This is a genomic window from Desulfosporosinus cupriresistens (assembly GCF_001707885.1).
Classification (GTDB): Bacteria; Bacillota; Desulfitobacteriia; order Desulfitobacteriales; family Desulfitobacteriaceae; genus Desulfosporosinus.
Genome location: NZ_MASS01000018.1, coordinates 1 through 57,671 on the forward strand (window position 1 = coordinate 1; position 57,671 = coordinate 57,671).

Annotated in this window: 41 protein-coding genes, 1 tRNA gene, 3 pseudogenes and 1 riboswitch (1 of these 46 running past the window's edge); of the genes and pseudogenes, 37 read left to right on the top strand and 8 right to left on the bottom strand. The window is 43.8% G+C overall.

From position 1 onward, the window contains the following. Positions 1–504 precede the first annotated feature (504 nt). From DSBG_RS09245 to DSBG_RS09260, 3 genes and pseudogenes are all read left to right on the top strand, one after another. Positions 505–1,605, top strand: coding sequence for a cytochrome-c peroxidase (locus DSBG_RS09245; protein WP_068963854.1), 1,101 nt, complete (start codon positions 505–507; stop codon positions 1,603–1,605). 610 nt (positions 1,606–2,215) lie between these two features. Then, positions 2,216–3,230 (top strand): annotated as a pseudogene (locus tag DSBG_RS09255) (IS1634 family transposase); the annotation flags it as partial. A 364-nt stretch (positions 3,231–3,594) separates the two neighbouring features. Next, the gene (locus DSBG_RS09260; RefSeq protein ID WP_068963856.1) at positions 3,595–4,227 is read left to right on the top strand and encodes a transposase; all 633 of its coding nucleotides are present in this window, start codon (positions 3,595–3,597) and stop codon (positions 4,225–4,227) included. Between the two features lie 108 nt (positions 4,228–4,335). On the opposite strand, the gene DSBG_RS09265 is transcribed toward DSBG_RS09260, so the two are convergent. From DSBG_RS09265 to DSBG_RS09280, 4 genes are read right to left on the bottom strand one after another with little or no spacing between them, the layout of a single operon-like run. Next, a complete protein-coding gene (locus DSBG_RS09265) occupies positions 4,336–5,343 on the bottom strand; it encodes a tyrosine-type recombinase/integrase (RefSeq protein WP_068963857.1) in 1,008 nt (335 codons plus the stop codon). Continuing rightward, positions 5,333–6,322, bottom strand: coding sequence for a tyrosine-type recombinase/integrase (locus DSBG_RS09270; protein ID WP_068963858.1), 990 nt, complete (start codon positions 6,320–6,322; stop codon positions 5,333–5,335). Before DSBG_RS09270 ends, DSBG_RS09265 begins: the two co-directional genes overlap by 11 nt. After that, entirely contained in the window at positions 6,312–7,127 is an 816-nt protein-coding gene (locus tag DSBG_RS09275; RefSeq protein ID WP_068963859.1) for a tyrosine-type recombinase/integrase, read from the bottom strand. The genes DSBG_RS09270 and DSBG_RS09275 overlap by 11 nt, the downstream gene beginning before the upstream one ends. A 17-nt stretch (positions 7,128–7,144) precedes the next feature. Next, positions 7,145–7,543: a hypothetical protein gene (locus DSBG_RS09280; protein WP_068963860.1), complete on the bottom strand. Its 399-nt coding sequence runs from the start codon at positions 7,541–7,543 to the stop codon at positions 7,145–7,147. 193 nt (positions 7,544–7,736) lie between these two features. On the opposite strand from DSBG_RS09280, the gene DSBG_RS09285 reads away from it, so the two are divergent. The 3 genes and pseudogenes from DSBG_RS09285 to DSBG_RS09295 all read left to right on the top strand — a co-directional run bounded on the left by DSBG_RS09285 (position 7,737) and on the right by DSBG_RS09295 (position 9,530). Then, positions 7,737–8,594, top strand: a complete 858-nt coding sequence (locus tag DSBG_RS09285; RefSeq protein WP_068963861.1) for a Mu transposase domain-containing protein — start codon at positions 7,737–7,739, stop codon at positions 8,592–8,594. Positions 8,595–8,641: 47 nt separating this feature from the next. Next, positions 8,642–9,354: pseudogene (locus DSBG_RS09290) on the top strand (ATP-binding protein). Next, the gene (locus DSBG_RS09295) at positions 9,351–9,530 is read left to right on the top strand and encodes a hypothetical protein (RefSeq protein ID WP_068963862.1); all 180 of its coding nucleotides are present in this window, start codon (positions 9,351–9,353) and stop codon (positions 9,528–9,530) included. Before DSBG_RS09290 ends, DSBG_RS09295 begins: the two are co-directional and overlap by 4 nt. Positions 9,531–9,886: 356 nt before the next feature. Here DSBG_RS09295 and DSBG_RS09300 read toward each other — a convergent pair whose 3' ends face one another. Then, complete coding sequence (locus DSBG_RS09300; RefSeq protein ID WP_068963863.1) at positions 9,887–10,906, bottom strand: hypothetical protein; 1,020 nt, start codon at positions 10,904–10,906, stop codon at positions 9,887–9,889. A gap of 878 nt (positions 10,907–11,784) precedes the next feature. Between DSBG_RS09300 and DSBG_RS22420 the strand changes: the two genes are divergently transcribed. Further along, complete coding sequence (locus tag DSBG_RS22420) at positions 11,785–12,162, top strand: SLATT domain-containing protein (RefSeq protein WP_141694276.1); 378 nt, start codon at positions 11,785–11,787, stop codon at positions 12,160–12,162. A gap of 687 nt (positions 12,163–12,849) precedes the next feature. Here the strand turns inward: DSBG_RS22420 and DSBG_RS09305 are convergent. Further along, a tRNA-Leu gene (locus tag DSBG_RS09305) sits at positions 12,850–12,936 on the bottom strand. Positions 12,937–13,234: 298 nt separating this feature from the next. Between DSBG_RS09305 and DSBG_RS09310 the strand changes: the two genes are divergently transcribed. The 28 genes from DSBG_RS09310 (at position 13,235) to DSBG_RS09445 (ending at position 53,793) form a co-directional block, all read left to right on the top strand. Beyond that, on the top strand, positions 13,235–14,161 hold the full coding sequence (locus DSBG_RS09310; RefSeq protein WP_068963864.1) for a DMT family transporter: 927 nt from the start codon (positions 13,235–13,237) through the stop codon (positions 14,159–14,161). Positions 14,162–14,254: 93 nt separating this feature from the next. After that, a complete protein-coding gene (locus DSBG_RS09315; RefSeq protein ID WP_083236795.1) occupies positions 14,255–14,815 on the top strand; it encodes a UbiX family flavin prenyltransferase in 561 nt (186 codons plus the stop codon). Between the two features lie 62 nt (positions 14,816–14,877). After that, a complete protein-coding gene (locus DSBG_RS09320) occupies positions 14,878–15,174 on the top strand; it encodes a DUF1294 domain-containing protein (RefSeq protein ID WP_083236796.1) in 297 nt (98 codons plus the stop codon). 265 nt (positions 15,175–15,439) lie between these two features. Next, positions 15,440–17,209, top strand: a complete 1,770-nt coding sequence (locus DSBG_RS09325) for a sigma-54 interaction domain-containing protein (protein ID WP_068963865.1) — start codon at positions 15,440–15,442, stop codon at positions 17,207–17,209. 351 nt (positions 17,210–17,560) lie between these two features. Beyond that, positions 17,561–19,924 carry a xanthine dehydrogenase molybdenum-binding subunit XdhA gene (xdhA, locus tag DSBG_RS09330; protein ID WP_068963866.1) on the top strand — a complete coding sequence of 788 codons (2,364 nt, stop codon included), beginning with the start codon at positions 17,561–17,563 and terminating at the stop codon, positions 19,922–19,924. Positions 19,925–19,939: 15 nt separating this feature from the next. Then, positions 19,940–20,821, top strand: coding sequence for a xanthine dehydrogenase FAD-binding subunit XdhB (xdhB, locus tag DSBG_RS09335; RefSeq protein WP_068963867.1), 882 nt, complete (start codon positions 19,940–19,942; stop codon positions 20,819–20,821). Next, complete coding sequence (gene xdhC, locus DSBG_RS09340; protein ID WP_068963868.1) at positions 20,814–21,338, top strand: xanthine dehydrogenase subunit XdhC; 525 nt, start codon at positions 20,814–20,816, stop codon at positions 21,336–21,338. The genes xdhB and xdhC overlap by 8 nt, the downstream gene beginning before the upstream one ends. A 4-nt stretch (positions 21,339–21,342) precedes the next feature. Continuing rightward, the gene (gene ygfK, locus DSBG_RS09345) at positions 21,343–24,405 is read left to right on the top strand and encodes a putative selenate reductase subunit YgfK (RefSeq protein WP_068963869.1); all 3,063 of its coding nucleotides are present in this window, start codon (positions 21,343–21,345) and stop codon (positions 24,403–24,405) included. A 283-nt stretch (positions 24,406–24,688) separates the two neighbouring features. Next, a complete protein-coding gene (locus DSBG_RS09350; protein WP_068963870.1) occupies positions 24,689–26,038 on the top strand; it encodes a nucleobase:cation symporter-2 family protein in 1,350 nt (449 codons plus the stop codon). Between the two features lie 208 nt (positions 26,039–26,246). Beyond that, positions 26,247–27,431: an NAD-dependent dihydropyrimidine dehydrogenase subunit PreA gene (preA, locus tag DSBG_RS09355; RefSeq protein WP_068963871.1), complete on the top strand. Its 1,185-nt coding sequence runs from the start codon at positions 26,247–26,249 to the stop codon at positions 27,429–27,431. A 76-nt stretch (positions 27,432–27,507) separates the two neighbouring features. Beyond that, positions 27,508–28,836: a putative aminohydrolase SsnA gene (ssnA, locus tag DSBG_RS09360; protein ID WP_068963872.1), complete on the top strand. Its 1,329-nt coding sequence runs from the start codon at positions 27,508–27,510 to the stop codon at positions 28,834–28,836. Positions 28,837–28,846: 10 nt separating this feature from the next. Next, entirely contained in the window at positions 28,847–30,088 is a 1,242-nt protein-coding gene (gene thrC / locus DSBG_RS09365) for a threonine synthase (protein ID WP_068963873.1), read from the top strand. 215 nt (positions 30,089–30,303) lie between these two features. Next, positions 30,304–31,791: a pyridoxal-phosphate dependent enzyme gene (locus DSBG_RS09370; RefSeq protein WP_068963874.1), complete on the top strand. Its 1,488-nt coding sequence runs from the start codon at positions 30,304–30,306 to the stop codon at positions 31,789–31,791. Positions 31,792–32,182: 391 nt separating this feature from the next. Beyond that, positions 32,183–34,228 (top strand): sensor domain-containing diguanylate cyclase/phosphohydrolase, encoded by a 2,046-nt coding sequence (locus tag DSBG_RS09375; protein WP_068963875.1) that lies wholly within the window; start codon positions 32,183–32,185, stop codon positions 34,226–34,228. A gap of 178 nt (positions 34,229–34,406) precedes the next feature. Beyond that, the gene (locus tag DSBG_RS09380) at positions 34,407–35,369 is read left to right on the top strand and encodes a ketopantoate reductase family protein (RefSeq protein WP_242877509.1); all 963 of its coding nucleotides are present in this window, start codon (positions 34,407–34,409) and stop codon (positions 35,367–35,369) included. A gap of 277 nt (positions 35,370–35,646) precedes the next feature. Continuing rightward, a complete protein-coding gene (gene dpaL / locus DSBG_RS09385) occupies positions 35,647–36,870 on the top strand; it encodes a diaminopropionate ammonia-lyase (protein WP_068963877.1) in 1,224 nt (407 codons plus the stop codon). A gap of 232 nt (positions 36,871–37,102) precedes the next feature. Then, positions 37,103–38,848, top strand: a complete 1,746-nt coding sequence (locus DSBG_RS09390; protein WP_068963878.1) for a sigma 54-interacting transcriptional regulator — start codon at positions 37,103–37,105, stop codon at positions 38,846–38,848. Between the two features lie 306 nt (positions 38,849–39,154). Next, positions 39,155–40,402: a YgeY family selenium metabolism-linked hydrolase gene (locus DSBG_RS09395; RefSeq protein ID WP_141694277.1), complete on the top strand. Its 1,248-nt coding sequence runs from the start codon at positions 39,155–39,157 to the stop codon at positions 40,400–40,402. A gap of 378 nt (positions 40,403–40,780) precedes the next feature. Beyond that, entirely contained in the window at positions 40,781–41,785 is a 1,005-nt protein-coding gene (locus tag DSBG_RS09400; protein WP_068963880.1) for an ornithine carbamoyltransferase, read from the top strand. Then, complete coding sequence (gene arcC / locus DSBG_RS09405; protein ID WP_068963881.1) at positions 41,786–42,736, top strand: carbamate kinase; 951 nt, start codon at positions 41,786–41,788, stop codon at positions 42,734–42,736. 376 nt (positions 42,737–43,112) lie between these two features. Beyond that, positions 43,113–44,516 (top strand): dihydropyrimidinase, encoded by a 1,404-nt coding sequence (hydA, locus tag DSBG_RS09410; protein WP_068963882.1) that lies wholly within the window; start codon positions 43,113–43,115, stop codon positions 44,514–44,516. Beyond that, positions 44,509–47,061 carry a selenium-dependent xanthine dehydrogenase gene (xdh, locus tag DSBG_RS09415; protein WP_068963883.1) on the top strand — a complete coding sequence of 851 codons (2,553 nt, stop codon included), beginning with the start codon at positions 44,509–44,511 and terminating at the stop codon, positions 47,059–47,061. The genes hydA and xdh overlap by 8 nt, the downstream gene beginning before the upstream one ends. A 75-nt stretch (positions 47,062–47,136) precedes the next feature. Continuing rightward, a complete protein-coding gene (locus tag DSBG_RS09420; protein WP_068963884.1) occupies positions 47,137–47,991 on the top strand; it encodes a hypothetical protein in 855 nt (284 codons plus the stop codon). Between the two features lie 64 nt (positions 47,992–48,055). Continuing rightward, positions 48,056–48,631 carry a nucleotidyltransferase family protein gene (locus DSBG_RS09425; RefSeq protein WP_242877511.1) on the top strand — a complete coding sequence of 192 codons (576 nt, stop codon included), beginning with the start codon at positions 48,056–48,058 and terminating at the stop codon, positions 48,629–48,631. Beyond that, positions 48,628–49,473 (top strand): selenium-dependent molybdenum cofactor biosynthesis protein YqeB, encoded by an 846-nt coding sequence (yqeB, locus tag DSBG_RS09430; protein WP_068963885.1) that lies wholly within the window; start codon positions 48,628–48,630, stop codon positions 49,471–49,473. The genes DSBG_RS09425 and yqeB overlap by 4 nt, the downstream gene beginning before the upstream one ends. Before the next feature lie 102 nt (positions 49,474–49,575). Further along, positions 49,576–49,676, top strand: a riboswitch (purine riboswitch). An 87-nt stretch (positions 49,677–49,763) separates the two neighbouring features. Further along, positions 49,764–51,095, top strand: coding sequence for a 5'-deoxyadenosine deaminase (locus DSBG_RS09435; RefSeq protein ID WP_068963886.1), 1,332 nt, complete (start codon positions 49,764–49,766; stop codon positions 51,093–51,095). A gap of 49 nt (positions 51,096–51,144) precedes the next feature. Further along, entirely contained in the window at positions 51,145–52,506 is a 1,362-nt protein-coding gene (locus DSBG_RS09440; protein WP_068963887.1) for a sodium-dependent transporter, read from the top strand. A 219-nt stretch (positions 52,507–52,725) separates the two neighbouring features. Beyond that, positions 52,726–53,793 (top strand): HD-GYP domain-containing protein, encoded by a 1,068-nt coding sequence (locus DSBG_RS09445; protein ID WP_068963888.1) that lies wholly within the window; start codon positions 52,726–52,728, stop codon positions 53,791–53,793. 78 nt (positions 53,794–53,871) lie between these two features. On the opposite strand, the pseudogene DSBG_RS09450 reads toward DSBG_RS09445, so the two are convergent. Both DSBG_RS09450 and DSBG_RS09455 read right to left on the bottom strand, forming a co-directional pair. Continuing rightward, positions 53,872–56,045, bottom strand: a pseudogene (locus DSBG_RS09450) (thioredoxin domain-containing protein). Positions 56,046–56,202: 157 nt separating this feature from the next. Beyond that, positions 56,203–56,388 carry a hypothetical protein gene (locus DSBG_RS09455; protein ID WP_068963890.1) on the bottom strand — a complete coding sequence of 62 codons (186 nt, stop codon included), beginning with the start codon at positions 56,386–56,388 and terminating at the stop codon, positions 56,203–56,205. Between the two features lie 146 nt (positions 56,389–56,534). On the opposite strand from DSBG_RS09455, the gene DSBG_RS09460 reads away from it, so the two are divergent. Together DSBG_RS09460 and DSBG_RS23025 are read left to right on the top strand one after the other, a co-directional pair. Next, complete coding sequence (locus DSBG_RS09460; RefSeq protein ID WP_068963891.1) at positions 56,535–56,747, top strand: hypothetical protein; 213 nt, start codon at positions 56,535–56,537, stop codon at positions 56,745–56,747. Positions 56,748–57,139: 392 nt separating this feature from the next. Further along, a protein-coding gene (locus DSBG_RS23025) for a hypothetical protein (protein ID WP_176716235.1) crosses the window boundary here: on the top strand, positions 57,140–57,671 show its 5' portion. 500 nt of this gene lie beyond the right edge of the window; 532 of the gene's 1,032 nt are visible here — the first part of the coding sequence; the start codon lies at positions 57,140–57,142; its stop codon lies off the right edge, out of view.

A 57,671-nucleotide genomic window follows, 5' to 3' on the forward strand; every position in this document is an offset into this window, starting at 1 on the left:
TAACGGCAATATGACTATAAAAATTATAGCTCTTTTGTAGTGACAGGGCACGTCGAGACAGTCGTGGTGATAGAATGGAAGTAGCTTGTTATCAGCGGTATCTAGGGTTTTGGATAAATTTACAGTGCGTTTTATGTTCCCGCGGACGTATGTCTGAGGGAACTTTTTGTTTAAGGGGGTCGCACTTTTACGCGGAAATAAACAAATGCGCGTAAATAAAAATACTACAATCACCACCGAACATTATTCATAAAGACTTTTTACACAGCCTGCCTTCCCCTGACTCACTTGATTCAAAATTTTGTGTGTTCTAAAAAAGAAAATCAGAATATATATAAAATAAAAAATTGAAAGGAGGAGCTTTCCAGCCCGTCACAGAACACCGCGGATTACAAAAATTCTTTTTATAATCCTGCAGGTATAAAAGTGACCGGGCCACCCGTTCGACACCAACAGGTGGAAGCCAAAAACTGTTGTTTTACAGGCTTCTGGAATAGCATTTAAATGAGCAAAAAAATTTGTATTTTAATCTTTACCATGTCTCTTATATTGATTACTATGTTAGGAACTGCTTTTGCAGAGGAAATTACTCCAAAACAAGCCCTAGGGAAGCTTATGTTTTTTGACAAAAATCTTTCTACACCTAATGGTATGTCCTGCTCCTCTTGCCACGATCCATCGGTAGCCTTTACAGATCCCGACTCTAACCTCCCTGTATCACAGGGCGTGGTGCCCAGGCTTTTTGGCAATCGCAACAGCCCGTCTGCGGCGTACGCTGCTTTTAGCCCGACATTTCAACTCACCGCGAATGGATATGTCGGTGGACAGTTCTGGGATGGGCGGGCGGCAAACCTCGTTGAACAGGCCAAAGGACCCTTCCTGAACCCGCTGGAAATGCATAACCTTAATAAACAGGCAGTTATTTCGGCAGTCTTCAATTCAAACTACGCCTATCTTTTTACAAATGTCTACGGTGACAATGCCTTTGATAATGTGGAAACAGCTTATAATGACGTGGCCGACGCCATTGCGGCCTATGAAAACACGGATGAATTAAATAAATTTACATCTAAATATGATTACTATCTGAAAGGTGAAGCCACACTGACGGAGCAGGAAAAATTAGGTCTTGAATTGTTCAATGATCCGAACAAGGGTAATTGTACCGCCTGTCACTCCAGCCAAATTGGGCCTTATAATGCTGACCATCCCCTTTTCACGGATTATAGTTATGATAATCTGGGTGTGCCGAAGAATTGGGATAGTCCTTATTTATACCTGCCGAGCGCCTTTAATCTCGAAGGCAAGAACTATGTGGATTTAGGCCTGGGAGGTGTTCTTAATGACCCAAATGAATATGGTAAATTTAAGGTTCCCTCTCTGCGCAATATGGCTATAACGTACCCCTACATGCATAACGGCTATTTCAAGACCCTGCGGGAAGTGGTGAATTTTTACAATACAAGAGATACTGATAATTGGCCGGCCCCGGAGGTTCCCGAAAATGTCAATAAACAAGAGGTAGGGAATCTTGGCTTAACCTCAGATGAAGTTGATGCCATCGTTGCCTTCTTAAATACCCTGACAGACGGCTATAAACAGTAATAGAGGAAAAATCGGATAGAAACCCCGTAAAGCATAAGCTTATGGGGTTTCTCCCGTTATTTTGCCGTTCCTCTTTTAAGCAACATATTTTTCTCGAAATTCCAAAGATATCAAACAATGGTTTTCACAATCACGACTCTCCTAGCCAAGAATGCTCCCTGTCTTACGTCCCGGTTAAAATGCAGTGTCAGTGGCGAATTTTTTGAAATTGATCATCAGTAATACAATAAATATCACCCAAGGTATCAGGGACAGTAAAGAGAATATCATACCTATTGCACTGGCTAATGACGGTATAATCATGAAAAATCCGGAGGCTAATCCCCACAAACCAACTGACTTTTTAGACTTGGGGCTTTTTATTAAACTAAAAAAGAGATTATGACATCAGGAGTATCATCATTGATGCCGACAAGAACAAGGTAGAATTAAGATTAACTTAAGGTTGGCTATATCGTGACTTAAGGAGGATGAGGTCATCGGTCAAGATATCTGTGAATACTTTCAGGTGGAGATGCCGCTACAGAAAATCGTAAAGACCGGGAAACCTTATCATTTAAAGGAAGTTCGATATAAGCGGGACCATAGGGTTATTCATTATTTAACCAGCGGGGTTCCCAAAGACCGCCGTCCTGACCTTCCTCAAATTGTGATTGGTTTAGCTGTGACAAGGGACGGTATCCCCATACGATGCTGGTCTTGGCCCGGAAACACCTCGGATATGACAGTCATCCCAGAGGTTAAGAGAGACTTAACCGGTTGGAAGCTTGGCCGAGTGGTGACAGTGGCTGACCGAGGTTTTTCGTCCGAAGGAAACCTTCGCATTCTTCAAGAGGCGGGTGGTCACTATATTGTTGGTGAACGGATGACAGCAGGTAAACCCATCGTCGAAAAGGCACTCGCTCATCCTGGGCGATTTCGATCTGTTCGCGAAAACCTTGAGGTAAAAGAAGTCATCGTAGGTGACGGCGAAGCCCGCGTTCGCTATGTACTTGTCCGCAATCCTGCTGAAGCTCGACGGGATGCTGCAAGGCTTGAAAAGCATCTGGAGAAACTCAAAGCGGAGCTTGCTAAGCTTAAAGAACTGGATGGAAGTGCTCACTCCAAAGCTCATTGCCGCCTTAACAGTCACATCACGTACAAAAAGTATCTCAAGATGGACTCTAAAGGAAATTTCAAGATCAATAACCAAGCGGTTAAAGAGATGGAGCATCTCGATGGGAGATATCTGATCCGCACATCGGATGATACCCTTTCCGTGGAAGATGTTGCCTTAGGCTACAAGCAACTCCTTGAAGTTGAACGAGCGTTTCGAACTCTTAAAACCACGCTGGAACTTAAGGCCTGTCTATCACCGCAAAGAAGAACGGATACGAGCTCATGTCCTCCTGTGTTGGTTATCTCTTCTCCTCGTTAGAATTGCAGAGGTTAACACCCATCAGACCTGGCCCCAATTGCGCTCGGAACTGGAAGACATGCATCTGATTGAGTATGAATCGACGGACGGAAAGGTCTATCAAAGAACAGAGATAACCGAAGGTCAAAAGAGAATTCTTTTTTTGTTGAAAATCCTGGAACCCGCTAAAATACAGGATATTTCACTTTTTCAGGGGTCAAAAACGTAGACACACGGCAAATTATCCACAAGTGCCTCTAGCCCTTGCACCACATGGGTTTGAGGCACTTCTCGTGCCTACAGACTGTCGAACCCGAGGTCCCCTTCGTCGTTATTAATGAAATAAACTCCATAAAATGTACAAAAAAACAAAGACGGCAGCCATCATACACTGAAGGCTGCCATCTTTCTCATATTATGAATATTTCGTTTCAAGAGAGCGGACTTCTCGGTAAAAGTGAGCATATGTCTCGATAAAATAGAGCAACTTTCACGGAGTACAGAGCAACCGATCTATATCACTTCATATAGCGACCCTATAATTGATATATGCACGATTTTTTGTGTAAATATTTTTATGGAGGTCGATAATTGTGGTAAATTATCGAGAAATTATCAGGCTCAAATGCCTGAACCACAGCAAGAGTCAAATCGCGACCAGTCTCCACTGTTCAAGAAACACAGTTACTGAAGTCTGCGACCTTGCAGAACAGAAGGGCCTATTAGTATGGCCTTTGTCGGACGAGTTAACCGATACTGACATTAGGAAGTTATTATATCCTGGGAGGGTTGCAGAGTCGGGTCGCAAGATGCTCGATTATGCCTATATGCATAAGGAGTTGGCAAAACCTGGGGTTACTCTCACATTGCTGTGGAGTGAATATTGTGAGCGATGCGAAGCCGAAAAGGCTATCCCTTATCAATACACTCAGTTTTGCGATTACTACAAAGCGTTCGTATACAAGACTAAAGCGACTATGCGAATCAAACGCAAGCCTGGTGAACTTCTAGAAGTGGATTGGGCCGGAAACACGCTAACTGTTACAGACTCAATCACAGGAGAAGATATTAAGGCCTATGTTTTTGTTGCGACGCTACCATGTAGCCTTTACAGTTATGCGGAAGCATTTCCGTCAATGGTTACTGAGAATTGGATTACGGCGCACATTCATGCCTACCAGTTCTTTGGGGGTGCAACAAGGATTCTCGTTCCCGATAACCTCTAATGTAAAGATTTACATTAGCAATTTAATGCAAAGCCATTATTAATGTAAAGCCAGATGCCGAAATCAAGCAAATAGGGGGTTATCCAGAATCCAACTTTACATTATATTTTAGATAAGCGTTTCAAGGAAGGCCAACAAATCAGATTTTTCCTCTGACGAATAATACTCAACGCTGTCTGGTACAGTTTTCAGTGAGGCTTTTTCAATTGCCTCTCTTGTAACCTCAGGGTTGGAAGTAAGATATACCTGAGTTGTGGTTACGGATGAATGCCCAAGAAAGTCCCGGACATTATAAATACTTACACCATGATTCACAAGATGAGTCGCCTTTGTATGTCTCATAAGGTGCGGTGACACATTTTCCTGAAAAGCGGCGACATTCTGCTCATTGGCAATATTTTTGTATTTATTCATGATGTGGGAGATTCCTGCTCTGGTAAGACGGTCTCCTCGGCTGTTGCTGAATAGAGACTTGTCTGATTGCAGCTTGTATATCTGGATATATTTGTTAAGAACCTTTCCCGTTTCCTGCATGATAGGTATTTCTCGGAATTTATTTCCTTTACCTTTCACAAACAGCTTGCATATGCTGCCCAAGGTAACATCCGCAACATTAAGATCAATCAGTTCCTGAACCCTACATCCTGAATCATACAGCAATGACAGCATAGCAACATGCCGTATGCCTGAACGTGTTGTACAGTCCGGCATGCCAAGAAGAAGTGAGGTTTCTGCTTCTGTCATATAAGAAGGCGGTTTCTTATCAGCCTTTTTGAATGGGATATTTATTATCTGGCTGCAATGCCCTGATATTTCAGGAGCCATTGACAGCACATATCCCCAGAACGGTTTTAGATGAGCCAGGCGGACATTCCGTGTTGAGACTGCATTATCCCGCCGGAATTCAAGCCACTGCAGGAATTCAATAATACAATTTTGATCGATGTCATCTAATGATAGTCTGGTGACTTTCTTGCCATTTTCACTCAGAAAAAGGAACAGTAGCTTAAATGTATCCCTATAGGATGAAATCGTGTTGCTGCCATATCCTCTCTGGGAGATGAGGTATGACATAAAATAACTTTGTATGTAATGAGATAATGGCTTAGTGTTCATCACCCACCTCCGGAATCAGGCAGCTAAGACAGGACTCTTTCTCTATAAAATCCCGGTAACCATGCTCTGTTAGGTGGATATAGCGTTCTGTATCGCTCAGATTTACATGCCCGACATATGCTGCCAATATCGGCACTGCTGTATAGAGGTTCATGCCGGATTCCAACATATTGTTCAAACTGGCTGTGCAGAAAGAATGCCTGACATCGTGAATTCTAGGGAGCTTCCCTTGTGGAGGACAGATCCTCACAGTCTTGAATATCTTTTTGAACATATATTTCATGGCACCATATGAGTACCCAGTTCCGGTATACGGTGAAACAAACAGATACTGCTGTGCGTCATTTTGGCAGGCACACTCATAAAAATATTTTTCGACAGATACAAAAAGGCTTTCTGACATTGGAACATACCGTGACACATTATTTTTGGATTTATAAACGATGAGCAGACGGTTTTCAATGTCAACATCCTGTATCCTGAGAGAAATAACTTCTCCGATTCGCATACCGGTTCCAATCAAAATGCGTATGATTACAGGATATGCGGTACAATGGCTCTGCGACCTTCTTCCATTCGGAAGGCTGTCGGCTGCTAATGTTATGGCAGTCAGTTCTTCTTCCGAGAATATATATGGGCGAAACGCCACATGGGCATTTTTTATATATTTAGGCGGGATTTCCCATGTTCGACCACCCAATCCCTGCAGGAAGCGGGAGAACTGGCGCAAATCAGAGATGCGGAGTCCCCTGTTTGCCGGGCTTTCATTGTTGCGTTCGCAAAGTATTGTTTCAGCGGTTTCGCGGCTGATTTCCAGGCTTCCGCAAAGATGATTGAGTTCTTGGTTTAATAACTTGAGCCTGATGAGTGTGGAATGCGTAACTTTTTCTCCTTTTCCACGTTTAAACTCGATATATTTTTCGAAGTATCCCTTGAAGATACCATCATGGAATGCCAGAAATTCTTTGTCATTTACCATAAGGAATCACCTCCATGGAAGCTTTCCTCAACTGCAAAATATCTGACCAGATATATCTTGTCGTTGATTGTGGAGAGGTGTGTCCGAGTACTGTTGCAATCTCATTAATCGGAACACCATCAGACATCATCCCCGTAGCTAAACTATGTCTCATGGAATGAAGCCCTGCATGTTTTCTGTCTGTGTCAACGCGTGCCATCAAGAAGAAGGCACGTACTTTGGAGGAAAAATGATTATCGTCGCCATATGGCGTATGTGGCGGTCTCTGCTTAATGAAAATAAAAGGACTATCAGTTTCAGGTCTTGCATTTTTCATATAATCCAGAAGAGCCAGACATATTTCATGAGTCAAAGGCAATTCGAGGTACTGGCGGGTCTTCTGCTGATACAACTTGATTTTCTGTTTTCGCCATTCAATGTTTGAGAACTGCAAAGTCCGTATATCAGAAGAACGTAATCCGTAAACACTGGCAAAAAGCATGATCAGATATAGCATTTTTCCATGACCGGAAGACCTGTCTACGGACGCTAACACTTTCCGTATCTCTTCGCCACTGTAAAACGATTCCAGACGTTCATGTTTGTTGGTGTGCAGGTTATCAAGAAATGAGGAAGTGCTGAACTGTAGCTTCTGCATAATAGCTGGACACGCAAAATAACTTCTGATCGTATAAAGAATATTTGTTTTGCCAGTGGCAGAGTATTTCCCGTTCAAGGTGCCGATAAATCCAGCCAGTATGGAAGCGTTCAGGTTCTCGGTTGAAACACATCTCTCTGCATAAGCAAAAATAAAAAATGGTTTCAACCTTCCGATTCGGGTTTTTATTGTACTACGGCTGCATCCGTTTGAAATAAGCCAATCGGTATACAACAGGATATCATTACGGAACACTTCTGGAATCGGAACGGTATTGTAGATGTATCTTCTAGCAAATCTGTTTCCGTTGAGAGTATCTCTAATGAACAATACTGCTCTTGCTTTGGTCTTGCAGCGCACGTAGAGGGGTGCATATACGGATCAACACCGGCAACCTGTTTGAAATAACGCGGTACATTATCCACCGGATTAGACTTGGGTAATTCCTTACAAAAGAGGATGAACCCATCAATTATGCCACAATACGCATCGGCAAGTTTCGAGCCGGGTAACTCAACTGTTATCTCCGATTTTAATTGTTCCATTAACAGTTGCAACTCAGTTATTATAATAGAAACAGCCATTTGTTTGGTCTCCTTTCATTTTTGGCTGATTCTATTATAGGTGATTAATGTAAAGTCACAGCAAGAATAAATCCTTTGTTTCCTGTGTCTTTTGATTTAACTTTACATTAATAATGGCTTTGCATTAAACCTCAAAACTGGCGTCATCCGCCATTCACGTAGCGAAGTCGTTCTAAACCCAATTTACCAGGAAATGGCCGAACATTACGGGACAGCAGTGATCCCTGCTAGACCGGTTTCACCGAAAGACAAACCCAATGCTGAAGGCACGGTGAATGTCATATCTACTTGGATCATTGCCGCACTTCGCAATAGAAAATTCTTTTCCTTTATTGAACTAAATAGTGCTGTCAAGAATAAGCTGGCAGAATTCAATGCAAAACCCTTCCAAAAAAAGAATGGAAGCAGGCTTTCTGCATTTGAAGATGAGGAAAAATCCTACCTTCTGCCATTACCTACTTCCACGTATGAGATTGCCGTCTGGGCAACTGCAACCATACAGGCCGATTATCTCATAACTGTGGATAAAATCAAGTATTCGGTACCTTATGAATTTATTGGCAAGGAAGTAAGCATCCGTTACACTGGCAAAGCCATAGAGGTGTTCTTTCATAACAATCGGATTGCCTCACATGTCCGGAGATTTGGTGTCTGTGATCCGGTCATACTTCCTGAACACATGCCTGACAACCACAAACAGTATCTTACCTATACCACCACAAACTTTCTCGAATGGGCTGCTGGAGTGGGACGTTCGACTGAAACAGTTATGAAAGTTATACTGACAGCTAATAAAGTCGAGAAACAATCCTATCCGTCATGCAAAACGCTGATGAAGTTGGCTGACAAATACTCCATTGAACGTATCGAGGACGCCTGCTGTAGAGCACTTGCTTACACCCCAACCCCGAGTCTGAAAAACATCCAAATGATTCTGAAGACAGGACAAGACAAGGTAAAACCGGATAAGTCCGCCACAGGTTCTAAGCCAAGTGGACGCTATGGGTTCACAAGAGGTGCCGCATACTTTGGTGGGGGTGAAATCCAATGATTAACCAACCTACCATCGACAAACTGCACACGATGCGGCTTAGTGCTATGGCTGATGCCTTTAAGTCACAGGATGGTGACCTTTCCTATGAAGCTCTTTCGTTTAACGACCGTTTTGGGATACTTGTGGATGCCGAGTACCAAAAACGCCGTACTAGCAAACTGCAAAAGTCTATTAAGACAGCCACATTTCGTTATCCTGATGCATGTGTTGAGAACATAGAATACCATGCTGACCGACAATTGGACAAATCCCAGATTCTTCAGCTTTCAACTTGCCGTTATATTCATGATGGCAATCATATCCTGCTAGAAGGGGCTTCAGGTATATTGCCTGTGCGCTTGGCATTGCTGCGTGCAGAAACTTTCTAAAAGTCCGCTATATCCGACTCCCTGAACTATTGAATGATCTTGTCATTGCCAAGGGAGAAGGCACCTACAAGAAATTAATCAAAGCATACCAAAAAGTGGATCTATTGATTCTTGACGAGTGGCTTCTTAAGCCACTTTCTACAGACCAGGCTATGGAACTGTTCGAAATTGTTGAAGCACGAACCAGAGGTGGTTCTATGATATTCTGTACACAGTTTGATCCTCGCGGCTGGTATGATCGTATCGGGACTGCTGAAGATGGAATCGTATCGGAAGCCATTATTGATCGCATTAAGCACAATTCCTTTGAAATATTAATCGATGGTAATATATCCATGCGTGAGCGCCACGGCTTAAAATCCAATAAGTCGGGAGGGGCTGACTTATGAAAAAGAAGAATTACAAAGAACGGTATGAAGAATTGCATGATCTTTTTAATGAGTTCTTATCCGACCATAGGTTAGTTTTAGAAAGCATTGGCGAACTGAGAGCAGAAAATGAAATTCTCAAAGGCATTCTGCTCAAGTATGGCATAGAAATTCCAACCAAATATGTTGATTTCTAATCGAAGTTAGCATCTATCTGAGGGTATGCTACTTCGGCAGCATATCCTCAGGAGACAATACAGAGATCCTCAAAGTGTCCTATTAATCGAGCCGAGTGCTCAATCTGTCCGTGACCGGTGCTCTAATTCACCGAGAAGTCTGCTCTACCAAAACGAAATATTCAATTTTACCATTACTCCACTCTAAAATGGCAAAAAACAGTCTAAAACTTGCATTTTAGACTGTTTTTCTTAGCTGTGTTTTCACACAGCCCCTAAAAAATATAATGAACGGCTTTACCTCCCCTTTGATCTCACTCTGGTATTGCAAGAAGTTGTATCTGTTGTTCGATTGGCTCTTTTTGTTTAGAACTGGACTAAGCAGATTTTTTAAAAAAACCAAATATTGTAGCAATTGTCAAAATAAGAGTAATAACTACATAGCTATTTTGATTTATCCAAGAAAGTATTCCGGGCAAAATACTCATGTTATTTATACTGATTTCTTCTCTATTACCTGAAAGCTTAACCTCATTTTTGACATCAGACAGTTGAGAAATATTTGTTTTACTGCCAGAAATCCGCAAGGGGGAAATTGTTATTGGAATCTCCTTTGTATTTCCTTGTTGGACTAACGCAATTTTACCAGTAGTTTCTGCAGTTTCAAAAGATGAACAGACCCCTTTCAATTTAAAGTTGGTTACATGAATTTTCATCTTGCTACTTCCCGAAATTAATAATGAAACATCTTTGTTAAAACTGACTTGAATAGGTTTATCTAATACAATTCCATTTAGCAAAAGCAGAAATTCTTTATTAGTCGATAAAGTTATATTATTTGGTATCATTGTTTTTATATTAGCAGGATGTAATTCAACTGTAAAACCATGATCATTCTTGATATTAGGGTAGTAATAAATATCTTTATACAGAGTACTTTCTTGACCATCAAAAATAAGGTTATCTTTAATTACTTCAGATTTACTACCCTTAAGATTTGCTCCATTTGCACTAATATAATGTATATTAGAAGAAAATAAAGTATTTATAAATAATATTGAAAGTATATCTGTTTTTTTGACTTCTATTTTTTTCTCTTCCTTATTTTCATTTCGATATGATACAATAGTTGAATTGTTTTTATCTGAATCATCGAAAGAAATTTTACCAAACCCAGATAAATTTTCCCTGGTAGAAGTATCTATATCATCTGGAACTTCTATATAATTTGTATTATCTGAAATATAGCCACTAAAATCGGAAATACGGAAATCATCAGAAGAACCGACATATGATGACCAAATAAAGTCAGAATTTGAAGTGTTATATAAAAAATATATTGACGAGAGTAATATAATCAAAAATAGTGTAGGTATTAACATCTTTTTAAATATCATGGAATCCGAATCTAATCTTCTAAGTTTTACTTTGTTATTCTTTAAATACCTCTTATTAATTTTAAACACCCCTCTGAGAATAATACATCGATGTAAACCAAGAGAGAACAGTATTACTTGCATTTAATTATCGCATAAACTTTTTGCAAAGTAAGGGGAATCTTGTTAAAAAATTACAACGATCTTACCATAAATGACAATCATTCATATCGCTAAATTGAAATTACATATGCAAATAGTAAGAGTGCCTATGAATTATTCAGAGATTTTAAACATCAAGGCGAATCTGTCAACCATGATTAATTACTCCAGTATTGGCGATTCAGTCTCAAAGGTCTAAGTTAGCCCAATTTCTGCCGAAAATTACAGATAACGATAGACATATATAATGAAAAGCCGAGAACCCATCACAGAGTTCTCGGCTAATGTTTTTGGTCACTGCTTAACTAACAAATTCAACAAATGAAGGTAACCTCAAAAATCCTGCCCTGGTTAATTCCCTATACTTAACCTTGCACTTCAAATAGATTATTAGATTGCACGCATGCTTGCATGCAAGGAAGGAAAGTAGGAAAGAAGCATGAATACTATCAGAAGAGCCACTAAGAAGTAAGGTGGTGGATCAGAATGACAACTTAGCCTATTGCCTATTCATAAGAATTATTAATTCTGCATTATTTCGTATTAAAGGAAGGATTATAAAATATTTTCTAGAATGTAGAAAGTGAAAGCCCTTATTTCGAAAGAAATGATTCCTATATTGGAATATTTAATCTAAGTAACAATGAGATTTTTATTCTCCATTATTATTGACCTATTATAGGTAAATATTTAACAACATCAAGGGCTTTCACTTTTAGAAGATTGGGTTGAAAATAATGACGGATGACCTTATCGATTCTTTATTGCGTAAAATATGGATTACTAGAAAATGCAGGATTGTAGCATCAGAGCGTTTAGAAAATGCTGAACTTTATGCTCAGTTTATTTTTGTTTATTATTCAGTAATATTAGTAAGCTTATCGATATGGACTCTTTTCCCTGAACATTCAAATTCTACTTTATCTCTAATATCAGTAATAGCATCTATTGGATTACTTAGTGTTTCATTATTTATTACTTCACGAAACTATAAAAACAGAGCTTTGGCTTTAAAATCATGTTATATAAAACTCGAAAACTTGTTGGTGCTGTCCTTCTTAGGCCTGACTCGAAGATACTCTTCAATCGCTTCTCGAACCTTTCAGGAAGTGTGATTCGACTGTTCAATGGCATATTTGGATATAAGCAGTTGGAGACAACAGCAATCTATGCTAAAACGACTCAAGAGAAAATGGACAAGGACTTAGAGGAATTGAACTGGTGATGAGCCAGTTCAGTTATTCATATTTGACGAAGAAATATTAAAATTAGAATATGGTGAGTGTGACATCGATGTAGATGTTGATGCAGACATGCACAGGGATAGATGATGGATAGGTGAGGTAAAATACCTAAGTAGATAGTTGAGGGTGGTTTACAAAATGGTCTATTGCTTAGTTGAAGTGAAAAAATGAAACCCCAAGGTGGTTTAAGGTCAGTTTGTTCTCTGCTTTACTTTACGAAAGGATTTCGTGAGCATGGTTAGTTGATCCTATCCAGTGACCCAAAATAATTAAAGAAAAAATGGAAGGAAGCATGTTGGAGAAATATTAACTACAAATAAAAAACTACTCTCCCCTTTATTGAAAGGAAGAGTAGTTTGCAGAACTAAATTTCGCTGACCGACTTGACCGAATCTTGACCGACTACTTACGGATACTAACAGGTTCTTAGAGGTGTTTAACTGATTTGTCGTTCAGCCTCGCATTTTAGCATTCCTCTATAAATCTTCTGTAATCCGCTTGTACCAAGACTTCCAAGGTTTTAATGAGTCTATATAAAAATACTTATAGACATAAAAATGGTGCGGTCGAGAGGACTTGAACCTCCATGCCCTTGCGAGCACTAGAACCTGAATCTAGCGCGTCTGCCAGTTCCGCCACGACCGCGTAACAGTCATTATTATAAGAGAAAATAGATATCTTGTCAACGATAAAATTCACTTTTCGCTAATTTTATAGATCTTTCATAGATCTTCAATTTATCGCTCAATTTATCCCCTTCAATTTAGTACATCTTTAAGAAGCTACTGGTCGGAGGATTCTGAAGGTAACAATATTTTTGCTATTTTAGGATCTGTTTTTCTATGATACAATTATTTAGTTATATAAAGTAAAACATGGTAGGCCCCTGCATTAAACCATGCGAGGGGTTTTTCGTATGGTTGAAAGAGAAAGGGGGTAGCTTATGACTACTGAGAGAGATTTCCCAGAGTGGGTGCTCTGGTGTGTCGTTTTGGTGTGGGGAGCTAATTACGTTGTTGGCAAATGGGGAATGGCGGGTTTTGACCCGTTGACTTTTACGGTCATTCGCTTTGTGGGAGCCACGCCAATACTTTTTCTTTTATTGTATGCGTTGGAAAAGAATCTACGTATTCAGCTCAAGGATTGTTATGAATTGGCGTTGATCGGGCTTGTAGGCGTTACTATTTATCAGACCTTGTTCATGGCTGCCGTTAAATATGCAACTGCTACTAATGCGTCGCTAATGCTTGCCGTTTCGCCGGTTTTCGCCGCGATTTTTGCCTGGATAGCAGGTCAAGAGCGATTAGGCTCCCGGGGACGGCGAGGAAGTGCTTTGTCTTTATTAGGGGTTATTTTTGTCTTGCTTTTTGGAACGAACAAATTGGCCGTGGGTTGGGACGTGCTGCGTGGAGATCTTATTGGTCTCTTGGCCTCGAGTGTGTGGGGTTTTTATCCGGTACTCGCCAAACGCATGTTACGCAAATACTCGGCGCTTAAAACGATTACATATTCTTCGTTATTTGGTACGATATTTCTCCTGATGGTTGGATTCAGAGGAGTGCAAACGTTGTCCTGGTCAAATATACCCCTCTCAGCATGGGGTTCTATGGGTTTTTCAATTGTTCTTGTGACGGCTTTTGGGCTAGTCGTATGGTATCATGCTATCAGCAGAGTAGGGGCAAATCGAATAATGGCTTATATGTATGCGGTTCCGGCCGTTGCGGTAATCACAGCAGCTATTATTCTAAGGGAACAGGTTCATGTGATGCAGGGTGTCGGTGCTGTTGTAATCTTTTGGGGTATTAGTTTGATTCGCAAAGATAAGAACCTCATTTCAGCAAACCAAGATTTTGCAGAGATTGCTAAATAGACTTGATAAGCCAAACATGTTTAGGACAGTGGTGGCTGATATATATAAGATATTCATGCACTATGAAATGGAATTTCTATAGGGAGGTGTCTTGTGACAAAACGTCTGATTATTGGCCTAACAGGGGCAAGCGGCTCGATTTATGCTCTCACTTTGATTAACGTTCTCGCTGCGATGGAGTGGGAGGTTGAGTTAGTTATGTCTCCAACTGGTGAAAAAGTTCTTGCTTATGAAACGGGGTTCGAACGGGCAGCTTTTCCGGAAAATGTACATATTCATGAAAATACGAACCTTTTTTCCTCGCTGGCTAGTGGTTCTTATCGAACTGAGGGGATGGCAGTGATCCCCTGTTCGATGAATACGCTGGGGTTGATGGCAACGGGCACAGGAGATCAACTTTTGGCACGTGCGGCACAGGTATCGCTGAAAGAACGCCGGCCGCTTGTTGTTGTTCCTCGTGAGATGCCGTACAATATTATTCATCTCGAGAACATGTTAAGGCTGGCCCGGGCTGGCGCGACGATTATGCCTGCTTCGCCGGGGTTTTATCATCAGCCCAAAGAGATGCAGGATTTAATTGATCATGTCGCCGGAAAGGTATTGGATCAGTTTGGGATTGAACATACGCTTTATCGACGTTGGAGTGGGCTATAGCGTGGTTCGATATTCGAACTACGAACTACGAACCACGAACCACGAAATAGGGGGAGAATGGGTTGTTTAGTCTGAAGGTTTTCCTGGTTGTTTACGTCATTTGGAACTGTTATGTATTTATTGCCATGGGCAGAGATAAACGCCGCGCTAGATTGCACCGCTGGAGGATTCCGGAAGCAAGCTTACTTTTTATGGGAGCGGCTTTAGGAGGGATCGGGCTTTATTCAGGAATGAAGGTTTTCCATCATAAGACCGCCCACTCGAAGTTCGTGATTGGTGCCCCGCTCCTGATTTTACTAAACCTCTTACTACTTGGCTTTTTCTATTATGCTGGGCATTATAGGTTGAATCTTTTTTGAGCTCAAGGAAATTCGTTGTTTCGAAAATAGAGTAATGGGTTGGAGTCCATGGTTGCTAGGATTTCAACCCATTACTTTATTGTACATATAACTTCTTTACAAACCTTTTGGGTTATTATGACCGTTAAAGGATATTATGGGCTACATAGCGAATAGTTTTTTAGAAAGATTATCAAAAGATTATCGAGAGTTCGAATGTCAAGAAGAGGGCATTAACATAGGGATAGGTTTTTGGGAAACAATAGTTTTTATGGGGGTAAATTGCATGGTTGAACTCATGGTTGTTAAAGATTATGCACAACAAATTGCTGAAGCGATTGCAACCGTTGTAAAAATCGATATAGAGATAGCGGATCATAATCTGATGCGTATTGCTGGAACTGGTAAATATCACAAAGGGGTCGGCCAATCTATGGACCGGCAGGGGTATGTGTATCAGGAGGTTCTGCGGACGGGACATCAGTTTGTGATAGAAACACCGGGGCATCATCCTCTCTGTACGCCTTGTAAAGCACGGGGGAATTGTACAGAGAAATATGAAGTTGTTTCCCCGATCAATGTGGACGGTAAAGCGGTGGGAGCTATCGGACTTATTTGTTTTACAGAAGTCCAAGCTAAACTAATTATAGAAAATCAGCACTCCTATCTCACGTTCTTAACGAAAATGGCTGAAACCATTGCCTTAAAACTTAAGGAGCAGGAGTTTTTAGCAGGTCTGGTTTCTGCTAATCACTATCTGAACTCTATTATTGACTGCTTGGATGAAGGGCTGCTCACTGCGGATCTGGAGGGAAACATCCTCCACTTCAATCAGGTTGCCCAACGTTTGTTTAGTGCCAATTTACTCACGCCGCGGAGAAGTCTGCATTCCTTATTCCCTTCGCAAATTGTTGCGGATATCCTTAACGTGGCGGAAAATGAGGATGAAGTCGTCGAACGTGAGGTCCATGTTGAAACCAAGAAAAATCGGGTGCAAATGGTCTTGCGAGCTTTACCTATTCACGGGGAAGATGGTATGAAGAGTATTGCTGTGATTCTGCGGCCGTTTGATGAGATCAGTCGAATCGTCAATCGGCTGACCATTCGAGATGTCGGTCATACGATTGAGGATTTTTTGGGAGACAGTGAATCAATGTGCCAAATCCGTGAGCGAGCAAAAGTCGTTGCCGCAAGCAAATCGACCGTTTTGATTCGAGGGGAAAGCGGGACGGGTAAAGAGATGTTGGCTCGGTCGATTCATAATCTCAGTCCCCGGCAAAAAGGGGTTTTCATGGCTATTAACTGTACAGCTATTCCCGAGTCGTTGCTGGAAAGTGAATTATTTGGGTATGAAGATGGTGCATTTACTGGCGCGCGCAAAGGGGGCAAAATCGGAAAGATTGAACTGGCCAATAGGGGGACACTTTTCCTCGATGAAATCGGAGATATGCCGTTGTTTTTACAGGCCAAAATTCTGAGGGTGCTCCAAGAACGTCAAATCGAACGCATTGGGGGAATAACCCCGACTTCAGTCGATGTCCGTGTGATTGCAGCCACGCATCGTAACCTGGAGCAAATGATGGCGAAGGGTGAATTTCGAGAAGATCTGTATTATCGGATCAACGTCATTCCGATGTATATCAAACCTTTACGTGACCGAAAAGAAGATTTGGCTCCTTTATGTGAGAATTTTATCCAGATCTATAATCAACAGCTCAATAAAGATGTCCGCTTTTTATCAGACGGATTTCTGCAAAGATTGCGCGAATATCCTTGGCCGGGGAATGTCCGTGAACTTCAGAATGTTATTGAATATGCTATGAACTTAACGGAAAATTCAACGTTGACAGAGGAGCATCTCTCTCCCAGACTGAGACAGATCGAGTTATCGGATGAGCTGGAGGGATTTAATCTTGAAACCATTGAGCGAGAGACCATTCTTCGTTGTGTCCAGACGGCCGAAGACAGTGTACGTGGGAAAGAAAAAGTGGCCAAGGCTTTAGGAATTGGAGTGGCAACTCTTTATCGAAAATTAGCGCGCTATAATATTCGGTAATTTTTGTAAAACGCTATTTTCTGGGCATACTGTGCTGAGGACGAGGCTTCAGGCTATAATAAGCTTATCATATTGATAAGCTTATTATCTTTTTGATAATCAGGTGTTTTTCTTTAAAAATGTCGATATAGTAAGGAGAAATCTTATCGGTTTGATAAACCTCGTTCCTTAACCCTAACAAAAGTCGGTAATTGAGTCTCCTTGCGACATTGTATTTGCTGGCATGAATTTTGCAATAGTTAATAAATAGTAGGTTTTGCACGTGTCGTGGAGAAGAAAATTTGCTTTGTCCAGTTTAGGTGCTGCTCTGCAGTATTGATATTCGATAAATGTTGGGACGGAGGGAAATAAATGGCTTATACAGTTGTAGGGAAAAGTGTCCGAAGAGTGGATGCTGTTGCTAAGGTAACAGGTAAAGCTAAGTATACGGATGATTTTTATGAGCGTGACATGTTAGTCGGCAAGATTCTGCATAGCCCCTATGCTCATGCGATCATTAAAACGATTGATGTGAGTAAAGCTAAAGCCTTGCCCGGTGTGGAAGCTGTGTTAACTTATAAAGACCTACCGCGAATTAACTATGCTACTTCTTTGCCAGGAATGATCGGAGATGTTCAGGATGATGCAGAGGATGAAGAAGAGCGGATTAAATTCGGTACGGCAGGACATCCCTATTCGCTGGATCCTAGTCATAGGGATGTAGAAGATCGCCATATTTTAGCGAAGAAGGTTCGATTTGTAGGAGATGCTATTGCGGCGGTCGTGGCGACGGATGAGCTTATTGCCGCAAAGGCTTTAAAATTAATTGAGGTTGAATATGAAGTATTGGAAGCACTAACGAGCACGGAGGCGGCACTTAAAGACGGTGCTCCGTTGATTCACGAAGGACGCGCAAGTAACATTTTAGCTTCCGGTGGGTTTGCCATCGGAGATATAGAAGAAGCCTTTAAAGAATCGGATCATATCTTTGAAGGGGAGTACGAAACAAGCATCGTCCAGCATTGTCATATGGAAAATCAAACTTCCTATGCTTATCAGGATATGGATGGGCGGATTGTGATCGTCACCTCGACCCAGATTCCCCAGATTGTGCGCCGAGTTGTTGCTCAAGCGCTGGGGATTCCCTGGGGTCGGGTGCGCGTGATCAAACCCTATGTTGGCGGTGGGTTTGGCAACAAGCAAGATGTTGCTATTGAACCATTAAACGCGGCGATGACCTTAGCAGTGGGCGGGAGACCGGTAAAAATAGAACTCTCGCGGGAAGAGAGTATGACGGATACCCGTACTCGTCATGCTTTTAAATTTAAAATTAAAACTGGCATCAATCAAGATGGTAAAATCATCGGAATTCATATTAGGGCGATTTCTAATACGGGGGCCTATGCCTCGCACGGTCACTCCATAGCGGGCAGTGCTGGGGGGAAATTCCGCTATCTCTATCCGACTAAGGCCTTGAAATATGACCCCATGACGGTTTACACGAACTTACCAGTCGCTGGGGCGATGCGAGGGTACGGGTGTCCACAAATATTTTATGCGTTTGAATCCCATCTGGAGGATATTGCTAAACGGCTGAATATTGATCCCATCGAAATTCGCCGCAAGAACTTTGTGGAAGTCGGGTATGTTGATCCAGTGAGTAAAAACAAGGTCACGAGCTGTGGTATCCGTGAGTGTATTGATAAGGGCAAGGCCTTAATCAAGTGGGATGAGAAAAAGGCTTTATATAAAGAACAGAGCGGGCATAAGCTCAGGGGTTTGGGCATGGCTTGCTTTAGTTACGCCTCAGGAACTTACCCGGTTGCCTTAGAGCTGGCCGGTGCTCGGATTGTCTTAAACCAAGATGGTTCAGTCCAACTACAGATTGGGGCCACGGATACCGGGCAGGGCAGTGATACCGTCTTTGGCCAGATGGTAGCTGAAGTGTTGGGACTCCCGATGGAGATGGTTCATGTTCTCTCTACTCAAGATACAGACATTTCCCCGTTTGATACAGGGTGTTACGCTTCAAGACAAACCTATGTTTCCGGAATGGCGGTTGAAAAGGCTGCGCTCGAGGTTAAGGAAAAGATCCTCGGCTTTGCAGCGAGCATGACAGATATTCCGGTGGATAGAATTGATCTCGTGGATCAAAAAATTGTCTATAAGCATTCCGGGGAAAGCGTCTTGACCTTAGAACAAGTCGCCATGCAGTCCTACTATGATCTCCTGCGGGCCAAACCGATTACGAGCGATATTTCCAATAATGCTCGTATTAATGCTATCCCGTTTGGGGTAACCTTTGCTGAGGTCGAAGTCGATATTAAGACCGGCAAGATTGAGGTCTTAGAAATTTACAATGTTCATGATTCCGGGACGATTGTCAATCCAAAAATGGCTGAGGGGCAAGTCCAGGGTGGGGTGAGTATGGGCATTGGTTATGCGCTGTCTGAACAGTTGCTCTTTGATGAAGTGACGGGTAAAGCGCTGAATAATAACTTGCTGGATTATAAACTTCCCACCATTATGGATACACCGGAGATTGGTGTGGCTTTCGTGGAAACTCACGAGCCTACCGGGCCCTTTGGCGTTAAATCTCTGGGAGAACCTCCAACTATTACCCCAGCTCCTGCGATTCGCAACGCTGTCTTGGATGCGACGGGTGTCTCGTTTAATCGGTTGCCGATGAATCCGCAGCGGGTATTTGAAGGTTTCAAAGAAGCTGGTTTAATCTAGGAAGGCGGTGATCAGATGTACGATATTATTGGTTATTGTGAAGCGGAGACCGTTAGTGAAGCAACGGCGCTCCTTGCCCAAAACCCCAATCTAAGACTCATTGCAGGTGGGACAGATGTACTCATCAAAATGCATGGTGGCCAGATTGAAGCTGCGGAGCTGCTTAGTTTGCGCAAGATAAAATCCCTCGCCGAGATTCGGAAGGCTGAGGATGGAACCGTTGTCATTGGCGCGATGGCTACCTTTACGAAGGTTTTTAACGATCCAATCCTGCGGGAAGTAATCCCTATCTTGACGGAGGCGGCAATCTCCATGGGAGGGCCGCAAATTAGAAATATTGCCACAATCGGTGGAAATGTCTGTAATGGGGCAACCTCTGCAGACAGTGCCTCCTCGTTGTTTGCACTCAATGCCCAATTGAAATTAGTGAGTCAGCAAGGTGAACGCCTCGTTCCAATTCGTGAATTTTACCTGGGGCCAGGCCAGGTGGCTCTGAAACCCGGCGAAATTCTTACGGAAATTCACATTTCCTCGGACGATTACCAAGGGTTTGGCGGTCAGTACATTAAATTTGCCATGCGTGAGGCGATGGATATTGCCACGCTGGCTGTCTCGGTCGTTTGCAAATTGCATGGAAAAACCTTCGAAGAGGTTAGAATTGGACTCGGGGTAGCAGGTCCAACGCCTCTGAGGTGTCTGGAAGCGGAAGTATATGCCTCAGGAAAAGACGTTTCAGAGGAAACTGTGGCGGAGATTGGAAAGTTGGCGGTTAACTCGGCTAAAGCCCGAACCTCTTGGCGAGCGTCGAAAGACTATCGGGAGCATCTTGTGGAAGAACTTGTGCAAAGAGCTTTGAAAACAGCCATTGTTAACGCAGGAGGTGAGCAACTTGTTTAAAAGAATTGCGTTTTCTGTCAATGGTAAAGCCTTTAATTTTGAAGTCGATATCCGTGAATCGTTGCTGGAGATGTTGAGAAGTCGGTTAGGGTACACTGGAACTAAAAAGGGCTGTGGGGTTGGAGAATGTGGAGCATGTAGTGTGCTCATTGACGGTGTTCCTTTTGATTCCTGCATTTATCTAGCGGTCTGGGCCGACGGTAAGGAGATTACGACGATTGAAGGTGTGGCCTCAAAAAGTGGGGAGCTCTCTGAGGTCCAAAAGGCCTTTGTTGATGAAGGTGCTGTACAGTGCGGTTTTTGTACTCCTGGCCTTGTCTTAACAACTACGGCCCTGGCGGAGAGCGGCAAAGAGTATACTCGGGATGAGCTTAAACGAGAACTTTCGGGGCATCTCTGTCGCTGTACAGGGTATCAGAGCATCTTAAAGGCAGCTGAAAAATCGTTAGAAGGGCATATTTGCACTAGTGTGGATAGCCCTCATTATAAACAACAACATGAAAGAAATGAGGGATAATAATATGATGAGTGACAAGATGATCCCAATCCCCTTTAAGAAATTAGTTAATTGGATGTTCGAGGAATATAAACGAACTCGAACTATTTTCGGGATATCTGAAGGGAAGTTTTTCCATAAAACGAACGACCAGGCCATTCAGCTCTTTGGAGAAACTATGGAGACGCCAGTCGGTCCCGCAGCAGGTCCCCATACTCAGCTGGCCCAAAATATTATCGCGTCTTATCTAAGCGGCAGCCGTTTCTTCGAACTGAAATCGGTCCAAATTATGGATGAGCTAGAAATTCCGAAGCCCTGTATTCTGGCAGAGGATGAATGTTATAACACGGAGTGGTCTACGGAGCTTCCAATTATGGGTGCTTTTAATGAGTATGTGAAAGCATGGTTTGCTCTGCACGTTCTCCAGAAAGAGCTATTTAACCAAAGTGATCGACGTTTTATGTTTAACATGAGTGTGGGGTATGACCTGAAGGGGATTCAGTCTTCTAAAGTTGATCAATTCATTGAAGGGCTTAAAGATGCCTCGGGGACAGCAGTTTTTCAGGAGTGTCTTACCTCTTTGCTTGAAAATGTCAACCAATTCGAGAAAATCGACCGAGCTTATGTCGAGCAGATTTCACCAAATATCTGTTCGTCGATCACCCTATCGACCATGCATGGTTGTCCGCCGGCGGAAATCGAAGCGATTATCAAATACTTAATCAGCGAAAAGAAACTGCATACGTTTGTGAAGATGAATCCAACGCTTTTGGGTTATGAGTATGTCAGGAACACTTTCGATAAAATGGGTTACCGTTATATTCAACTTAAAGAAGAATCCTTTACGCATGACCTCCAGTTTAATGATGGCATTGAGATGTTAAAACGTCTCAAAGTTTTCGCTGCGGAGAAGCAAAAAGACTTTGGGGTCAAGATGTCTAACACCTTGCCCGTCAAGATTGGACGATCAGAGTTGCCGGGCGAGGAGATGTATATGTCCGGTCGGTCGCTTTATCCCTTGACGATTAATCTAGCCTATAAGCTGGCTGCTCAGTTCAATGGGGATCTCAAAATTTCCTATTCGGGTGGAGCGGATGCTTTCAATATTGGAAGAATCTTTGAGACGGGAATCCAGCCGATTACTGTGGCTACAACGTTGCTTAAGCCTGGTGCCTATATGCGCTTTAAACAACTGGCCGATCTTTTAAGTCCTTTAATGGCTAATCAGCAGTCTAGCAAACTTGATATGGAAAAATTAAAAGCTCTGGCCGAGAGTGCGTTTGACGATGCCAATCATCTCAAAGAAAAGAGAGATGTCGTCAATCGCAAAACAGAACTTAAACTGCCTTTGCTCGATTGTTTCCTTGCGCCTTGTACCGTCGGGTGTCCCATTGAGCAGGATGTTCCAGAGTATCTTCGCTTAGTTGGCGAAGGGCGATATGAAGAAGCATACGAGGTCATTGTGTCTAAAAACCCATTCCCCTTCATTACAGGAACTATTTGTACTCATAACTGCATGACGAAGTGTACTCGTCTAGATTATGATGAGTCAGTGCATATCCGGGGGCAGAAATTGGTGGCTGCAGAAAAAGGTTATGAGGGATATATGCAGAAAATTTCTGCGCTCGAGCCTAAGTCGTCAGCTAAAGTAGCCGTAATTGGAGCTGGTCCGTCGGGACTTGCTGCTGCCTACTTCCTGGCCAAAGGAGGTATGGAAGTCACTGTTTTTGATAAACGGGCGAAAGCTGGCGGTACGGTCGAATATGTGATTCCAGACTTTAGGATCTCGAAAGAAGCAATTAGTAAGGACAGTAAGCTTATCGAGAAAATGGGCGTCAAGTTTGAATTCGGGATTGATCCAAATGTATCCGTCGCGGCATACAAAGCGAAAGGATTTCAGTATATTTATCTAGCGATTGGTGCGGGCAAGACGAATGTTCTGGAGTTAAAAGGGGAAACTAAGCGAGTTAGGGGAGCGATTCCCTTCTTAGAGGCCTTTAAGGCCAACCCGGATGCATTACAACTTGGGAAGAACGTGGCTGTGGTTGGAGGCGGCAATTCCGCTATGGATGCTGCTCGTGCTGCACTACGAGTCAAAGGTGTAGAGAACGTCTATATCGTCTATCGCCGGACGAAAGATTACATGCCGGCAGACCATGAAGAATTACTTTATGCCGTCAAAGATGGAGTTATTTTCAAGGAACTGCTTGCCCCGATTTCGCTGACAGAGGGTGTCTTGAAATGCCAGGCCATGGAGCTGGGCCAACCGGATGCTTCCGGGCGCAGAAGCCCTGTGACCAAAGAGGGTGTGTTTGAAGAGTTACCGATCGATACCGTTTTGTCGGCGATTGGAGAGCTGATTGATTATGACCTCTTGAAGAACAATGGAATCGAAGTAAGCGATAAAGGAGTAATCCGCGTCAATGAAGAAACGCTGGAAACCAGTGTGGAAAATGTCTTTATCGGTGGAGATGCTCTCGTTGGACCCTGGACAGTGGTCGGAGCTGCCAAACATGGCACGAAAGTAGCCAAAGCTATTTTGGAAAAAGAGCAGTTTGAGTTTAAACAAGAAGCTGCGTCACGGGTCACCTTTAATCAGGAAAATCAGTTATTAGAAATTGCTCAAAAGAAAGCAGTTCTGAAGCCAGTCAGCGATCAGGAACAGGAATCAAGCAGGTGCTTAGAGTGTAATAAAGTGTGTAATATCTGTACAGAGGTCTGCCCAAATCGGGCCAATGTGATGATTCCGGTTAATGGCCAAGGTTTAACTAATTTGAATCAGATCCTGCACGTCGATGGGATGTGTAATGTCTGTGGAAACTGTGCGACCTTCTGCCCGTATTCCAGTGAGCCGTACAAGGCTAAATTTACTCTTTTCTGGACTGAGAAAGATTTCCAGGATAGTCCTAATAGTGGTTTTTATTTCTTAGGTGACGGCACGGAAGGAGAATTTATGCTTCGCCTAGATGAGCAGATCGTCAAAGTGAAATTTGACGAATTCGGTAAAACAAATGTGCCGGTTGATGATAAGATTGCGGCCTTTATATGGACCGTCTATAAAGACTATGCTTATCTGTATAGAGTTTAAAATTACATGATCGTTTAAGTGAGTGACGTTCTTTTAATCTCTCTAATCCCTCGTTATTGTTATCGGATCGTGTGAAGAGTCCTGCAATTCAGCATTCCTAGTCATTTTGTCGATTTGGCACGAATATTGCTATTGAAAGTGATAGAGAGGCAAGAGAAATTCCTCATGAAAGTTAAACGCCTTGAATTTGTTGCAGGACCTCTTTTGAGGACAATGATTAATAAGGGGGTGGTTCAGGCCTCAGTTTGATTTTACCGCAGTGATAATAAGGAGGAAAGTAATAATGGCTAATACAAAAAACGCTGTTGCACCTGTTGATGAGATGCTGCCTGCCGGGAAACTTTTTCTTTACGGATTACAACACGTCTTGGCAATGTATGCTGGAGCAGTTGCTGTACCTTTAATTATTGCAGGAGCTGCCGGTTTAACCCAAGCCCAGACCGCTTATTTAATTAATGCAGACTTGTTTACCTGTGGTATAGCTACCCTCCTTCAAACCTTAGGGATCTGGAAGATTGGAATCAAAATTCCGGTCATCCAAGGGGTCACTTTTGCTGCTGTAACTCCTATGATTCTCATGGCCCAAAGTGGCGGCATGGATTTGATCTTCGGGTCAGTCATTGTTGCGGGTTTATTTACGTTTCTTTTAGCACCGTTTTTTAGTAAGATGATTCGCTTTTTTCCGCCCATTGTTACGGGAAGTATCATCACAATCATCGGGGTTTCTCTTCTGCCCGTTGGTGTGAACTGGGCGGCAGGCGGTGTGGGAAACAAACAATATGGGTCGTTAACATTTATAGCCGTTGCGGTTGTAGTGCTTATAACCATACTCATGGTTAATAAATTTTTCAAAGGTTTTATTGCTCACATCGGTGTCTTGATCGGTTTAATTGTCGGACTCATTATTGCCATCCCCCTAGGCATTGTTAACTTTTCGGGCGTTGCCTCAGCACCTTGGTTAGGCATTGATATGCCTTTTCATTTCGGGTATCCTACGTTTGACCTCGGCGCCATTATCTCCATGATTCTAGTTATGTTGGTTGTTATGGTTGAGTCGACTGGAGACTTCCTGGCCATTGGTGAGATGGTCGATAAAAAGATCGGCGAAAAAGAACTTACGGCAGGTTTGAGAGCGGATGGCTTAGCAACCACGCTCGGTGGTATCTTTAATGCGTTCCCTTACACAGCGTTTGCTCAAAACGTTGGTTTGATAGGGTTAACGGGTGTGAAGAGTCGTTTCGTTGTCGCAGTTTCTGGCGCAATTTTGGTTGTCATGGGCTTGTTCCCTAAGCTAGCTACTATTATTGCCTCCCTGCCTAATGCGGTACTCGGTGGTGCTGGAATTGCCATGTTCGGAATTGTGGCTGCCAGTGGGATTAAGACTCTCGCTAAAGTCGATTACGAGAAAAACGTTAACAACATTTTCATTGTGGCTATTAGTATCGGAATTGGCCTAATCCCCGTGGTAGCGCCTGATTTCTTTAAAATGTTTCCAAATTGGAGTCAGACCATCTTGCATAGTGGAATAACCTTGGGTTCAATTACCGCTATTCTGCTCAATGCTTTCTTTAATGGTGGTAAAGGTGCGGGAGACTTGGACGATCTCAAAGATAGTGCCGGTATACAAGGGTAATTAGCTTGGGTGGGAAAGAGACTCCTTTTCCACCCTTTCTCCTAGTACTCATCAGAAAGAATAACTTCGTTACATACTGCAAGAAGCCTAATACGTGCGAAGACAGTGCTGCAAGAAGGTTTAACCCGTGCGAAGACAGTGTCTTCGTCGTCTGTAGCAGTGCAACTTTCTTTATTTTAAAATCCTGATGTCGAAGGGGTTTTGGGAGATGAACGTCGATTTATCCGTTAAGTTTTGCGGATTAAAATTAGAGAACCCCTTTGTCTTAGCTCCTTCGCCCAGCACTGATAATCTCGATCTTTTGATACAGGCTTTCCAAGCTGGGTGGGCTGGGGCAGTATTAAAGACCGTTGCCGTAGATTCCAGCATAGTTAGTCGTGTTTTCCCTTTAGTCATGCGTATTGAACAGGGAAACTCCTTTATAGGTCTGCAAAACATAGATCTCGTTTCTGAACATTCGGTCGAGGATGTTGAACATATTATTGTTGCCTTAAAAAAACGATTTCCCAATAAAGTTGTGATTCCTAGTATTATGGCGAGCACGCGGGAAGATTGGCAATCGCTAGCTAAGCGCTTTGTTGATGCGGGCGCAGATATTATTGAATGTAGTATTTGGTGTCCGCATGGAGCTGAGTGGAGTTTATGTTCTATGGTTCAAGAACCCGTCGGAACTGAGCAAATCGCTCGTTGGGTTAAGGAAGTAGTTGGCAATGTTCCTGTGGTCATCAAATTATCGGCACAAGATTCCGATATAATGGCTACGGCAGCGGCGGTAGAACGCAGTGGTGCGGATGGTGTGTGTGCTATAAATACGATCAAGAGTATTACGGGAGTTAACCTGTCGACCTTGATTCCTTATCCCAATGTGGCAGGGTTATCAACGTATGGAGGACTCTCCGGGCCGGCCTTGAAACCGATTGCTTTGCGTTGTACAGCTGAAATCGCACAAAAAGTAGATCTGGATATAGCTGCTAGTGGTGGGATCACTACATGGGAAGATGGTGCTGAATTCCTGCTCCTGGGGGCCAGTACCTTGCAACTTTGTACGGCTGTTTTGCGTTTCGGCATAGGAATCATCAGGGACCTCACTCAAGGTTTAGCGGGCTGGATGAAGGAAATGGGTTTCCAGAGTTTGACGGATGTCATCGGACGGTCCTTGCCGTATTTGGTTGAACATTCCCAGCTTCCGAGGGGCATCCAATTCGTGGCCCATATTAGGAAAGAAGTCTGTGATGGCTGTGGAATATGTTCCACAGCATGTCGATCTGGCGGACACGACGCGATTTCTATGGCGGAAGAATTGCCTCAGGTAACTATGAATAGGTGCATTGGGTGTGGTCTATGCCGAGCGATGTGTTCCTTAAAGGCCATAATTTTAGTCCGACCAACTTGAGAACGGGTGCATTAGGTGATACTACTTAGGGTATGATTAAGAAAAAGTTTTTTAATATAGAGAGGATGAGTGAAAGATGCTTCTAATAGGAAATGGTATCGTTTTGACCCTGGGTACAAGTAATCAGGTTATTCCACAGGGTGGCGTCCTGATCCAAGATACTAAGATTCAAGAAATCGGTTCAACTCAAGATTTGCAGGCGCGATTTCCAGAGGCGGAGTTTATCGATGCTCACGGCAAGTTGATTATGCCGGGGATGATCAATACCCATATGCATCTCTATAGCACCTTCGCCCGAGGAATGGATTCCAAAAGTAAACCGCCTAAAAGCTTTGGAGATATTTTAGAAGGGCTCTGGTGGAAACTCGATAAGTTATTGACCCTTGATGATGTTTATCTTAGTGGTTTAACTCCATTAATTGAATGCATCAAAACGGGGACGACAACGATTATTGACCATCATGCCAGCCCTATGGCTATTACCGGAAGCTTATCGACTCTCGCCAAGGCTGCCAAGGAAATCGGAGTCCGCGCTGCTTTTTGCTACGAGGTCTCAGATCGGGATGGTGAGAAGATTGCCCAAGAGGGTATTAAAGAAAATGTTGACTTTATCACAGCGTGTCAGGCTAACCCTGATCCTATGGTTGCGGGGATGTTTGGACTCCACGCTTCGTTAACCTTATCCGATCAAACCTTGGCAACCTGCAGTGAGGCAGCCAACAGTAAAGGGGCCGGATTTCACGTCCATGTTGCTGAAGGAGTCGAAGATGTCCAGGACTGTGTTAGCAAACACGGTATGCGGGTGGTTGAACGGTTGGAAAAATTCAAGATTCTAGGACCGAAAACCATTGCCGTGCACTGTGTGCATATTGATGATCACGAAATTGATCTACTCAAGGCTTCGCAAACCCAGGTTGTGCATAATCCGGAGTCAAATATGGGAAATGCTGTGGGCGTAACACCCGTTCTTAAAATGATGAGTCAAGGAGTTAAGGTTGGGCTGGGAACGGATGGCTATACCTGTGATATGTTTGAGAGTGGTAAAGTAGCGAATGTACTTCATAAGCATGCGGTTGCTGATCCCAGTGTAGCCTGGGGCGAAGTTCCCCAGATGCTTTATGGGAATAACCCTGAGATTGCGTCGGAACTCTTTGGCGGAAAATTTGGGGAATTAGTCGCTGGAGCTTGGGCAGATGTTATTGTTGTGGATTATGTGCCGCCAACTCCACTGAATTCCAACAATTGGACAGGACATTTGCTTTTTGGGATCTCTGGACGGTCGGTGGAAACGACGGTGATCAATGGGCGAGTACGCATGCTGGACAGAAAACTCATCGACATTGATGAAGTAGCCATCGGGGAACGTTCACGTGAATTAGCACAAGGCGTCTGGAATAGAATTTGAGGTGATTTCATTGAAGAATGTGTTGGGACTGCGTTGTATTGAATGTAATAAGGAATTTCCTGCAGCAGCGGGGATGTATACTTGTCCATCTTGTGGCTCAAAAGGCGGCATTATGGATGTCGAATATGACTATCAAGAGATTAATCGGATGACGTCGCGTGAGCAACTGACTCAATCCAAAGACTTTTCAATCTTTCGTTATTTGCCTTTTCTTCCGATTCACCCAGAGTCTCCTCGCCCTCATCTTAGAGTGGGCTGGAGCCCACTTTATAAGCCGCCGGGTTTGGCCAAGAGCTTAGGAATGAGTAACCTTTATGTCAAAGACGATGGACAAAATCCAACGGCTTCGCTGAAAGATCGGGCCTCGATTATTGCGGTGGTTAAGGCAGTTGAGGAAAAGGCCCCAACGGTTGCCTGTTCTTCGACGGGTAATGCGGCTTCATCTTTAGCTGGAAGCGCTGCTGCGATGGGCTTAAAGAGTGTTATTTTTGTTCCGAGTCGAGCTCCCCAAGGCAAGATCGCCCAATTGCTGATCTTTGGCGCAACGGTTATCAGTGTCCAAGGGTCCTACGAAGATGCCTTCAGACTTTCTGCAGAGGCTATTGAGCGCTGGGGCTGGTATAATCGAAACGCAGCGATTAACCCTTACTTGGTCGAAGGGAAGAAGACGGTTGCCTTGGAAATTGCCGAGCAATTAAATTGGGAAGTGCCTGATTGGGTGGCTCTTTCCGTCGGTGATGGGTGCACAATTGCTGGGGTTTGGAAAGGTTTCAAGGATCTCTACTTGGCTGGGTGGATCGATCGTTTGCCCAAAGTCTTAGGCGTCCAGTCCACAGGATGCAGTCCACTGGTTGATGCTTTCCTGGAAGATCGTCCCTGGCGTCCGGCTGAAGAGAACACGTTAGCGGATAGTATTGCAGTCGGCGTGCCACGTAATCCAGATAAGGCTTTGCGGGCTGTCAGGGAGTCGAATGGGTTGATGGTGGCTGTACCGGATGAAGCTATCTTAGAGGCTATGCGCCAACTGGGCAGAACAAGTGGCATTTTCGGTGAACCTGCCGGCGTAACGGGCATGGCCGGCCTTAAATTAATGGTGGAAAAAGGACTTATTGGAGCAGACGAAAAAGTAGTGGCCATTGTGACAGGAAATGGTTTAAAAGACGTCAAAAATGCCATAACCGCTGCAGGTGAACCCATTAAAGTTGCGCCCTCGCTGGAAGAGCTAATACGATGCGCAAACTTCGATGCGTGAGGTGCAATGCTTTGAGGCAACGAGCGACGATTGAGCCACAATCACGTGGCACATGAGTCGGAGAGCCAAGCGATGCTTAATGCGCTAAAGACGGAGACAATAGAAATAGGGACCAAGTACGAAAAACGGAGAATGAGTGCGATGCACGAGGTTCGAGCTTCGAGCTTCGAGCCTCGAACCTCGAACCTCGTGCATCGATATTGGAGGTAGCTTGAATGAGTAACTTGATTAATTTAACCATTAATGAAGAGCAGCTTAAAAAAACTGTGCAGAGCGTTAAAGAAAGAAACGTTGTTATTCCAACCATGGCTCAGATGAAAGATCCTGACAAGATCCCTGCCAAGATTAAGGAAAAATTGAAGACGACTGGTTTATGGGACGTAGACCCAATTAACTTGTTTAGAATATCTTGGCGAAACCAACCAGTTAAAGAAGGCGGATTATTCAATGCCTTACCTAACTATGTTGAAATTCCTCCTGAAATTTCCGGGGTTAAAGCTAGAATTATTGCTATGGCCGGTAAGTATTTCCCAACTGGGGCTCATAAGGTTGGAGCGAGTTTTGCGTGCTTAGTTCCTCGTTTAGTGACGGGACAATTTGATCCGAAATATCATGAAGCTGTTTGGCCTTCAACCGGCAACTACTGCCGTGGCGGAGCGTATAATTCGGCCTTATTAGGCTGTAAATCAATTGCTATTTTACCGGAGAATATGAGTCGAGAGCGTTTTGAATGGCTGAAGACCGTCGCCGGAGAAATAATTGCAACGCCTGGCTGTGAAAGTAATGTGAAAGAAATTTATGATAAAACCTGGGAACTACGCCGAACCCGCGACAATGTGGTGATCTTTAATCAGTTTGGGGAACTAGGTAATCATTTGTGGCATTACGAAGTCACAGGTAATGCGATGCATGATATTATTAAAGCCGAAGCGGGTGCCAATGGCCGACTTGCAGGGGTATGTTTAACCTCAGGTTCCGCTGGTACACTCGGAAGTGCTGACTATTTGAAAGATCAATTCCCCAAAGCCAAAATTGCTGTGGGTGAAGCCTTACAGTGCCCAACCTTACTGAACAATGGATTTGGTGATCATAGAATTGAAGGAATCGGTGATAAACATATCCCTTGGATTCACAATGTGAAAAATACAGATATGGTAATCGCCATCGATGATAATGATAGCCTAGGTATGTTCCGTCTCTTTAATGAACCCGCTGGACAGGACTATCTGAGAGAACAAGGAATTTCTGAAGAGGTCATTACTAAGCTTACATGGGTGGGGATTTCCGGAGCTGCCAACATCTTATCCTGCATCAAATTCGCTAAATACTATGAGTTAACGGAAGATGATATTGTTATTACTGTCCTAACGGATTCTGCAGAAATGTATCAGTCGAGACTGCAAGAAATGGAAGAAGAACGAGGCCAAGTCTACAACCCTCTAAATGCTGCCATTGATCATAATCGCAATGTTTTGGGCGTTAGGACTGACAGTATGGAAGAGTTGACGTACCAGAGCAAAAAGCGCATTCATAATCTCAAGTACTACACTTGGATTGAACAACAAGAGTATGATCTGGATGAACTGAATGCCCAGTGGTACGATTATGATAATTACTGGGGTAAGTTGCATCAGATGGGGCCGGAACTAGATAAACTGATTGAAGAGTTCAATGAGAAAACAGGTATTGCGGAAAAATTATAACCAGTTTTCCTTTCCCAATATCATCGGGAGATCTTGAAGCTTAGTGGAGAATAGCGAGGAATATATTGTCAAAGGCAGCGGTTCACATAAATGAACCGCTGCCTTTCTTTTTACTAGTCAGAACGTATAACTTTTCGTCCATTTTGGAAGGACCCTTCTCGTCATCCATGATCTCTTCAAGACAGGGGTTGAAGTGCGCTGGAGATACTATTATGAAATGAGGGTTGACGTGAAAGTTGTTGCACAGTGGTTTTTATACATAATTGAAGGAATTTATAGAAAATTGTAGAATTATATTAGAATAAAGTGCGTGCAAATATAGTTAAGTGAACAACGGATTTTGAATTAAACGAAACATATTTCTTTATAGATTTAGAGGAGTGAGGTAATATTGACTAAGTCAATTCGAAGTATATTTCAGTTGTTTTGGATCTCCCTATTGCTGTTTTATGTATTCTCACAAAAAGCCATTATAAACCTTAATGTTAACGAGTTCACATTGCTTGGTACTTTGTTGCTGACCGCATCCGTAGCTGTAATTTTGTTTATGCAGAATTTGGGCCTTCAGAAGAAACTAAAGACCAAGACTACTGATTCGTTTGATAAGCTTGAAGATTGTGATGAAAAGATTGAAACACTTCTAGTTAATCTTCATGTGGGTGTAGCTGTGTTTTCTCCTGAAGGGGAGATGCTGGTAAGCAATAGGAAGTTTTTCGAATTGGCAAGCCCTATAAATTTTGAGGACAAACCCCAATCTGTCATGAAACAATCCCTCATTGATCATCCTCCCAAAGTAGCGCTTGAAGAGGTTATTAAGCATTACATAAACGAGGATGGTCAGAAATTAACTCTGAAAGAACTTCCGCTAATCAAAGTGATTTCTACAAACAAACCTTCACGCGAACAAATTATTGGAATCCGAAATCCTGACAATGGTAGTGTTCGATGGACCATGGGAGATAATGAACCAGAGTTCGATGAATCAGGTAGATTGTCTAAGGTTATTATTACACTTGTTGATATAACCGATAGAAAAAATTCAGAAAAGGCCTTAAGAGAAAGTGAAACTAGACTTAGTGCATTTTTAAAGGTTATGCCTGACATGTTTTTCTTATTGGATCGTAAGGGAAATATAATTGATAATTATTTAGAAAATACCATTATTCCCTCTCATTTGCAGGGAGGTTTTTTGGGTAAAAATATCAAGGACTTGGACAATGTTGGGGAACATAATGCTGAGCGTGTTTTCCGGAATATAGAAAAACTTTTTGAGACTGGTGAAATCCAAACCTTGGAGTTCTCTACTCGAAAATTATGCCAGGAGACTTTTTTTGAAGCGCGACTTGTTTTATGCGGGGAGGATAAGGTACTGGCAGTTGTTAGAGATATTTCTCGCCGTAAGGAATCAGAGATTAGATTTTATAACATGAGTATCCATGATGCTTCAACAGGTCTTTATAACAGAACCTATTTTGAACACAAATTGAATAAATACCGTAATGAAGCTACTACAGGAATTGGTATTGTCATTTGCGATATTGACGGATTGAAATTGGTCAACGATACTCTTGGTCATGTTGTAGGTGATGACTATTTAAAAAAAGCGGCAAATATTTTGTGTGAGTGTTTTGGTCAAGAAGCTATCGTTGCCAGGATTGGTGGAGATGAGTTTGCCGTATTAATTAAACACACAGCTATTAATGAACTGTCAGTCCTAGGGATTAAAATGGAGAATTTACTTAATAAAATAAATTCTGATGAGAGTATTATACCCTTAAGCATTTCCCTGGGTTATGCTGTTGGAAATGGTGAACAAAAGGATTTAAGAGAATTGTTTAAGGCGGCGGATAATATGATGTACCGTGAAAAACTACATCACCGGCAGAGTGAGAAGAGTAAAAATATTGATATTATTACCAAAATGCTGGAAGTCCGCGATTTTATCACCGAAGGTCATGGCGACAGGATGCAGGAATTATCAGGCAAGCTGGCCGAAGCTGTGGGTATGTCGAAAAATGAGATTGAGGACATGCGTCTCTTTGCCCAATTCCACGATATAGGGAAGGTTGGAATACCTGATAGAACACTTTTTAAACCCGGAAGGCTTACTGAAGAAGAAAAGATCGAAATGAATCGGCATACCGAAATCGGCTATCTTATTGCCGAATCCTCGCCGAACCTCGCGCATATTTCGGATTGGATCCTCAAGCATCATGAATGGTGGGATGGTAATGGTTATCCCTTTAAATTAAAGGGCGAGGAAATTCCGTTACAAAGCAGGATACTTTCAATTGTCGATACTTTTGATGCGATGACAAATAATCGACCCTATAGAAAAGCCCTGTCCAAAGAAATTGCTCTGGCAGAAATCGTCAGATTCAAAGGAATTCAGTTTGATCCCATGCTTGTCGATAAGTTTGTCAAATTGGTTGTTTAGGTCTATTGTTACCTTTTGACCAATGGGTTGTGTCCAAGTTGTTAAATTATGGTAATGGGAGTAAGGCGGAATTGATAGGGCTGGTAAAATATTAAGTAGGTAAAATGGGGTAGGCTTGTTTACATTCATTTAATTTAAGGATATGTTTGTAGAGAACGATAATATTTTTTTGAAAAGAGTGGTAGATAGTATGAAAGCACTTCTAATCGGTTCAGGAGCAGTAGGGCTTGCAATAGGCGCTTCCTTAAGTGATGTGGGTTGGGACTTAGAACTTGTTGCCAAAGGAAAAACTAAAAACGCTGTGGAGAAGAATGGTATCGTCAGAAAAGGTTTATTTCAGCATATCATAATCCCTGCTGGAAAAGTTAAGATCTATGAAAAACTTCAGTCTATAGAAAAAGGTGAATATGACTTCGTCCTTGTCTGCACAAAGACTACAATTTCTGCAGAAATAGCTGAAGAATTAGGGCGCAATAAACGTATTCTAAAGGCTTCTGGCAAGATTGTTTTATTTCAAAATGGTTTTGGCAATGATGAGGTCTTCCTGAAATACTTCGATAAACAACAGATTTACTCCGCACGTGTTATTACAGGGTTTACCCGTCCGGAATTAAACATAAGTGAAGTCACAGTACATGCAGCACCTATTCTGATCGGAAGTTTGTATGGAAATAGTCTTGATTGTATCCTTCCTCTTGCCAAAGGAATTAATGATGGAGGAATACCTTGCGAGGTTACTGAAGAAATTGGCAAGGCTCTCTGGGCTAAAATGCTTTACAACTGTACATTAAATCCAATGGGTGCGATTTTTAATGTCAACTATGGGAAACTAACTGAAACTAGTTATTCGACATACATCATGAATAAAATCATTGATGAGATATTTCAAGTTATGATAGCAGCAGGCTATAGTACCTATTGGGAAAGTGCAGAAAGCTACAAAAAGGAATTTTATGAAAAACTAATTCCCTCGACTTATGACCACAGATCTTCTACGCTTCAAGATATAGAGAAAAAAAATATAACCGAAATAGATAGTCTCACTCATGTAATCATCACATTAGGTAGAGAGCTAAATATAGCAGTACCCTATAATGATATGATTTATAATATCATCAAGACAAAGGAATGCTTTTATTAAAAGACCAAATTATAACTAAATAACCAAATAGTGCTTAAATAATTTAAGGGATTCTCGCCATTCTAAGTGAGAATCCTTTATTATTTTTAGCGGGATCTTGGTCGCGAAAAAGTTTGCTGACGAAGTAATTCGAAGTTGGCATGATAATTGCATTGTAAATATAGATATCAGCTATGTAATTTGTTTAGGGTGATATAGGGCTGATAGGCAAAACAACAGATTGTTTTTTTGATGTCGTATTGAAAAAACATCATTAAAAAGAGGAGAGATCTTGGTTATGAGTGAAAAAATTAAATGGATACAAAACAAGATGCATAAGGAAAATGGAATGGGTGTTTCAACCGAACTTTTCAGTAAGTCGGAAATAGATAAGGCTATGAATTTTCATCGGACGTTCCCTGATTATCTGCCTACCCCTTTACGCGAACTTAAAAGACTTGCTAAGAACTTAGGCGTAAGTGGAATCTATGTCAAAGATGAGTCGTTTCGTTTTGGCTTAAATGCCTTCAAGGCTTTGGGTGGTTCCTATGCGATCGGCCGATACCTGGCCCAAAGACTTAACAAAGATATTAGTGAATTGCCATTTGAGGTACTCACCTCCTCAGAGGTTAAGGAAGAATTAGGGGATATTACCTTTGCCACGACTACCGACGGGAATCATGGTCGGGGTATAGCCTGGACCGCTCGGCAGTTGCGCCAAAAATCAGTTGTTTATATGCCTAAGGGGTCTTCTCAGTATCGGCTTGAGAAAATCAGAGAAGAAGGTGCCGAGGCTGAGATCACGGATTTGAATTATGACGATGCGGTGCGCATGACAGCTGTCGAAGCTGAGAAGAATGGTTGGGTGGTTGTCCAAGATACCTCTTGGGAAGGGTACGAGGAGATCCCAACTTGGATTATGCAAGGCTATGGAACAATGTCGGCCGAGGCTTTAGAACAGTTAAATAGCTTTGGTGTCCAGAAACCGACTCATATTTTTATTCAGGCAGGGGTTGGAGCGTTGGCTGGATCTGTGCAAGGTTATTTTGCGTCCTTGTTTAAAGAAAATTGTCCTAAAACAGTGATCGTGGAAGCCAATCAAGCGGATTGTTTATATAAATCAGCCTTGGCAGGGGATGGTAAACCCCGAGTAGTTGGCGGAGACATGGCAACTGTTATGGCAGGATTGGCCTGTGGAGAACCTAATCTGATTGGTTGGAATATATTGCGTGATTACAGCGATCTGTTTGTTTCCTGTCCTGATTGGGTAGCGGCGCGGGGAATGCGTATTTTGGCTAATCCGCTGCTAGGTGATCCAAGAGTGATATCTGGTGAATCTGGCGCGGTGACCGCAGGATTACTCAGTGCTATTTTGCAAGCTGAAGAGTTTAAAGGGGCTAGGGAAGTGTTAGGATTGGATGAAAACTCACAAATTTTAATCTTTAACACAGAAGGAAATACAGATCCCTATAAATATCGCAGCATTGTGTGGGATGGAGAATTACCGTCAACTGGTAAGTAATTGATAGTTACAGGGACACTTGACCATCACGGCATCTAGCCATCCATGGCGATGCTCTAACCTCGAACGTCCTGTTCGAGTCGTGGTCGGCGCGCACCGGATCTCGTTGGAGATAAGGTGCTTCTTTTTTCGTCTAAAAGGAATTTTGCGGCTGTGGTCAATTGGAATAAGCGAGATGCTGAAAAATTGTATATAATATAGTTTAAAAGCAAACTAAAATATGAGGTAAAGCATGTATCGTCTTAGTGATATTAAGAGCACAGTACAACAAACTGCAGATGCCATTGCTGCAGCTCTAAAGATTGAGGTTGAAATTGCCGATTCCGATCTTATACGGGTTGCAGGGACGGGAAAATATAAGAGCCAATGCGGTTTTCCGATGGATGATGGTTTTGTTTATCGGCATGTGATGGAGACTGGAGCAGCAGTAATTATTGACGATCCTGGATTTAATGATCTCTGTCAGCCTTGTCCAAGCCGGGGGAATTGTCAGGAGTATGCGGAAGTAGCTATTCCAATACGCGTAGAAGAACATATTATAGGGGCGATTGGCTTAGTAAGCTTCAATGAAAAGCAAACGAAACGTCTAATGGATAACAAGCAATCTTTGCTGCTCTTTCTGGAAAAGATGGCCGAACTCCTTGTCGGAAAGGTTATTGAAAATCAGCATAATTATGAACGAGAATTGATGACGAGCCAATTGCTCACGGTGTTAAATCTCTTGCACGATGGGATCTTACTGATCAATGACCAGCAGCACGTGACGCATTATAATACCTTAGCTGCTAAATTACTGGATATTGACGAAAACCAAGATCAGGTTTTGTATCAATTGTTGGATGATAAAAGGCTATGGTTCGCAGTGGAACGGGGGGACCCTTTTTCTGGTCCGATTCGAGGGAAAAGGGTGGCCACCCAACTTTACTGTGATGTTGTCCCTATCAAAAATAACGGGGTCATTGAAGGCGCAGTAATCTCGGTAAAAGATATTAAGCAAATTAAGAAACTGGTCAAAGAGGCAACTGTCAGTGAGATCGAAACCCATTTCTCACAGATCATTGGCGAGTCTCCTAAAATGAACACCTTAAAAGCGTTGGCTTTACACGTGGCTCCGAGCAAGGCAACGCTCCTGATTCAAGGCGAGAGCGGCACAGGCAAAGAACTGTTAGCGCGGGCTATTCATCAAAGCAGTAAGCGAAAAGGACATGCCTTTATTGCCATAAATTGCGGAGCCATTCCTGAAAATCTCCTGGAAAGTGAACTGTTTGGCTATGAAGAAGGATCGTTCACGGGTGCCAGACGGGGTGGCAAACTGGGGAAATTTGAGTTAGCGCACAATGGTACGATTTTTTTAGATGAGATCGGAGACATGCCCCTGCACTTGCAGGTCAAAATCCTCAGAGTCTTACAAGAAAGAAGAGTTGAACGCATTGGTGGGACGCGCTCTATTCCTCTGGACGTTCGAATAATCGCAGCAACGCACAGGGACTTAGATGAAATGGTAAAAACGGGAGAGTTTAGAGAAGATCTCTATTATCGTTTAAGTGTAATTCCTTTAACGATTCCGCCGCTTCGTGAACGTCTTGAGGATGTGCCAATTTTAGTTCAATTTTATTTGGATTATTATGCTACAGTAACCGACAGGTCGGTTAGTGGCATCACCCAGGAAACGATAGATATCCTAGCTAACTATTCGTGGCCAGGTAATGTCCGCGAATTGGGTAATGTGATTGAATATTGCGTCACAATGGTGGCTGGAGGAAACATTACCTCCGACACTTTACCCCAACGGTTTAAAACTCTACTCAAACCCGAGTCTCAAAACTCATCCCTTAATTTAAAGAAGTTAGAGCGGGAAGCGATTCTGAAGGCCTTAAGTCTGGTTGATAGTGAGGGGCATAAGGACGATGCGGCAAAATTACTGGGAATTAGCAGAGCAACCCTCTATCGGAAGATTAAGGAGTATCAAATTGGCTGAAACGATGTATCAAAACTGGATTCTTGTCTCAAAATGAGACTGAATGCAAAGTGAGTCGAATCGGTGCCGTTCTAGAGAGATGATTTGTCTAGTTTCGTTAAATTACTATCTCAATTTGAGACTGAGGAAAAGAATAGAGGATGGATTTACGGGAGATCGGCAACTTAAATGAGCCTCCAGAACGACTTTTTGTTACTTAGGCAATTGGCATAGTTATTGCATTAAATAGAACCAGAAAGATCAAACTAAAGCATGGTTTAAGCTACATCATCGATCGACCAAGAGGAGCGAAAGGGGAATATTATTTTGGATACTAATTTTGCAAAAGTTCTTGACCTGGCCAAAAAATATGAGCCAGAAATAAGTCGGTTTTTACGGGACCTTATCGCCATTCCTGGCGAAAGCTGCGATGAAAAGAAAGTCGTCCTGCGTATCAAAGAAGAGATGGAAAAAGTAGGATTCGACAAAGTGGATATTGACCCAATGGGCAACGTCTTAGGTTATATTGGTCACGGCAAACATTTGATCGCGATGGATGCGCACATTGACACGGTTGGCGTCGGCGACCCAAGCCTTTGGAAGTATGATCCTTATCTGGGGTATGAAGATGAAGAAATCATTATTGGGCGCGGTACCTCTGACCAGACTGGCGGAATGGCTTCCATGGTTTACGCTGGAAAGATCATCAAGGATCTCGGTTTAGAAGATGACTATACTCTGGTTGTCGTTGGTTCTGTACAGGAAGAAGATTGTGATGGCTTATGCTGGCAGTACATTATTAATGAAGACAAAGTTGTACCAGAGTTCGTAGTAATTACCGAACCGACCGATGGGAAGATTTATCGAGGACACCGCGGTCGGATGGAAATTAAGGTTATGACCAAGGGAGTTAGTTGTCACGGCTCGGCGCCGGAGCGCGGTGACAATGCGATCTACAAAATGGCCCCGATTATCTCAGAACTTCGTGCTCTCCATGAAAATCTCTTGGATCACCCGTTTCTTGGTAAAGGGAGCTTGACAGTTTCTGAAATCTTCCACACCTCTCCATCCCGTTGTGCGGTTGCTGACAGTTGTTGGATTTCCGTTGATCGTCGTCTAACTGCGGGCGAATCCTGGGAATATGCTGTTCAGCAGATTAAAAACCTTCCTTCGGTAAAATCTTCAGGTGCAGAAGTTACGATGTATATGTATGAACGACCTTCTTATACTAATTTAGTTTATCCGACAGAATGCTATTTCCCAACTTGGCTCATCGAGGAGGGGCATCCAGTAAGTTCTACCTTGGAAGATGCGTATAAAGGTTTATTCGGTAAAGATCCAGTGGTTGATAAATGGACGTTCTCCACAAACGGCGTTTCGATCATGGGACGTTATGGAATCCCTTGCATTGGTTTTGGTCCTGGTCATGAAGATCAAGCCCACGCTCCGAATGAACGGACTTGGAAAAAGGAACTGGTCGATTGCGCGGCAATGTATGCGATGATACCGAGTATTTTTGTTCAAAAGTATGCTGAGTTGATGCCTAAGGCAACTGAGAATTTGGTGAAGTTGTAGGTTGGAGCAAGGCGTCATTACTCCGGTCGCACACGTTTCGTCGCTACTCCGGTTAACGCTGAAGCTAAAACGTCAAAACCCTTGTGCTTTCTGCATGTTAACCGTTGACAGTTTCTTCACGCTTCAGCATTAACCTTCGCTTACGCGACTCCACTAATGTGCTCGCTCCGTAATGACGCCTCAGCTTCGAGGGCGCGGGGAGGCGCTGGGTGACTACGGGGGCTTTGTCGCGATTTCGGCGTAACCTTTGGTTACGCTACTGCGCTCCGGCACGTTGGGTTTGTCGTCAACCTTTAGTTGACGCGATGAAGGTTAGTATCGATAATTAGAGGTTTAATTAGGTTCCTTAAAATAAACAATATATAGGGGGAAAAACAAATGCAAACCGTTTTTAGAGGAAGACATTTCATTAACTTAGAGGACTTTACGAAAGAAGAAGTCGACACGATGATCGAGGTTTCCTTGGAGCTTAAGAAGAAGTTTGCGATGGGTGAAGATACTCCTTATCTGCATAACAAAACGGGCTTTTTAATGTTCTTTGAGCAATCGACTCGGACCAGAAACTCGATGGAAGCTGGTATGGCTCAACTAGGTGGTCACGCAGGATTCTTGGATTCTAGCAGCATGCAGGTTGCTCATGGTGAGACGGCGAAGGATACAGCGATTATTCTTTCACGGTTTGGTCATATGATTGCTTGCCGTTATTGCAACTGGGGTCGTGGGAATGCTTATTTGAATGAAATGGCTAAATGGTCTGCAGTTCCAATTATGAACTTGCAATGTGATCTTTATCATCCTTTCCAGGCTTTAGCCGATTTGATGACGATTAAAGAGAAAGTCATCGATTTGAGACGGAAGAAAATTTCAATTATCTGGGCTTATGCCGAGAGCCATAAAAAACCGATTTCCGTACCTGTTTCCCAAGTTCTACTCTTCCCTCGTTATGGCATGGATGTTTGGTTGGCTTATCCAAAAGGTTGGGAGCTTCCTGAGTGGGTTATTACTCAAGCCAGAGAAAATGCTGAGAAGTATGGCGGTACTCTAACAATCACGCATGATGAAGCTGAAGCATATAAAGATGCGGATATCGTTATTCCGAAGAGCTGGGGCAACTGGGTCACTGACCAAACAGGGGCTACAGAAACTGGTGCCAGTAAAGTTATTGATGATGCTTTAATTGCTAATAAGAGCTGGAAGTGTACGGAAGCTAAAATGGCTACAGCCAGCAAAGATGTTATGTATATGCATGCTTTGCCTGCTGACCGCAACAACGAAGTTGAAGATGCTGTTATTGATGGACCGCAGTCTATTGTTTATGATGCTGCAGAAAACCGCTTGCATACAGCTAAGGCTGTTATGACCTTGTTGGTAGGTGGAAAATAATTGAATGCATTAGCTGTAGTGGCCATAGGTGGAAATTCTCTGATTCGTGATAAGGCACATGAATCGGTTGAGGATCAATATCTGGCTGTTGTGGAAACAGCTAAGCATATTGTCGGAATGATTGAGCAAGGTTACGAAGTGATTATTACTCATGGCAATGGACCACAAGTTGGTTTTATCTTGAGAAGGTCAGAAATTGCTAAAGATGTTGCAGCTATGCATCAGGTGCCGTTAGTTAGTTGTGGCGCAGATACGCAAGGGGCGATCGGCTACCAAATTCAACAAGCCATGGATAATGAATTTAAGAAAAGGGGTCTTAACAAATCGGCTGTGACGATTGTGACTCAAGTACTTGTTGACGAGAAGGACCCTGCTTTCCAGAAACCGGGTAAGCCGATTGGCTCGTTCTATTCCAAGGAGCAGGCCGAGATCATTCAACAGGCAAACCCGACTTGGGTTATGGTTGAAGATGCTGGCAGAGGGTATCGGCGGGTAGTCGCATCTCCCCGGCCGCAAGAAATTGTGGAAAAAGACGTCATTAGTAAACTAGCGCATGAAGGGTATTGTGTTGTTAGTGTTGGTGGCGGGGGGATCCCTGTCTTCAAACGGGAGGATGGATTGCTACAGGGCGTGGATGCTGTGATCGATAAAGATTTTGCTTCGAGTCTTTTGGCTTCCCAAATCAAAGCCGACTTGTTAATTATCTCAACGGGCGTGCCCACGGTGTATTTGAATTATGGCAAACCCGATGAAAAGGCTTTAGATAAAGTATCGTTAGCAGAACTAAAGCAATATGTGACGGAGAATCACTTTGCACCGGGAAGTATGCTGCCTAAGGTTCAAGCTGTCATTGACTTTTTGGAAAATGGCGGGAAAAAAGCGATCATTACAAATCCTGAATCATTGGAAGAAGCCATTGCCGAAAAGGCCGGAACTCATGTCTATGCGTGAGCGAAGTTCGAGGCGCGAGATGCGAGGTTCGAATTTCTAATTAGAAGACTAGAGATCGTACTTCGTCTGGGTTCTTAGAATAGTTTAAACAAAACTTGAGTAGGAGATTAAGTCTCCCTCTCAAGTAAGCTTCCTGTAGGCTACGTGCATAGGGATAGTCTGAGGATTGCAGAATAAAGATGAGCGCAGAGACATTCCCTCGTGGAAGGCGATCTGCGTCAAGTCTTAATCAGCTATGCTGTGAGGTGGGTCTCCAGTTTTTTAGTATAAGTCTCAAAGTTGAATTTGATTGTTTAAGGTTCCGCAGAGCGAGGTTTGGAATTCTAAGTTCGATGTTCGCGCATCATGCATCGCACTTCGCAAAGGAGAAGTGAACATGGGTATAGTGTTAAACGGTGGAACTATTGTCACAGCTGGCGATGTATATCAAGCTGACGTCCGCATTGAGGGTGAGAGAATTGTGACCATTGGTCATGACATCAAGCAAGCCGAGGATCAGATGATAAATGTGGACGGCTGCTTTTTATTTCCCGGAGGGATTGATCCGCATACCCACTTTGATCTCCCGGCAGGAGATATCGTGACTTCAGATGATTTCTTATCTGGTTCGCGAGCAGCGATCCTGGGTGGGACGACCACAATCCTAGATTTTGCCACACAGTTTAAAGGGGAAACCCTGAAAATGGGCTTAGAGAATTGGCACGCCAAAGCCGAGGGTAAATGTTACGTTGACTTTGGCTTTCATATGGCAATAACTGATTGGAATGATCAAGTTGCCCAAGAAATGACCGATTTGGTTCATCAGGAGGGTGTGTCTTCGTTTAAGCTATATATGGCTTATAAAAATATCCTGCAAGTCGATGATAGTGCCTTGCTGCAAGCCTTGCGCCAGGCAGGTGAGTGTGGGGCACTCGTCTGTGTTCATTGCGAAAACGGTGATGTCGTTGATTATTTGGTGCAAGAAGCTCGTAGTCAGGGGAAGTTTGCTCCTTATTTTCACCCGCTGACCAGGCCGCCCGAAGCAGAAGAAGAGGCAACCAACCGGGTTATTACCCTGGCTCAGATTGCGGATTCCCCTCTCTATATAGTCCATCTCACTTGTCGTGGAGCGCTTCAGGCTGTAGTGAAAGCCAAATTCAAAGGATTAAATGTCTATGCGGAAACTTGCCCACAATACCTCTTGCTCGATGACAGTTATTATCGTGCGGAAGGATTTAACGGTGCCAAGTATGTAATCTCGCCGCCCTTGCGTTCAAAAGACCATCAGGCGGGGTTGTGGTCTGGTTTACAAACGGGGATCTTAGATACCGTAGCGACGGACCATTGTGCCTTTAATTATAAAGGGCAAAAGGACTTAGGTTCAGGCGATTTCAGCAAGATTCCAAGTGGAGCGCCTGGAGTAGAAACGCGTATGGGATTGCTTTACACGTACGGAGTTGTGACAGGAAAATTAACGATCAACGAATTTGTGGCCCTGACTTCGACGAAGGCGGCAAAATTATTCGGCTTGTTCCCTCGCAAGGGAACGATCGCCCCCGGCAGTGACGCAGACATAGTTGTCTGGGATCCCCGGGTTTCATCCATCATTACGGTAGAGACACTTCATCAACAAGTTGACTATACTCCCTACGAAGGCTTCGAGCAGAAGGGCCAAGCCAAACATGTCTTTCTACGTGGTAAACAAGTTGTGAAGGACGGTCAACTTCAGGAGGCAGGACCCACAGGGATATATTTATCCCGCAAGCCATTTCTTAAGAGAAAGGTTGGGGGAAATGTTTAAGATTGATATTAACAATACAATGTACACTGTACAAGAGGATATGAATCTTCTGGATTTCTTGCGTGATCAGGCCCAGATAACGTCACTCAAAAATGGTTGTGGAGAAGGAACTTGTGGCGCGTGCATGTTATTAATGGATGGCAAGGCGATGAGAGCTTGTTTATTGACTGTCGCCAAGGTAGCGGGAAAAAAGCTTTTGACCGTAGAAGGGTTATCTGAGCGAGAGCGAGAAGCCTATGTTTGGGCGTTTGCCCAAGCTGGAGCTGTGCAATGTGGCTTTTGCATACCGGGTATGGTCATCAGTGCTAAAGCGTTACTCGATAAGGTGGCGAACCCGACGTCCCAAGAAATAAAACAAAGCATTCGAGGGAACATTTGTCGTTGCACAGGGTATGTGAAGATTGAAGAAGGGATCATGCTAGCAGCTAAAGTATTACGAGGAGAGCTCCAGGTCAATGCCCAATCCGGGGCAGGGATTGGGACCAGTATTCATCGAGTGGATGCTCGCGAGAAAGTATTGGGAACGGGGCAATATGTCGATGATATGTATGTTGATCAAATGCTCTATGCAGCCGTGTTGAGGACTAAATATCCACGGGCGCTTGTGAAGAATATTGACATATCCGCGGCAAGCGGCTATCCTGGCGTAGAAGCCGTCATGACAGCGGCAGACGTTCCGGGTGACCCTGATCACGGGCACATTTTCCAGGATTGGTCGACCTTAATTGCTATCGGACAAGAAACGCGTTATATCGGTGATGCCCTTGTTTTAGTGGCGGCGCAAACCAAAAAACAAGCGCGTGAAGCTTTGGCGCTTATTAAAGTTGAATATGAAGAGCTTGAACCGATACTCAGTCCAACCGATGCTCTTGCGGAGCAAGCTCATAACATACATCCTAAAGGGAATCTGTTGAGTATGACAAAAATCAACCGAGGGAATACCCGGGAATCATTGGCTAAATCGGCGCATGTCGTCACCCAGCATTATTCGACGCCACCGACGGAACATGCCTTTATGGAACCGGAAAGTGCGTTAGCTATTCCTCAGGCAGATGGTGGAATCACGATTTATGTCGGGGACCAAGGCATTTATGATGACCAACATGGAATTATGGCCATGCTCGGGCTTCCAGCAGAAAAAGTCCGCGTGATCAGTAAGCTGGTCGGCGGTGGATTTGGTGGTAAAGAGGATTTAACGGTCCAGCATCATGCGGCCTTGTTAGCCATGAAAACCCAAAAGCCTGTGAAACTGACTTTCACCCGCAAAGAGAGTATCTTAGTTCATCCTAAGCGGCATGCCATGGAGTTAGATATCACGACCGGGTGTGATGAAGAAGGAAAATTGACTGCAATGGTGGCGAACATCGTAGCCGATACGGGAGCTTATGCCTCACTAGGCACAGCAGTTTTGCAGCGGGCATGTACCCATGCCAGCGGGCCTTATCAGATACCAAATGTCGATATCACGGGCCTTTGTGTTTATACGAATAATCCTCCTGCAGGTGCGTTCCGAGGCTTTGGAGTAACGCAGTCATGTTTTGCAGCAGAAATCAATCTGGATCTCTTAGCAGAAAAGGTAGGAATTTCACCGTGGGAGATTCGTTATCGTAATGCGCTGGAACCAGGTATGATTAATTCGACTGGCCAGATTACCGATGAGGGGACAGCAATTAAAGAAACGCTCCTGGCAGTTCGGGAAGTGTATGAATCTCACCCTCATGCAGCAGGGATTGCTTGTTGTATGAAGAACACGGGAATTGGGGTAGGTCTTCCCGATACTGGCCGGGTTAAACTTAAAATTCACCAAGGAAAAGTGGTGGTCCTCACCAGTGCTGCTTGTATTGGGCAGGGCTTTGCCACAATTGCTACCCAAATTGTTCATGAGGCTACGGGATTGCCTTTGCATCTGATCGAAGTTGGTGCTCCGGATACATCCAGAACGCCTAATTCCGGTACAACAACCGCTTCGCGTCAGACTATGTTTACAGGTGAGGCAGCACGACAGGCTGCTCTCAAACTGCAACAAGCCTTGTATAAGACTCCTTTGGAAGAGTTGGAAGGGAGCGAATTTAGCGGCGAATACCTTGGAAAAACTGACCCAATGGATTCAGACAAGCCCAATCCAATCAGTCATGTGGCGTATAGTTATGCCAGTCAAGTCGTCTTATTGAACGCCGAGGGGAAAATTGAGAAGGTTGTGGCCGCGCACGATGTGGGCAAGGCCATCAACCCGAAGGCTATTGAAGGGCAAATTGAAGGAGGGGTTACCATGGGATTAGGGTATGCCCTGCGTGAGGATTTTCCCCTTCAGAAAGGTGTGCCAACCGCTAAGTTTGGCACACTGGGCCTTTTCCGATCGACAGAAGTGCCCGAGATCGAGTCAATCATTATCGAAAAGAATTCCTCCTCAATAGCCTATGGGGCCAAAGGGGTGGGTGAGATCTCTTCCATTCCGACCGCACCTGCTGTAGCTTTAGCCTATTACAAGTATGATGGCAAACTAAGATGTTCGCTCCCTCTACGGGAAACGCCCTATAAGAAGTAAGTTCTATAGAGGCTTGAATTTGGACTTTAGCTAACACTCTAGTATACTAGTCAAAAAAAGTTGCAGGAGAGGAAAATGGCAGGTACAGGAACATGGTTACCGAAAAGTTGGGAGCGTGGCAGTTTGTGGGCCATGACAAGGTGCGGGCAAGTTGTCACGTTCATTGGGGCTGGAGGGAAGACGACCTGCCTTCAATCAATAACCCAGGAGATTGAAAAGGCAGGGCAGCGGGTTGTTGCCACGACCACGACGAAAGTCTTTCCTGAAGAACTGATGTACTGTTGGAAGAACCCGAATCCACCGCCTTATGAACAAGAAAGAGCTTGTTTTTGGTATGTGGACGTTATGGAGGAAAGTGGAAAGTGGGTTGGTCCTCCTCTCAAAGCCGTTGATGATGCTATATTAGAAGATGTCTGGATGTTTGAAAAAAGTGGAGTTCAGGTTGGGGTACTGGGCGAAACACCTCAGGGTGCTTCGCCCAGCGGTAAGCGTTTTTGGGTGATCGAGGGGGATGGAGCCAGACGTCTCAAGTTGAAATGCTGGGAACCCCATGAACCGCAAATTCCTCGGCGATCGGATTGTGTCGTGCTGGTGCTGGATGGTGGTTTGTGGGGGAGAGTCCTCCAAGCGGAGCAAGTTCATAGACCTGAGAGTTGTCTGGATCTTCTTGGCCATGTTTGGAACGCAGAGCAGGCTTGGCGTTATTTCTTGAGGTCTCCCGTTTTTGCTGCCCAATATGTGCATATGTCTTGGGTGATTCTCTTGAACACGAAGGTTTCGCTGGATCTAGAGAAGCCTTTGCTTGACTTAAACCGTAGGTGGACAGAGATTCAACGAGGGGTCAATGAGCTGGAATATCGGCCCAAACATTTGCGTTTAGCTGCGGGGGATGCCAAGGAGGGGAAACTACAGTGGTTCGATTTGTGGTAATGGCTGCGGGGCAAGCGACGAGAATGGGGCAAGATAAACTTGTGTGCCTTGGAAGGAAACTACGGTGTTAGGTCATACTCTTCAGACTCTCCTAGAGGCAATCACCCTTCAAAAGCATCGTTCGTTGGCAGCATCCTCTCACCCGGTGGACACTGAGATTTATGTTGTTGCCAGACATCCAATTCAGGCCTATATCGCCGAAGACTGTATTCGGACGTTTAATTCATTCGGTGGGGTTTGGATACAGGTACCGACCCCTAAACCGCTTGCTGAGACAATTCGCTATGGGTTACAAGACTTAAACAGTGAAGTCCAGTGTATTGGATTTTTGCCCGGAGACCAGGTGGGGATTACCGCACCTAAGCTTGCAGGTTGCCTGCAGGAGGTGTTGCAGAATCTTCCGGATTTTCTGGTGCCGATTGTGGGAGATAAAGCGGTTTCACCTGTGTTTTTTCACCGACGGTTTGTTCCTGAACTTTTGGAGCTGCGAGGTGAACAGGGTGGGAGGGAAGTCTTATACCGCTATCCGGACTGCTGGCGGAAGTATCCGGTGGAGGCTGGCTTTTATCAAGATGTTGATACTCCAGAGCAATACGATGCTTTGCGAGTACAAATTAGTAAGGGAGAATCGAGCGAATGAAAAACGAACTCGTCATGAATGGACCGGTGGTTTTAGTTCGCGGAGCCGGGGAACAAGCATCAGGAGTGGGGTGGGTGCTGGCAAAAACAGGGTTTCGAGTGGTGATGACCGAAGTGGCTGTGCCCCTTATGGTTCGTTGGCCCGTTTGTTTTGGAACAGCTGTGTCAGAAGGGCGTTGGCAAGTTGAAGGGGTTCAGTCGAGTCGCGTCGCAGATCCTAAGGAATGTGAAACTGCTTGGCGAGCCGGGGAAATACCAGTTTTGATCGATCCTGCGTTGGAGTGTTTGTCATTGCTAAATCCCTTGGTTTTGGTGGATGCGATCATGGCCAAACGTAACCTCGGAACAGCACGGAGCATGGCTCGGAGGACATTTGGTTTGGGGCCGGGTTTCACTGCAGGAGTCGACGTTGATGTTGTCGTGGAAACAAACCGTGGGCATAACCTAGCACGGTTGATTTATAAAGGGGAAGCTCAACCTAATACAGGTATTCCGGGAGAAGTGGCGGGTGTATCAAGTAGGCGTGTTCTTTATTCACCTAAAGCTGGGATTTTTAGAGCGAAGAGGAGCATAGGGGAACAGGTTTCGGAAGGTGATTGCTTAGGTGAGATTGATGACGGGATTCGACCTGAAGAGATCCTTGCGTTGTGCAATGGTGTTTTAAGGGGTTTATTGCGAACGGAAACTCCTGTCGCTGAACATGTTAAAATTGGGGATATCGATCCTCGTGGGCAGGTGGAGTACTGTAGGACGATTACTGAGAAGGCTCGCGCGCTTGGTGGCGCTGTATTGCAGGGTATTCTTGAATCCGGAATACTTAGTCCTTTGTGTAACCATGAATAATTGTGATAGACATTTAACAAACTATAAGCAACTAAATATTTATTTGCCAGGTAGGAGAATTCAAGTGGATCGAGAATATGTACATATAGATACTAGTAAAATTTGAAGAATGATTAGATAACTCATATAACCTTGATAATGGGATCAAGGGTTTCTACGAGGCAACCGTAAATTGCTTCTCTATGAGCCAAGGCTGGTTGATAGAGTTTTGTAATGAGGTTGTTTTTTAGTGTGCTAAAATACCTGTAGGCGTTAGGGCCTTACGCAAATAGGGAAAGGGTGGGATTTAAATGCGTATTCTCTTGAAGAATGCCAAGATCGTAACCATGAATGCAGCACGTGAGATTATTGAGGGCGATTTACTAGTGGATGGATCTCAAATCATAGCAGTCGGAGGGGCTATTGAGCAACCTGCAGATCAAGTGATCGATCTGCAGGGGGATTTGCTTATTCCCGGTTTGATTCAAACTCACATTCATCTTTGTCAGACATTGTTTCGGGGACAGGCCGATGATTTGGAACTTTTAGATTGGCTTAAATTGAAAGTATGGCCGCTGGAAGGTGGGCATGATCCTGAATCCATATATGATTCGGCGTTACTTGGTATTGGAGAGTTGTTTCTTGGAGGGACAACGACGATTGTGGATATGGAGACGGTCCATCATACGGAACACGCCTTTGAGGCCATTCTTGCCAGTGGCTTGAGAGCCCTGTCGGGTAAGGTTATGATGGATGATTGCAATAAGGATATTCCAGCTTCTTTACGCGAATCGACAGAAGCCTCCCTGCAAGAAAGTGTTGATTTATATGAGAAATATCATGGTAAAGGGAATGGACGCCTTGAAGTGGCTTTTACGCCTCGTTTCGTCATCTCCTGTACGGATACGCTCTTAAAGGAAGTTTCGCAGTATGCGCGTGAGAAAAATGCCTTTGTACACACCCATGCTTCAGAAAACCGGTCAGAAATACAGGTTGTGGAGCGTACACGGGGCATGCGCAATATCATCTATTTGGATAAGGTCGGTTTAACGGGGCCTAAACTTATTCTTGCTCACTGCATTTGGCTAGATGAAGCAGAAAAAGAAATCCTCATCCAGACCAAGACACGAATCTCACACTGCCCATCTTCGAATCTGAAACTGGCTTCGGGGATTGCGCCGATTCCAGAACTTATGAAACGGGGGGCAGAGATTTCATTGAGCGCGGATGGGGCTCCTTGCGGTAATAATTTGGATGGATTTCGAGAGATGCGTCACGCAGCCCTTATTCAGAAACCTTTACATGGACCAACAGTTATGCCTGCGCGTGAGGTTTTTGAACTTGCCACACTTGGTGGTGCGCGGGCAATAGGGCATGAGCGGGATCTGGGGAGTTTGGAAGTAGGGAAAAAAGCGGATCTAGCTGTCGTTAGTCTGCAGGGTTTACACACTTGGCCCAACGAGCATGTGGATGTCTATTCCCAGCTGGTTTATCAAGCGGTTTCTTCTGATGTGCGTCTTACCATGGTGGATGGGCAAATAGTGATGAAGGATCGGCAGCTTCTGACGATTGATGTTCCACGACTTAAGGTAAGTTCAACGCAGAGTCTCAATCGAATCATGGCACGCATAGGGCAAATTTAATATAGATATAAGAATAATACGGGAAAGACTAGACTAGATATGGAGGGTAATGGTTTTGAAGAAAGAGACGCAACACAAACGAGAGGGTTTCTCGAGTAGCATTGGTGTTATTGCTGCAGTACTAGGTTCTGCTGTTGGATTGGGAAATATATGGAAATTTCCGTATGTCACAGGTGCTAATGGGGGAGCTGCCTTTATATTGGTTTATTTAATATGCGTGGCGCTTGTGGGTTTGCCCGTAATGTTATCAGAGCATCTGATTGGCCGTCATACAAAAGCGAATGCCGTCGGAGCGTTTAAAGCATTGCAACCCCGTCGTCCTTGGTTTTTAGTTGGTGGCGCAGGTGTTTTAAGTGCCTTTCTTATTATGGCCTTTTACACGTCGGTTGCCGGCTGGGTTTATGCCTATATATTCAAAGCTGCTGGTGGTGCGCTTCTTACATCGAAACCGGAAGATACAACTCTGGTATTCAACAAACTAGTGTCAGGGGTGGGTGAACCCTTATTTTGGCAAGTGTTTGTTTTGCTCGTAACCGGATCTATTATTATGGCTGGCGTAACTAAAGGTATTGAACGGGTTACTAAGTTCCTAATGCCCTTACTCTTTTTACTTCTCGTGATTATCGATATCCGGTCTTTGACACTCTCGGGTGCAGGCGCGGGGCTTTCGTTCTTATTTAAACCTGATTTTTCCAAGATTACGGTTGGTGTGATTTTAGCTGCGTTAGGTTTAGCCTTTTTTAAACTCAGCGTAGGAATGGGTGCAATGATTACCTACGGTAGTTATGTCGATAAAAACGAGAACTTACCCAAGATGGCCATTAAAGTCGCGCTAGCGGATACGTTGGTTTCGTTAATGGCAGGTATTGCTGTTTTTCCTGCGGTGTTTGCCTTCGGTTTTACACCAGATCAAGGTCCCAAACTGCTCTTCGTGATCATTCCAGCGGTCTTTAATTCGATGCCTTTTGGCAGAGTTTTTATGGTCTTATTCTTCGTACTTACCGCAATTGCTGCAACGGGGGCCATGCTCTCTTTGTTGGAAGTCCCCATCGCTTTTTTAACTGAGCAGTATCAATGGACGAGACGTAAAGCGACTTTATTAACGATTCTAGGGATCGGTTTGCTGGGCTCAACGGCGACACTCTCTAATAGCATCTTTGCCACGGTTACTGTGTTTGGCAAGACTTTTTTTGATTTCTACGATTTCGCGACTTCCAATGTCCTACTTCCTTTGGGGGGCATTTTCATTGCTTTATTTGTTGGTTGGCAGTGGGGAGATGTTAAAGTTAAACAAGAATTGTCCAATCAAGGTCAGTTAGCAAATGACGGTTTAGCGCGTGTCTATTTGTTCTTGGTTAAATTTATTGTGCCGATTGCGATTGCCATCGTTCTGTTCACAGGTTTAAAATGATTTCCTATTAAAGAGTTTTGAATCGAAACAACAGTTCGAAATAGTGACTGTACAAAGGTTAGAAGTTCTCAAGTGAGTGTGAAGGAGGAGTACAGGACTTTACTAGGACTAAAGGGAAAATTTTAAGGAAATCTTTTTTTAAGAGGTTTTTCTTTGTGTTTTGACGAACTAAATAGTTTGGACAAAAAAGACACTAAATGAATAGTAGGGTGAGAATTCATGCGTTTGGTGAACATACGTTATGTTGAGGAAGGATCAATCTTAGCGCGTCCGGTGCTCAACTCTTCCGGAACGGTCTTACTGCGGGCAGGGGTTCACTTGACGGCTTCCTATATCGAACGGTTAAAGACCTTGGGTTATGATGTGTTGTTTATTCAGGACAAACGACTGGATGATGTAGAAATCCATACTGCAATTACCGCTCAAACTCGTGAGGTGGCCTATAAGTCCATCGAACTTATTAGCAAATACATTGAGCGAGATTCAAAGGATTCCTTACCTATGGATAATATCCGTAGTACCGTTCAGCAAATGATTAACGACCTTCTAGCTAGTTCGGACATTTTGGGTAACCTAACGGAAATTCAAGGGTATGATGATTACACCTTTCATCATTCTGTGAACACAACGATTATATCGCTCATTTTAGCTATGGCATCGGGGTATACCGAGCAGAAGCTGATCGAACTGGGCATGGGTGTTCTCATGCACGACATTGGAAAAATCAAGATTCCTGAGGAGGTTCTCAATAAGAGAAGTCCGTTGTCGGGAGCAGAATTCGAGGAAATCAAGCGGCATACGACATATGGGTTTGAAATTTTGCGTAAGAACAATGATCTTAGTCTTCTTTCTGCCCATGTTGCCTATCAACACCAAGAAAAATGGGATGGGAGCGGATATCCAAGAGGGCTCAAAGGAAGCAGCATACATGAGTATGGAAGACTGGCATCTGTTGCTGATGTGTATGAAGCCCTAACGAGTAAACGAGTTTACCGAAATGCCATTGAACCTAATGAGGCCTATGAATATATCGTTTCTCAAGGAAACACTCACTTTGATCCTGAGATTTTAGAGATCTTCAAAAAAAATATTGCCGTTTATCCTTCCGGCTCGGGTGTTCTTCTAAGCAATGGGCAAAGAGGGAATGTTATAAAACAAAACCTAGCTTTTCCGAATCGCCCCTTTGTGAGGGTGTTTTACGAGAATGAAAAAACGCTTGCAGCTCCAATTGATCATAATCTAGCAGAGTATCCTTCCATTATGATTATTGCAGTAGATAATCGCTAGTCCAAACGAACACAAAAGCAAGAAATAGAGGTCAAAACGAATAGGCCTGTCATTTGACAGGCCTATTCGTTTTGACCTCTATGATTTTTTGAAGAGTGCTTTGAATTCCTCAATTTTCTGGACAGGACGTTGACACGTGAAGTTCTGGCATAGATAGGCGGTAATATGACTAGGGTCTATGGGGTAATCTTGAATCCAGGGGACGGTCTCTAGAAGACTTCCTTCTTGGTAAAGCACAGAAGCATAGGGTCGAAACTCAGAAAAGAAGATTTGACGCATTTCGGACAGTTCTGGTGCGTTTAGCGAACCTGCTAGAATTAATTCCTGACTGGGATGAACGGCAAACTGCAAGGCTTGGAGAAACGCGGTATATCCAGAGGGATGTTCTTCGAGGACTGGGCGAAAGGCGAGAAGTTGTTGTTCGGCTTTTCTTTCCCAGCGTTCGTTTCCGGTGAGACGCGCAAGTTTAAGAAGGTTGAGCGCGGTGATCGAGTTACCGGCTGGAATGGCTCCGTCATAACTCTCTTTAGGTCGGAAAAGAAGTTCTTCCGCATCGGATCCGGTTAGATAGTATCCTCCGTCTTCTTCATCTAAGAAGAGCCGTTCCTGTTCCTCTTGAAGTTGAAGAGCCGTTTGGAGGTAGTGGGGTTTACCACTCGCCGCGTAAAGCTCAAGGAGGCCCTCAATGAAAAATGCATAATCATCCAAGTACCCCAAGTAGGCAGCATGCCCCTCACGGTAGCGAGCCAAGAGACGTCCGTCATCACGTTTAAGGTGATTTAGGACGAAATTCGTGGCGTTTTCGGCTGCCTTCTGATAGGCAGGAATCCCAAGAACCTGGGCACCTTTCGCAAAGGCAGCGATCATTAACCCATTCCAGGCTGTCAAAATTTTGTCATCCTTATGAGGGTGGATTCGTTTCTCACGCGCTGCGAATAACGTTTGACGTGCTTTTTCCAGGGTTTGTAGAACTTCGGCCGCATCCAATGAGTTGTCGCGAGCAATCTTTTCTAAATTTCCTAGTAAAAGATTGGGAATATTTTTTCCCTCAAAGTTACCTTCAGGAGTAATGTCATAAACAGCACAATATATTGCCGCCGTGTCTTTGCCTAGTAAAGTTTCGATTTCTTCGGGAGTCCAAACATGGAATTTACCTTCTACACCCTCAGCGTCGGCATCTTCTGCGGAGTAAAAACCCCCCTCGGGAGATGTCATGTCCCGAAGGACATAGGTGAAGATTTCTTTTGCTTTTTGAGCATCCTCGAGTTGGTGATTCGCTTGATAGCTTTCCAGGTAAATCAAGGCGAGCAAGGCATTATCATAGAGCATCTTTTCAAAGTGAGGTACTAACCACTTTTCATCGGTACTATACCGTGCAAATCCGAACCCGACGTGATCGTAGATCCCCCCTTGGGCCATCCCGTCAAGTGTTTTGCGAACCATTTCTAAGGCTTTGCTCTGAAGATGGTCTTGAGCATAGCGGAGGAGGAAGCTTATGGTATGGGGGGTGGGGAATTTCGGAGCTCGGCCAAAACCACCGTAACGCGCGTCAAAACTTTGAGCAAAGACTTGGTAGGCTTTATCAATAAGCTGTTCACACCATGTTTGAAAGGCTTGGGAAGAAGTAGGGCCTTTGCCATCTTTTAAGGATGGATCGTTTGTAAGAGGAGAGGAAAGAGGTGATGGTATACTTGGAACAGTTCGTTGAGAATGAACGGCGGTAACGATCTCATCGCTTGACTCCCGTAATTTACCTTCATTGGTCTTCCAGAGCGTGCCAACCTGTTGTGCGAGCTCCATTAACCCGGGGCGACCGTAGCGCTCTGTTTTCGGAAAATATGTTCCGGCAAAAAACGGCTTTTTCTCGGGCGTCATTATTATGGTGAGCGGCCACCCACCCGATCCAGTAAGCGCTTGACAGAAAGCCATATACAAATGGTCTACGTCAGGGCGTTCTTCACGATCAACTTTGATAGAGATAAAGTAACGATTCAGGATGCCTGCAACTTCGTCATTTTCGAAGGATTCTCGTTCCATGACGTGGCACCAGTGACAAGTTGACCAAAGATACCCCGTAACTAGGAATAGCCGACGGACAAAAAGACTGGCTTATTCTCACGGGCGGCTATATGGAACGCTTCGGCACCCCACGGATACCAGTTTACCGGGTTGTATGCGTGTTGCAATAAATACGGCGACTTCTCATTGTATAAGCGATTAGGCTTGCGGTTGTCCTTGTCCTTATCGTACATTTTTCAAACTTCCCTTCGTAGATATATTTCGGTTTAGTCTTTGAAGATTACTACACTATTATTCAGTTCAATTATACCTTCGGAAGCCAACGAAGCCAACAAAATAAGCGCCCACCATTTTATTACGGTGGACGCCTTTAATATTATTACAGCTATTCTACTTTATAAGACCTGAAATCACTTCGTTATAAATAGCGTTGAACGAAGCAATCGCTTCGTCGCTAGGTTCGTTTGAAGTGACCCGGATAGTAATCTTGCCGTATTTATAAAGTCCATTCTTAACTTTAACAAGCGTTTCACCGTTCGACGGTTCCTTCGAGAATAAACGTTTCTTTATGTCCATAACCACCCACCGTCCTTATTCGTCTTTACACCCGTAAATGTTGCAAAAGGTCGGCGGTTGTTACGGTCGGGCGAAAATACAATTGCGGGGCAAGCGTCAAAATGATAAAATGCTTTGAAGTGAAAAATCGAAGGCGGGCGAAGATATTGTTAAGTGTGGAAATCGTGGACGCGTTGAAGGCGTCAGACTCCATCAAGAAGACGGTGAAAATCCCGGTCTTATTAGACAGGGCGTTGAAGATAAAGGCGACGGTTGAAGGCGTTAGTCAAACCGAAATGATGGAACAAATTTTAACTAAAGCGGTTGACCCTAAATACTTCGAAATGGTATTAACCCCGAAGGAAAACTCGGAGAAGTAACCGATTATTAAACTACATAGAAAATAGGCGTAATCATTCGACTGAACGAGTGATTGCGCCTTATTTATGTTTAAAGACGAAATGCGAATAATTGTTGCCGTAAATGCGGTTGTACATTAGATGCCGTATTGTATAAGCTATTCGTATACCCGGATAAAACAACACATGAAGGACGCTAACCCGCGAAGACACATAACAACAACGGCGCGGACTATCGACGGAACGACGGCACATACGGCAAGCGACCAAGGGCAACGCCACAAATACCGCATACGACCGACGGACGCCCCACCGCTACAATTACCCTGTCGCCTATTGTAATATATTTCTAATGTTAATATTTTCCCATTATTGTACTATTAGAAAAAGGGTCGCGATAAGCGCGGCGTTTAATGAAGGGTAGGCATTGCACAATGCAGAAGAAAACGATAATCATTACGGGCGTTATGTGCGCGACTTTATTTATTGGCGGCGGTATTGCGACGGCACATTACAAACCCTTCGCAGATACCCAAGTGGCGGTTGCTTCGACCGCCACGTCAACCACCCCGGACACAACCACCGCAACCCAAACCGCTATACAAGCAGACACGGCGCCCAAGCAATATCCACAAACGGATTATGATGGCGATTCGTACCCAATACCCAACGACGGTCAATATCATCCTTCTACGAAGAACCCGGCGGGACTATTTGTTCGCGAGATTATATTTCACGAAGGGTTCCGGGCAAAAGGTCTTAAAGCGCTTGACGTTCAGGTTATAGCAAGAAGCGAAAACGGTGAGAATATGCTTGTCGAAGATCGTGACGAGATTGTCAGCGCAACCGGGACGTCCGGCAAAGTTTACGATATGGTCGGATCAAAGGGAACCGGGGTAACTCTTAATTATTCATATAAGACGTATACCGAAGAACGCGTCATTC

Bases quoted from the DNA above. Each gene is read 5' to 3' on its own strand.
- DSBG_RS09420 (WP_068963884.1), top strand. From the start codon at position 47,137: ATGGCAGGTACAGGAACATGGTTACCGAAAAGTTGGGAGCGTGGCAGT.
- DSBG_RS09440 (WP_068963887.1), top strand. From the start codon at position 51,145: ATGGTTTTGAAGAAAGAGACGCAACACAAACGAGAGGGTTTCTCGAGT.
- preA (WP_068963871.1), top strand. From the start codon at position 26,247: ATGAACGTCGATTTATCCGTTAAGTTTTGCGGATTAAAATTAGAGAAC.
- DSBG_RS09445 (WP_068963888.1), top strand. From the start codon at position 52,726: ATGCGTTTGGTGAACATACGTTATGTTGAGGAAGGATCAATCTTAGCG.
- yqeB (WP_068963885.1), top strand. From the start codon at position 48,628: ATGAAAAACGAACTCGTCATGAATGGACCGGTGGTTTTAGTTCGCGGA.
- DSBG_RS09435 (WP_068963886.1), top strand. From the start codon at position 49,764: ATGCGTATTCTCTTGAAGAATGCCAAGATCGTAACCATGAATGCAGCA.
- xdh (WP_068963883.1), top strand. From the start codon at position 44,509: ATGTTTAAGATTGATATTAACAATACAATGTACACTGTACAAGAGGAT.
- DSBG_RS09270 (WP_068963858.1), bottom strand. From the start codon at position 6,322: ATGGTAAATGACAAAGAATTTCTGGCATTCCATGATGGTATCTTCAAG.
- xdhB (WP_068963867.1), top strand. From the start codon at position 19,940: ATGTACGATATTATTGGTTATTGTGAAGCGGAGACCGTTAGTGAAGCA.
- hydA (WP_068963882.1), top strand. From the start codon at position 43,113: ATGGGTATAGTGTTAAACGGTGGAACTATTGTCACAGCTGGCGATGTA.
- DSBG_RS09350 (WP_068963870.1), top strand. From the start codon at position 24,689: ATGGCTAATACAAAAAACGCTGTTGCACCTGTTGATGAGATGCTGCCT.
- DSBG_RS09300 (WP_068963863.1), bottom strand. From the start codon at position 10,906: ATGATATTTAAAAAGATGTTAATACCTACACTATTTTTGATTATATTA.
- DSBG_RS09390 (WP_068963878.1), top strand. From the start codon at position 37,103: ATGTATCGTCTTAGTGATATTAAGAGCACAGTACAACAAACTGCAGAT.
- DSBG_RS09285 (WP_068963861.1), top strand. From the start codon at position 7,737: ATGGCCGAACATTACGGGACAGCAGTGATCCCTGCTAGACCGGTTTCA.
- DSBG_RS09455 (WP_068963890.1), bottom strand. From the start codon at position 56,388: ATGGACATAAAGAAACGTTTATTCTCGAAGGAACCGTCGAACGGTGAA.
- DSBG_RS09400 (WP_068963880.1), top strand. From the start codon at position 40,781: ATGCAAACCGTTTTTAGAGGAAGACATTTCATTAACTTAGAGGACTTT.
- xdhA (WP_068963866.1), top strand. From the start codon at position 17,561: ATGGCTTATACAGTTGTAGGGAAAAGTGTCCGAAGAGTGGATGCTGTT.
- dpaL (WP_068963877.1), top strand. From the start codon at position 35,647: ATGAGTGAAAAAATTAAATGGATACAAAACAAGATGCATAAGGAAAAT.
- DSBG_RS22420 (WP_141694276.1), top strand. From the start codon at position 11,785: ATGACGGATGACCTTATCGATTCTTTATTGCGTAAAATATGGATTACT.
- DSBG_RS09310 (WP_068963864.1), top strand. From the start codon at position 13,235: ATGACTACTGAGAGAGATTTCCCAGAGTGGGTGCTCTGGTGTGTCGTT.
- DSBG_RS09265 (WP_068963857.1), bottom strand. From the start codon at position 5,343: ATGAACACTAAGCCATTATCTCATTACATACAAAGTTATTTTATGTCA.
- DSBG_RS09245 (WP_068963854.1), top strand. From the start codon at position 505: ATGAGCAAAAAAATTTGTATTTTAATCTTTACCATGTCTCTTATATTG.
- ssnA (WP_068963872.1), top strand. From the start codon at position 27,508: ATGCTTCTAATAGGAAATGGTATCGTTTTGACCCTGGGTACAAGTAAT.
- DSBG_RS09295 (WP_068963862.1), top strand. From the start codon at position 9,351: ATGAAAAAGAAGAATTACAAAGAACGGTATGAAGAATTGCATGATCTT.
- DSBG_RS09325 (WP_068963865.1), top strand. From the start codon at position 15,440: ATGGTTGAACTCATGGTTGTTAAAGATTATGCACAACAAATTGCTGAA.
- ygfK (WP_068963869.1), top strand. From the start codon at position 21,343: ATGATGAGTGACAAGATGATCCCAATCCCCTTTAAGAAATTAGTTAAT.
- DSBG_RS09280 (WP_068963860.1), bottom strand. From the start codon at position 7,543: ATGGCTGTTTCTATTATAATAACTGAGTTGCAACTGTTAATGGAACAA.
- DSBG_RS09370 (WP_068963874.1), top strand. From the start codon at position 30,304: ATGAGTAACTTGATTAATTTAACCATTAATGAAGAGCAGCTTAAAAAA.